Raw genomic sequence first — 57,671 nt, 5'->3', positions numbered from 1 at the left:
TCGGTGTGCCTGATCGGGGCGAGCGAGGGCATTCTGCCGCATACGTCCGCTTTAGACGCCGAGCGCAGGGACGACCAGCGTCCGCTGTCGGACAAGGAGGATAAGGCGCTGGATGCACTGGAAGAGGAGCGCAGATTAGCTTATGTCGCTATCACCAGGGCACGGGATGAATTGATTGTCAGTTCGCCAGGCTTTTACCGGGGACGAAAAGCGGAGGTTTCCCGCTTCTTCCGCGATGTGTTCGTCACGGACGAGCAGAGCAAACAAGGCAACCGTATACCAAACAAGGTCGGCGGGTCAACGACCCGTACATCCTTTAGCGCTAAACGCACGATCCGCATAGAGACCTCAACCTCAACCTCAACCAAGCGCTCTTCCCTACCCTCTTCTACTGGGCGGGCAACGGTGAGCACAACCAGTCAGAGGAGCCAACGTATCGGTTCAGATTCGAGCTCCGCTCCGAGCCCACAGCATCAGGCTGCATCCGCCGGGACAGAGATCGTCGACGTGTGGTTATGCACCAGCGCCAATTGCAAAGGCTGGCAGCGGGTCAACGCAAGAATCCCTGCAGGCACACGGAATCGGGAGAGCAAGGCCTGTCCTTTATGCCAGTCGCCCATGAAACAGGGGCGCAAAGAGGTTCCGGTGCACATTAGGCGTTAAGGAGCTAGTTACTGGAATTACCGCAAACAATGACATCGTTCATTTGCTGTCATCATTCATCCATATGCTTATAAGACGCTATCCAATATACAAAAAGGACTGACCCCTATCGTTCTTCAGCGAACGTATCAGGTCGGTCCTTTTCTCTTCTTTGTTTTAATTTCCCCATTCTACATATAAATATGGAAGCGTATACAGAATGCGTTACAATGGACTTAAGAAATCATCTTATCTCATGCTTTGATACATACCGAGGAGGAATACCGTCATGATTAAAGGAATTGCCCATCTGGCGTTTGATGTAGCCGATATGGAGAAGTCCCTGCATTTTTACTGCGATATTCTTGGTTTCACCCGTGCTTTTGATATCCCTAACGACCAGGGCGAGCCGTGGATCGAGTACATTAAGGTATGCGAGGGACAATTTATCGAGTTGTTTTACGGCGGGCAAAATAAACCGGGGCATGTAGATCGGCCCGTCGGATTCTCCCATCTCTGCCTTGAGGTGGAAGACATCGAGCACATCGCGGAGCATCTCCGCAATCAGGGCGTGAAGCTGGACGTCCAGCCGGTTCAAGGAAAAGACTTCAACTGGCAGTGCTGGGCGAGGGACCCGGACGGCAACCGGATCGAATTCATGCAGCTGGATCCCAAATCGCCGCAGATGAACTGCTAGGTCCTAACTGGCACAGCTGCCAGCGCGTCTTAACGCGAAGGTATTCCGGCAACTGTCTCCTTATTATCGCAAGGTCATCCCGTAAATCAGGGTTGGCCTTGTTTTTTCTTGTGCAGAATGTAGAGAAAGGCCGTGCCATTAAACATCTTGCCAACATCTGTTAATCCGGCTACAATATAACCACCGAATTATTCAAATTTGAATAATATGTACATAGTTGAATATGGAAAAGGAGTATCCTTAACATGAATGCACAACAAAGCAACATCAAATTGGTCGTGGCCGGTCTGCTGCTCGGCATCTTCATGGCCGCCATCGATAATACGATTGTAGCCACTGCCTTATCGACGATTATCCGCGATCTTCAGGGCTTCGACCAAGTCGTCTGGGTAACCTCGATCTACATGGTTGCCGTTATGGCCGGTACACCGATCTTCGGTAAGTTATCCGATATGTATGGACGGAAGCGGTTCTTTATATTCGGGTTGGTTGTCTTTCTGATCGGTTCCGCTCTTTGCGGGATGGCGAACAACATGACAGAGCTTATTATTTACCGGGCGATTCAAGGAATCGGCGGCGGTGCTCTTATGCCGATTGCGTTTACCATCGTGTTTGACCTGTTCCCGCCGGAGAAGCGCGGTAAAATGACGGGTTTGCTCGGTGCCGTATTTGGCACCTCCAGCATTATGGGACCGCTGCTGGGCGCTTTTATTACCGACAGCATCGGCTGGGAATGGATATTCTATGTCAACGTGCCGATCGGTATCGTATCCTTTATCTTCATCATGACTTCCTACAAGGAGTCCCGTTCCCATGCCAAACAAAAGATTGACTGGACGGGGGCTGCAACGCTTGTAGGCGCGATCATCTGCCTGATGTTCGGTCTGGAACTGGGCGGGCAAACCTATGCATGGGATTCACCGCAAATTCTGGGCTTGTTCGGGGGATTCATTGCTCTGTTTATTGTGTTTCTATTGGCAGAGACCCGGGCAGCTGAACCCATTATTTCGTTTCAAATGTTCCGTAAACGCCTGTTTGCCTCCAGCAATATCGTTGCCTTGTTCTATGGAGCAACCTTTATCGTGGCAACGATCTACATCCCGATCTTTGTTAGCGGAGTGTATGGTGGATCAGCAACCAATTCGGGCCTCATTCTGATGCCGATGATGCTCGGCAGCGTAGTCGGCAGCCAGGGCGGCGGCATGCTGACGACCCGGACTTCGTTTAGAAACATCATGATTCTGTCCGTCTTGTGCTTTATTGCAGGCATTTTCTGCCTGAGCACGATAAGCCCGGATACGCCGCGCTACCTGTTGACGGTCTTCATGATCCTGACCGGCTTTGGCGTCGGATTCTCGTTCTCCACGCTCAGCATGGCCTCCATCCATAACTTTGATGCCAGACAGCGCGGCGCGGCCACATCAACGAACTCCTTCCTTCGCTCCTTCGGCATGACGGTGGGGATTACGATCTTCGGGATTATCCAGCGCAACGGCCTCAACAGCCGACTCGCGGAAGCCGGAGGAAACGCGCCGGCCGGTGCCGAGTTAAATGCAGATGCTGTGCTTTCACCTGAAGTGATGGGCCAACTCCCTCCGAACGTACGTGAACAGATCACGGCTTCCTTGGCGGATTCCATTTCGAATACGTTCTTGTGGGCGCTTGTGCCAGCGGTGCTGGCTCTCGTGTTCGTGCTGATGATGGGCAACGAACGAGTGACCGTACCTGCCAAGGCCAAGGGAGCCTGATGGCATGTCGATGAAGCTGGCCATCCTGGGCTTGCTGCTGGAAGGAGACCATCATCCATACGAGATCCGGATCAAAATGAAGGATCGCGGCATGGATCAATATACGAAGCTCCAGATGGGCTCTCTTTATTACGCGGTAGACCGGCTTGCCGAGGACGGATACATCGAGGCAGTGGAAACCATACAGAGCGATAGCCGCCCGGACAAAACCATCTATCGGATCACGGATGCCGGACGCAAGCTTTTTGAGCAGCTGCTGCTCAAGAAATTCAGGGACATCGAGCCCGTACACCACCCGCTCTATATTGCCCTACCCTTCTCGCGACACGCGGATCCGGCCGTTCTGGCCCCGATCTTGCAGTCCCGTATCCGGGAGGCAGAGCATCGGGTGAACCAGGCATATCAATTATACGTGGAACACCAGCATATCGTACCGCGCAGCACCCAGCACTTGATGATCGGGATGTACGAACATGCCAAGACCGACCTGAACTGGTTAAAAAGGTTGAACGAAGACCTAGTGCAGGGAAAACTCGGCACAATCGGCGAACCGTTGTTTCCGGAGGATGGACCCAAAGAACAGTAACTGTAAGAGGCCTCTCCATCCTGATAATTGACGCAAAAAGAGCGAGCACTTCCCTCATTCCGGGTTGGGCTCGCTCTTTTTATATAAATGCAAAATTTAGAACAGGAATTCATCCGGATTGGAGCCAAAACGTTTGTTTTGGTTCAAGCCGTCAATGGCTGCCATATCCTCCGCCGAAAGCTCGAAATCGAAGATGTCGGCATTTTCGCGGATGCGATGCTCCTTCACCGATTTCGGAATGACGATGACGCCGTTCTGAATATCCCAGCGCAGAATGACTTGCGCCGTGGTTTTTCCGTATTTCTCCGCAATCTGCGCGAGGACCGGTTGATCCAGATTGCCCTGCATCAACGGACTCCACGCCTCCAGGACGATCTGGTTCTCGCGTGCAAACCCCAGCAGCTCCTTCTGGGAGAGCAGCGGATGCAATTCGACTTGGTTCACAACCGGTACAACACCCGTGTCCTCGATGATGTGCTGCAGGTGGCGGATCTGGAAGTTGCTGACGCCGATAGAACGAACAAGTCCTTCCTTTTGCAAGTGAATCAATGCCTTCCACGTGTCGAGGTATTTATCTTTTCCCGGCCAGTGCACGAGATACAAATCAACGATATCCAGCCCGAGCTTCTTGCGGCTCGTCTCAAAAGCTTGCAGCGTCTTCTCATACCCCTGGTCATCGTTCCACACTTTGGTGGTGATGAACAGCTCGTCCCGCGAAACTCCGGATTCGCGAATGGCTTGCCCTACGCCCTCTTCATTGCCGTAGATGGCAGCGGTATCGATGCTGCGGTACCCTGCAGCGATTGCTGATTTTACGGACTGAATAACCTCTTCGCCTTCTTTGGTCTTCCATACGCCAAGGCCCAGCCACGGCATTTTTACGCCATCATTCAAAGTAGGTCCATCGGTAAAAGTTTGATTGGCCATTCTGAAATCCCTCCTATTATGTAATGCAGCGGTTGTAAAGCCGCTTTCTCCAGTATATCAAAACCCCAGTATCCCGCTCAACGTTACATCACTTGCCAGGGCTGCCTTCATTTTTTAACTATATTTAACCGGGGTTTAAACTTCGTCCGTTACAATGGTTATATCTGATACAACATTAGCAGCTTAAACAGGAGGATTCACAAACCTATGGAAACCGTTACGCTCATCGTTGCGATCACCGCACTTGCGCTCATACTCATTCTATACGTCGGTAATTTAATCAACAACGGACTCACCGCCGCCTTCAACTTGAACATCCGTGCCAAAAAGTACGCTGTGGTGCTGTTAATCATTTACGCCGTGTCCATCAGCGGCTTTGTTCTGCTCACCCAGTGGTGATCCGTCTCATATAGAAAAAGGGCGTCCCTCTCGGAGGTATGCCACCTCCGGGTTCGGCCCTTCATTCCTATCACTCATATGCCAAAGACTGCGCAGCGAGACTAGTACTTGCGGCTAAAAATGCCGAAGCTCAGCAGTCCGCATGACGCCAAGAACAGATATGGCCCTGCCGCCGCCCCTCTTATCGTCTCTCCAAAAAAATCTACGGTCTTGGATGACACGTACATCATTGTCAAAAAAATAGCGACCAGCGCAAAGGCGTATGCTATGATCTTGTTCATCTTCTTCTCGCGAACCACTTTCAAAAATGGATAGATGAAACATACGATGAAAAACACGCCGCCCTGCAAGAAACCATTCTCTGCAGCCACGCCGATATCCAGCCATTTAAAAAAGAAAGAAGCTATCGCTAAACAGGTGGCTATAAAAATCAACTTGCTCCCCAGATCCCACTGCTTGAACCGAAATTTCATCCACGTACACTCCCCTAGTGTCAATCGCCCGGATGCCGTAACACCCTTTAGGCAAACATAGGGTTCATTATACCGGATTTTTGCGGCGGAGGGTAGATCAACTACAGGTCTGCGGCACTATTCAGCCATACCGTTTTGTTCGCTGCCGGTTGACGTTTCCCCTGCTTAGGTTCCATATCCGGATATCCGATGTACAGGAAACCCAGCATTTTATCTTCAGGCTTCAATCCGAACGCTTGATTCATCAGCGTATGGAAACACGGCTCGCCTGTTCTCCACACGGCACCCAGACCAAGCTCATGAATTTGCAGAAGCATATTTTGAATGGCGGCAAATACCGCTCCGTACTCTTCAAGTTCAATCACCTTGGGGTCCGTGGATGGTTCAACCGCCACACCGATGACAACCGGAGCCCGGTATGCCTTCGTACGTCCCGACTCGCGTGCTGCATTTACAGCCTCTTCACTCGTATCATCGCCGCCTGCCGCCTGAATGTCACCAAGCGCGTTGCCGAGCACATCACGGCCCTCTCCTTGCATGACAAAAAATTTCCACGGCTCCGTGAGCTTGTGGTTCGGCGCCCAGGTTCCTGCTTCTACGATTTGTTCAATCCATTCCTGCGGTACGGCATCAGGCTTGACCTTGCCAAGGCTGCGGCGCGTTCGGATCGCTTCACTTACGTTCATATCTGATTTCCTCCTGAGCTATATATAGTTGGTTTTATTTTACATACTCCTAATTGAGAGTCTGTCTCAATTATAACAAAAAGCGCACCGTATCGCTTCTAAATTGACCAGTTGAAAATTAATGGGCTGTTTTCAGTTCTACAACCTCCGTATTACACCCTATAATTATTGTAATTTCCCCTCTATTTTACTAGCATTTGGTGCGAAACGTTCGCATTCCCCCTCTCAATTTCTTCTAGATTTCCATGCCATTATCTGGGATAATGATGTTTAACTCATACAAGAAGATTAGGAGGATGATTCATGACTGATAAGCGACTCATAACGCCAGAGGATTTGTACCGGATGCACTGGGTGAATGACCCTGTCGTATCTCCAGCTAGCGGAGCCATAGCTTATGTACATAAATCCGTCAGCGAAAAATTCGACGGTTACCGTTCCCATATCCGGTTGCTTCCTGCAGAAGGAGACCAGGACGTTCCCTTCACGTCCGGCGAAGCGGATGCCGCACCCGCTTGGTCCCCGGACGGGTCGGAGCTTGCTTTCTTGCGCAAAAAGGGCGATAAGCCACAGGTATGGATCATGCCTGCCAACGGAGGGGAAGCAAGACCGGTTACCAACTTGAAGCACGGAGTCAGCGCCTTTAAATGGTCACCGGACAGCACACGCCTGCTTGTTAGAAGCGAGGTGGACGCGGGAGAGTCTACTGAAAGCGAAGAGTCAGACAAAGACGGTAAAAACAAGCTGCCTGAGGAAAAAATCATTAATCGCATTAAATATAAAGCCGATGGCGCCGGATTGTGGAATGAACGTCGACATCATCTATATCTCGTGAACCCGGCAACGGAAGAATGCAAGCAAATCACAGAAGGAGATTTTGATATACATGCCTTCGCCTGGTCACCGGACGGTACCCGTATCGCATACAGCAGCAGCCTTGCCACGGAGCAATTCCCGGAGCCGGATCTTCGTTTGACGGGCGATGTATTCGTCATGGACCTCGCCAGCGGATCCGTAACCGAATTGACGGATGGAACTCTCTCGATCGGCTCCATTGCGTTCACCCCGGACGGTCAGTATATGCTCATGCTTGCCAGCGATCTCAGCTGCGGTTTTGCTACGCTGACCAAAATCCACTTGATCCCGCTCTCGGGCGGAGAATCCCGCGTGCTCTTCACGGACATGGATATTCAGCTGGGGCACGCCGCGGTCAGCGACATGAGAGCCGGAGCCGGAACACCTCCGCTGTTCAGTAAGGACGGTCAATCCGTGTACATCCAGCTCAGCCAGGATGGCGGCGTCCATATTGGACGATTTGCCCTGGACGGTTCATCCTACGAGCTGGTGGTATCGGGTGAACGCGAAGTGTACCAATTCGCTCTGACACCGGAGGAGAACGTAGTGTTTGCTGCGGCTGACCCGCTGCAGCCCGGTGATCTGTTCAGCTTCTCTATCGCTAAGAACGAGGAGAAACGTCTGACGAACTGCAACGAGGAGCTGTGGAGCGAGCTTACGTTAAGCACGCCGGAGTCCTTTACGTTTCGGACGTCGGACGGCTGGCCGATTCAAGGGTGGATCATGAAGCCTGCCGGCTTCACGGAAGGCACGAAAGTTCCAGCTGTGCTTGAAATTCACGGCGGTCCGCAAGCCATGTACGGGCATACGTTCATGCATGAGTTCCAGCTGCTGGCTGCAGCCGGTTATGCTGTATTCTACACCAACCCTCGGGGTGGCCACGGATACGGTCAAGTACACGTTAATACCGTTAGAGGGGATTACGGCGGACGGGATTACCAGGATCTGATGGAAGCTGTAGATTATGTTCTGGATACCTACTCGTATGTCGATGCCTCCCGTCTTGGCGTAACCGGCGGCAGCTACGGCGGCTTCATGACCAACTGGATCATCGGTCATACCGACCGGTTCCAGGCAGCGGTAACCCAGCGCTCGATATCGAACTGGATCTCCTTCTACGGCGTCAGCGATATCGGCTACACCTTTACGCAGGATCAGATCTGGGGCAATCCATGGGACGATCTGGAGAAGCTGTGGAAACATTCCCCGCTCGCTTACGTGAAGGACATCCATACGCCGCTTCTCATCCTTCACGGAGAACAGGATCTCCGCTGCCCGATCGAACAGGGAGAACAGCTGTTTATTGCCTTGAAGCGACTTGGCCGGGAAGCTCAGTTCATCCGTTTCCCTGGTGCCGATCACAACTTGTCCCGAAGCGGCCACCCGCATCTGCGGGTGAAACGCTTAAGTCATATTATCCGCTGGTTTGTGGAGCATATCGAAAAATAAAATAAATCAAAAAACCATCCCCATGTAAACTTGCTCTATGAGCAGCTTACATGGGGATGGTTTTTGATTAGACGAAATATACACCGTCAAAAAAAGACCGCCAGGCAACCCAGGCGGCAATATATATTGGTGGAAGGAATTACATGGTTCAGTAGGAATAATGAGCAGCTAAAAAATGACTGAGTCTGAGATTACACTTCAGGTGTTCCGTAGGTTGCGAACCAACCCTTAATGGTATTGAAATCATCCGTAAAGGACAGGGAGAGCAGCAGCAGTACGCGCGCTTGTTGAGGACTCAGATTGTCGCCTGAAATGATGCCCTCACCTCCGCCGTATACGCTGCCGGAGCCTGTACGGGTCGTTGTTACGAAAACCACCCCCTTCTCGATGGCTTCCTTGCGGGCCGCGCTCATCTCTCTCGAGATGCCGCCTGCACCGGTGCCGGAAGTGACGATGCCTTTAGCTCCGTCTGCCACAAAGCCTTTAATCGCACCACCGCCGGCTTCCTGATAAGAGATTGCAATTTCAACCTTCGCCAGGTCCTCTTTGATGATTCTGCTCAGATCAAATACCGGTTTGCCTTCACCTTCCGCCTTCATCGCACGGAGGGGGGCACGGTATATCCGAATATTCTCATCATCGATATATCCGACTGCGCCCAGCATTGGCGTCTCAAACGTGTCGGTTCGGTAATCATTGGTCTTGGTTACGCCGCGCGCCAGATGAATCGTATCATTCAGCATTAGCACCGTGCCGAAGGATTCCGTGCGGCCGCTTCCAGCCAGTTTGATGGCATTGTACAGATTCGCCTGCGCATCGGAACCGATCACCGTCCAAGGCCGCATGGAGCCGGTAATGACTACAGGCTTGTCGCTTTGTACCGTCAGATCAAGGAAGTACGCAATCTCTTCCATCGTATCCGTCCCCGTCGTTACAACGACACTGTCATAGACCTTAAGCGCATGGTCCACCGTCAGGGACAAATCATACAGATCCGCCATGGTATACGCGCTTGATCCCGAATTGCCGAACTGGAGCGTGCTGATATCCGCAATCTTGTCCGTATTGGGAAGCTCACCGACCATGTCCTCAATCTTCAACGTACCCGCCCGGTAGGATTGAAAGCTGGTGGCATCCGTCGATTGCCCTGCTAAAGTCCCTCCGGTAGCAATGACCAGCACGTTCGGCCTTGTCGATTGTTTGGAAGCTTCCGATAGAGGAGGTACCGTCGTATTCCTTCCCGGCGTTGCAGGGGTCTGTACGGGCGCAGACGTACTAACCGTTCCTTTCACTTCCGTCACCGTAGCAGCATGTGCCGCATAGGTTGCAACAGGTGATAAAGAAATAACAAAAGCGGTGAATGCAGCGGTACTCCAGACCGCTAAAGGACGTTTTGACTTTGGTTTCATCATGGCACTCTCCCTTGATGTTATAATATATAACATATAAATATGTATTCGTTAGAGTTATTCTATTTGATGTTATTTAATATAACAAACAGAACATATTATAGGAAAAGCGTTTACAATTGAAGAAATACAGAAATATAACTGCGTTATTAGCCTTTTTTAACGAATTAAAAATAATATAATCCAGTAATAGGAAGTGTTATTATATTTAATAGACTCCACTGATGTTACATAATATTACATAAAACTATATACTTAGCGTTTCTAACCCAATCTTTAAATCTTTGAACATAAAAAAGGATAGCCCCTCATCATGCGATTGGGCTATCCCTGTATATGTCTGTTGTGTTATCGATCGAGTAGGAGTCCGCTATCGAGCGTCCTCATTAAATGCAATAAACTGAAAATCCTATTCGATGCCAGACTCAGCATGGGTATTCGTCGTAATGTGGAATTCCTTCATCATGTTATGGAAGCGTGCGCCGAAGCCTTCGGAGGCCTCCAGGAAATACTGCTGCTTCACAACAAAGCTACCGCCCTGCCCGTTATCGAACACATAATATCGTATCACCGGGTCATCCCACTCTTTACCGCCGGTTCCACCAACGGCACGCACTTCCCAGCCTTGAATCGGTTCATCCACGGGATTCGATTCAACCTTCGGATATTCTTGCAGCTCCGTCTGGATCCGCTCCGCTGTCGTCTTGGGATCGACGCCCTCCTGCGAAATTTCCATGAACACTTCCGGATAGCGGTCATCCGTCGGCTTCTCCTTCAATTCAATGCGGTCCACGCCCGATTCATGAATCATTTTAAACCGGCTCTCATCAATATAAATCACGTAATCGGCACCCTCATGCAGCTGATCCACGCTGGTTTCCGGCGCGCCTTCAAGCTCCTGCTCGACCGTTTTCTGGGGAGCAAACCATTCCTTCACATGATCAAGGAACGCCTGAACCGGTGCCGTCTGAAAGCTGACGGTCAGTACGATGGCTGCCGCAGCGGCGGTTGCCGCAATCCATCCGGCAGTTCTTCGTCCCGAACGGCGGCGCCCTTTCGATTCCCGCGGCGCGAAGGGAGTCTCCGATTCCGCAGGCCGCCGGTCTTGCTCGCTATGAATCCGCTCCTTAATCGCCAACCAAATCTCGTCTTTATGTCGCATCGCGTCATCCGTACCCTTTTTCAGGCCGTCTGTTATCTCTTGATCCCATGGATCACGTCCCATGCTGATTCCCTCCCCTATTCTGCAGCATCCATTCCTTCAACTTCTTTCGAGCTTTGAACAATCTGGACTTCACCGTGTTGACGTTCAGCTCCATCATGTCCGCGATATCCTTCTCGGCAACATCATTCAAATATTTCAAGATAACGGGAATCCGGTGCTGGTCATCCAGCCGCTGTACCATCTCATATACCTCGCCATGCCGGTCAAAATCGTAGGTGTCGGTTTCCGAGGGAAGATCCCTCTCCTCCGATATCTCGGAAGGCACCACTCTCGCATGTTTCTTCAAATACCGATTGCATTCGTTATAGAGAATCCGGTTGAACCACGGGTCAAAGGGTTTGCTTCCATCATAGGCACCGAGGTTACGGTATACCCGGATGAACGTTTCCTGGACCACGTCGGCAGCGCTTGCCGGACTTCCGGTTACCGCAGTAGCCGTTCGAATCGCCCGATCCGCGTATAACCGGTAAAGTTCTTCGAACAATTCGTCACTGTATTCCGTCTTTAGTCGTTGTATAAGGTCGTGTACCAAACCGCGCTTTCCTCCTTTCACTTGGCCAATCACTTACAATACCCCGTCATGCGGTTAAAAAGTTTTCGAATGCATTATTTTTTAGTATGGCAAAAAAAGGATACCCCGATGCCCCACGGCCGAAGTATCCTTTTTCATATCATAACCCATCATTACGCTTGCGCCGGCACCGGCTCCATTGACGTCCCCTGATGATTCACCGGCTCGACTCGCTCTGCCTTCCGCAGGTGTTTTTGCCCGCGCCAGCGGAAGAAGGACAGCACCCCCCGCAAATACTCGTCGGCAATCATGCAGGAGTATATGCCGATAAGCCCCCACCCCATGTGAATGCCGAGTACATAAGAGAGCACGGTGGCGACCAGCCACATCGAGCCCAGGGAAATGTACATCGTAAACCTCGTGTCTCCGACGGCATTAAGCGAGTTGCCGAGCGCCATGTTGAGCATTTTGCCAGGCTGAAGAATCAGATTCATGCCCAGGAGCGATGCTCCGATCGCAATGATTGTCTTATCGTCCGTAAACAGCCCCAGCAGCTGCTTCCCAAACACATACAGAAGGAAGGCATTGACGACAACGTAAACAGCCCCGATGCCCAGCGCGCGGTACGCGCTCCGATAAGCCTCCTTGATCCGGCCCGCGCCGAACAGATGCGCAATCTGAATCTGGGCAGCCATCGCGATCGATGAGCCCAGCAAGAAACAGAAGGATTCCAGGGTATTCATATACGTACGTGCTGCCAGCTCGGCAGCGCCCAGCGTTGCAATGAAGGAATAGATGATCAGCTGCGTGAACACCCAGCAGGACATATTGATGCCGAGCGGCCATCCGATCCTCAGAATTTCACCGAACAGCGGACGGTTGAACACGCGGAATTCCTTCCACTTGATCCGGTATTCAAATGAACGAAGGAATATATACAGCAGTAAGAGCACAGCGAGCAGCCGGCTGACCACTGTCGAGATCGCGACGCCGGTAAGCCCCCACTGCGGGAACCCGAAAGCGCCGAAAATAAACCCATAGTTCATAATAACGTGAATGATATTCATTCCGATCGCTACATACATCGGCGCACGCGTGTTGCCGGTATTCCGGATGACGGTGCTCATCGTAGCCATCATGGCAATCAGCACCATCCCGCCGCCGACAATGGAAATATACGTTCCGGCTAGCGGAAGCAGATGCTCCGGCAGCTGGAGGATCGAAGCGATAGCCTCCGGCATCGCAAACAATATTACGCTGCACACCAATCCGATGATTGTGGTGGCACTCACCGCCATGATGCCGATCGTTCGAGCGTCTCCCGTCCGATGCGAACCGATCTTCTGGGCAATGAGAATGCCGGCACCGCTGGCAACCGTCATGAACAGGGTCGTCATCGCCTGAAACAGCTGATTGGAGAAGCCAACCACAGCCACCGCATCGTCGGAAATCCGGCTGACCATCAATGTATCCACCGCTCCCAGCAAAAACTGCAGGAACAGCTCGATGAATATGGGCCAAGCGAGAACCCATAATGTAAATTTACTTGTGTTTTTATCCAACATTCCAACCTCCACCCATGATGTAAGGGTTAAACACAATTCATGATGAAACGGTCTTTAACCTTCTCAAATTATAGATGGTATACTGGAGTTATAATATCATTTTCCGAACGAAAACTATCAAAATTCAAACCTCGCGAATCACGAAAGGGCTTTCTTATGACGATCCTGAATTTTACCGTTCCGCCGCTGCCGGAATACATCAATAGCGGGCTTACCCGCGCTCCTGTTCATAGCGGACATCCTAACCGCAAAAACATTGGCATCTTTGATCTGCTCGTGGTCATGAAGGGGCAGCTCCATGTCACGGAGAACGGCATTCCTTATGAAATCAAACCCGGCATGTTCCTCATCCTGCGTCCCGATACGCATCATTTCGGCACGAAGGGATGCACGGAGGAGACCGATTATTACTGGCTTCATTTCCAAACCTCCGGGAATTGGCATGCGGACGAGGCCTGCCAAGCGCCCAGAAGAGAAGAGGCTCCGGAGTTAAAGGCGATGACGCCGAACTATTTTTCCGTCAACATCCCCCAATTCGGCACCCTGCCTCAACCGGAAAAGGCTCTGGAGCTTCTGGCTACCATGTCTTCGCTGGTTCAGTACGGTCACCAGGCTAAATTTCTGTGGCGGCAGCAGGTGGTGTTCCAAGAGCTCATCGAGCAGCTGGCCGCCGCATTGGATACACCGGTGTCCTCTCCTTCCTCCGCTTGCGCCGAGCGGGCCGCAGCCTATCTGCGGAAGCATTATCGGGAAGAGTTCAAGGTGCAGGAGCTGGGCGACCGCATCAACTTCCACCCTGTCTATATTGCACGCTGCATGCAGAAGGAATTCGGCTGCTCGCCAGTTGAATATTTGCAGCGCTATCGGATCGAGCAGGCCAAAATGCTCCTCATGCAGACGGACTTCAGCATCAGCCGGGTCGCGGAGGAAGTCGGTTTCAATCATGCAGCATACTTTACCTCCTGCTTCACGAAGCAGGAAGGGATCTCGCCGCGTAAATACAGGCAGCGATTCTTCATGAATTAATTCATTTTTACGCAAAATCCAAGAAAGTGGCTTGCAACCTGGGCGGGAAGCCTTTATAATGAGAATTAACCACATGATAATGATTATCATTACCGGACAAGTGAGAATGTGTTGAGAATGTATTTATACTCAGGTTTACACGCTTTTCGCTTGAAGAGTTTATATATAAAGGAGAGCCGATTGACTTATGAAAACGACTTCCCGCCGCTGTTCTCTGCAAATGGATGATTATCTGGACCTGCTGAACCTCGCGATCCAGCTTGGAGACGTGAAATGGCAGAAAGAAATCACCCGCAAAATGGAAATGACGCTGTCCACATTAGAGACCGCAGCTCAATAAATAATATTATAGGGATTACATAATCCTGCATATATGAAGACACCCGATCGCGAATTCCAGGCATGTCCCTGGAAAGCCGACCCGGTGTCTTTTTTTCGGTGAGCAAAATAAACGACCCAGTCAATAGGACTGGATCGTGCCGAATCTTTAGCTGCCTCGAATTCGGCGCCACATATCGGTGCTATCCAGACTCCGATTCCGGAAATTCTCGATATACCTCCCCATTCGTCCATTCAAATGCCGTAAGCTGACAAACGATTCGTTGTATGATAATATGTGACTATACTGTCACATTTATAACACATAACCATTTAGTCACATGTAAATAGCCATTTGGATTTTCTTAGCATGCTGTTAAGAAGGAGCTGTCACGATTGGAAAATGAAATCTTTAAAGCACTGGCGGATCCCAGCCGACGCACACTCTTGGATCTGCTGTATAGATCAGATGGGCAAAGTTTAAGCGAACTTTGTGTTCCCCTGGAGATGACCCGATTCGGTGTCATGAAACATCTTCATATACTGGAGGAAGCCGGTCTTATCACAACGAGAAAGGTCGGCAGGGAGAAGCTGCATTATCTGAACTCCGTACCGATCCGTCAAATTTACGACCGGTGGGTCAGCAAATACGCTGAGCCCTGGGCCATGGAATTGTCATCCCTTAAAAATGAATTGGAGCGTGAACCGAATATGGAACAAAAACCTCGACATGTAAACCAAATTGCCATTAAAGCAGCACCCGAGCAAGTATGGCGCGCCATTACCGATCCGGCCAAAACATCAAAGTTCTGGTACAACTGCTCTATCCAATCCAACTGGGAAATCGGCTCTCCTTTCGAACTTAAGAACCCCCAAGGCAAGGTTCAAGCAGAAGGGACCATTCTAAACATAAACCCTCCGCATAAGCTGGTTCTGAGTTGGAGGATGTTAATAAACGAAGATACGGCCGGCGAGAGTCTCTCACGCATTACGTGGGAAATTGATCCCCATGCGGAGCTTAGCGGTGTAACCCTTGTAACGGTTATCCATGATGAGTTTGATGAGGCCAAACATACGGCGAACACACTCAAGTTAGGCTTGCCGATCGTACTGTCGGGATTGAAAACCTTACTAGAAACAGGTTCAACGCTTACTAGTGAATAATAGTGTCAACCGGGAAAACGGGATCGGATGTAAAATCCCCCCGTTCATATAAGAGGGGAGAACCCTGCCGCTTGCGGCCAAGGTTCTCCCCTCTTATATGACAATCGGATTCAGTTGTCTCATCCTCACCGCGTTTGCATTACCTACTCCTGCTGCAGTCCCGGACCTGTTTGTACCTTGATCCGGTATTCATGCGGCGAGATCCCTTCCAGCTCCTTGAAGACACGCGAGAATTGCTTGGTGTTCTCGAAGCCAACCGCTTTGCCTATGTCCGCAAGCTTTATGGCACCGTCCTGAAGCAGTTCCTTGGCCTTCGTAATCCGCAGCTTCTTAAGATATACCACAAAGTTCTCCCCCGTATGGGCCTTAAACGCTTCACTGAAATAAGAATAATTCAAAGACACATAATTGCTGACCATCGCCATGTTCAGCGGCCTGTGGTAATTCTCCTCCATGTAACTTACCGCTGCCTTAATCTCCGAATGCTCACTGTGGGCGGAACGAATCCCTTTAACATATTCATTCACGTGCAGCAGCAGATGCTCCAAATTTCTGAAATAGGTGTGAAAATGACGGTAATTGTCCATTGTCCCCACCTTTCGGTACAGCTTCAACACTTCCACCATGGATTCCCCGTACACGCGGAACACCTCATCCAGCACCTGCTCATTAATCCGCTTGCTGACATGTTCCAAATAATCGATGGCCACATGCGGCATATCCTCGATATGAAAAATATGCAGCAGCAGCGCCTTGATCTCCCGCTCCCGCTCCGTGCCGAGCATGTTGCCCAGCTTCCGGATACTCTCTTCCGGCACCGGATATGTGCGCAGCTCTCCCTGAATATCATCATGGCTCATCAGCTTGACGTTGGGATGAATGAACGTATAGCTCAGAGCGGTCAGCGCCTGAATGTAACAGCTCCGGATGTCTTCGACCCGGAAGCCTTCCCGGCTAATGCCCACAAAGAGCCCGTCCATCTCCCGCTCGGCAAACTGCCGTGCCAGCTCCTCGAATTGTCCGTCCGGACTGCCGATGAGCACGACCCTCCCCTTGCTGTCCAGAAAACAAGCGTTGATCCGCCCTTCCACTGAAGCCCTCATGTTATCAATCAATTGCTTCAGCTCATCCTTGTTCATGGCATTGCCGTCTTCGTACTTGTATTTCATCACCGCTACCCGGAATGGCTTCACAAACGAATCAAACCCGATTTCGTTCGCGACAGCTCCCATGTCCAGCCCCAGCCCTTGCGGCAGCTCCAGCAGCTCCTTCAGATGATGGGTCTGCAACTGCTGAAGATATACCTCGCTGGCAGCCACCCGGTTATGCACTTCCGCTTGCCGGATCAAAACTTCTTCTGTCTTTCGGAGGGCGGCGAACAGTTCATCCCGTCGAATCGGCTTAAGCAGATACTCCTTTACTTGATAGCGGATCGCCGCCTTGGCATATTCAAAATCGTCATATCCGCTCAGGATCAGAACGACGGGTTTAACCCCCAATGTTCCTTCCAGTTCAGCAAGTGCCTCAATCAGGCGTATCCCGTCCATGACCGGCATCCGGATGTCTGTAATGACGATATCGGCCGGCACTGCGCGGTAAGAATCCAGCGCTTCCTGCCCCTGGGCAGCCAGGCGGATCTCGTACTGATCCGGGAATTCCCGCTCAATCATCGTTTTCAGTCCATACCGGATATTCTTCTCATCATCCACGATCATCAGACTTCTCATGTCCACTGCCTCCTCCTGTTAACAGAACCTTAGGGAAGGTCATGGTCACCTGCGTGAACTTCCCCTCTTCGCTCTTCACTTCGATTCCATATTCATTCCCGTAGAACAACTGGATTCGCTGGTGCACATTCCGAAGTCCGATTCCTCCAGCCTGCACGCCGCCCCGCCCGTAATCTACGGAAGGGAGTTCCTCGTTGTCCGCCATTCGAAGAATCTCGCCCAGCCTGCCCAGTCGATAAGGCTCCATCCCGATGCCGTTATCGGTAACGTTAATCGTGATCCGATCCTCTTCCCATGCAATGGCATCGATCTTGATCCGCTTCTCCTGATCCGGGAACTCGGGCCAGGCATGCTTAACGGCGTTTTCCACGATGGGCTGCAGCGACATTTTTAATACCTCGAGCTCCATGAATTCGGACGGAATATTGAGTTCAAGCCGGATCGGCTCGTCAAACCGGATATTCATGACATCAATGTAATTGCGGATATGGCGAATTTCATCCTTCAATTTAACGTACTCCCCCGACCACTTGAAGTTGTAGCGCATCATCCCGCCAAGTGAGGTCAACGCATCCGAAATCGTCCGCTGCCCCTCGATTTCGGCCAGCATCTTAATATTTTCAAGCGTATTGTACAGGAAATGAGAGTCAATCTGGCTGTGCAGCGTTCGCAGCTCCGCTTCTTTGGTCACCGCTTGCTTGCGTACGCCCTGGGCAATCAGTTCATTGATGGTGCGGATCAATTTGTTAAAATGATGCGCCAGTTCACCAACCTCGCCGCCCCCCTGAATCGTAATGGCTGCGGTAACTTCTCCCTTGCGGACTCTCTTCATCGTCTCCGTTAAACGGCGCAGGCTCTTCAGAATAATGGAATTTAGGTAATACGTAATGATCGACAGCAGAAAAATCAATACAATGTTCGCCGCTATAATCTGCCCCTGGGCCTTGGATACGTTATTCAGCGCCCCTTCCAGGGAAACGACATTCAGCACATGGGCATGAAGCCGCTCCATCGGGGTAGCAATCAGCAGGAACGAGGATCCGTCCAGGCTAAACCTGGCATGTATGGTCTTCTCGGAGTCGCCCGCCTCCTGCTTCAGCTTAGCGAACTGAAGCTCCACCTCGCCTCGGAGTCCCTCGTGACTGTTCATGAATGATTGGCTTCGGTCCATGAACAACTGCCCTTCCTGATCGACGATAACCATCTGCGAGCTGTTATCCACGATACCGGCAAAGGTCTTCGGAGCAAAGTACTTGAGCAGCATATCCACCTGGATCACGCTGCTGTAATCCCCGCTATGGACTTGGCGAATCAAGGACACCTTCGGCAGCTCCTCGGACACGTCGGCAGCGTAGCGCTGCAGAATATCGGGATCGCGGTGGTTGAATAACCACATCTCCCCGCCGTCCAACTCCTTGACTTTGGGGAACCACGGCTCGCTTGCGATCCGTTTCTCCTGAAAAATAATTGGCCACATTTCCGTCACGTTTGCGTTGTTTGTGTATAACCGAAGGTGAGTAATATTCGGATTGTTGGTTTGGATCCGCTGGATGTCCTTGAAGGGCCCCCGAGCCAAATCGATCAGCCACGCCACCTCGGGTTCTTCATTGATCCGAAGATAATCCTTGATCCCGTCGTCCGAAATCGCCAGCTGTGCGGCCATTTCGATCGCCTCGATCTGGTTCAGCATGTTCATCTTCTCGATTTCCAGCAGGAATGAGTTCTGGTTGAGCGCATCGCTGATATAGGTATCCCGAATCTGCTTGAAAAAATAATTCGACACGATCATGCTCGGAATCAGCAAAATCAAAATATAGGCAGCAACCAAACGGCTCTGCATCGACCTGCGGCCAATCCAATAAGCAAACGATTGTATAAGCGATGCCATTCGTTTCATCATGACTGTCACATCCCGTTTTCTATGAATAACCGCAGCCAAGCCAGCCGAGCCCAGAATGGAAAGGCGGCATCAGCCGATCGGATCCCCTCCTATATTAGCTCGTGATGCGACAAAAGGCACCCTATTTCGACAATATCGATAATAGGGTACCTTAAGTCCTTATTCTGTTCATCCGCCTGAGCGGATCATCCTTACTTCAGGAATTCCTCAAGCTTCTTGACGTTCTCTTCGTATTCTTTCTGTCTGAATTCCTGAACCTTCGCGAAACCGAGGGATTCACGCTTCGCTTGGTAATCGTTCCAAATTTGATCGAACTCGGCATCCGTTTTAGCAAAGATCAGCTTCGGCAGGATTTTACCCCACTCGTTCATTACCTTGTCGTTAATGATGCCTTCCTCGGAGCTTGCATCCGGATCCAACTGATCGAATTGCGAGAAGCTCTGGGTCTTGCCGCGAGTCCAGTCTTCCATCTGCTTAAACGGCTCGACGGCAGCAGGCATCCAAGGCTGCGTAACGTTGTTATCCATCATCATCCAGAAGGTATGGGATGCTCCATACTTCTTATCGAATGCCCCGCGGTCGCTGTTCAGCAGCTCCGCTACCTCGGGCAGGAATTGATCTTTGCCGTCAATCGTGTCCCATGTCACGCCTTTTTCGCCGAGGTAAGTATCACGCTGGCCTTCTTCGGAGATCAGGTAATCCAGGAAGCGAATGGCGCGCGCTTTGTCTTTTACGTTTTTGGAGATGAGGGTTACCGTCCAGCCGGAGATCGAAGGACCCGACAAGGTCGGCTGATCCAGGTTGGAGTTAGCCGGTCCGTCCACTGCAATGTAGACCGAGTTCGGATCGTTTGCATACAATGCGTTCTGCTGGTTCGCCATATCGCTGCGTTGGTACAGCATCGCGAAATAGCGGCCCTGTGCGATTTTTTCTTCCATCTGCGGACGTTTATCCACGAAAATATCCTTGGACATCAAACCTTTTTCATTCGCCATACGGAACGTCTTCAACCATCTTACATATTCCGGATCGGTGCTGCGGTCGTACAGCTTTCCGTCTTTATCCTGCGGAATGGCAAGGAAGTTCTGCAGGTAGCCCTCGAGGGAGCTGTTTCCTTTTTCATGGAAATCATGCAATCCGAAAGGAATGAGCGGCTGTCCGTTCACGTCCGGGAACATTTTCTTGGCGTCCTCAAGCGCTTTCAGGAAACCTTCCGGAGTGCGCATATCCGGGCTTCCGAGCGCCTCATACATGTCTTTGCGGACCAAGAACGTTTGGTTGGAGGTAATGTTATCGCCAAACTTCTCATAGTCCTTCGGTGAAGAGGAGGCATTCGGATAACCGTAAATATTGCCGTCATCCTTGGTGTACCACGACACCTTCGCAGGGTCGGTTACTTTATAGAAATACGGATCGTATTGGTCGGCCAATTCGTTCAGCGGCAGAACGAGGTCGCCTTCGATCATTTTTTTGACAGCGTCTTCATACCATCCCAGCGTAATAAAATCAGGCAGTGTGCCGGAAGCAATCATCGTATTCATCTTCTCGACTTCGTTCCCAGCCGGTACGATGAAGTTGACGTTAACCCCCGTCTTCTTCGTTACGTATTGCGACGTAATGTCCTCGCCCCATTTGTTCGGGAACCAGGCGAAGTTGATGTACCAATCAAACGTAATCGGGGAGGTATCGACTTCCCATCCCGGCTGATCCTGAGTCAATTTTACTTCTTCTGCCGGTTTGTCTTCCTCTTTTTCCGACGCGCTATTATCACCGCCGGACGAGCATGCTGTTGTAAAGGCCATGACCAGCGCGAACATCAACAACAGAAGGCTCTTTGGCTTAAGCATCTTGCTCATGTGTTTACCCCTTTTCTTATTTAAAAATATGATTATATAGAACTCCCGCCGGATTAGGCAAGAGAAGCTACCTGTAAAATATCCCCTCCCCCTGGTGTCCCCGGGAGAGGAAAGCTGCGTTATCAGAGACCGAGAATTACCCTTTAATGGAGCCGATCATCATCCCTTTGACGAAATATCGCTGCAGGAACGGATAGACGAATACGATCGGCGCTGTCGTCACGACCATGGTCGCCATTTTGATCGATTGGGAAGTGACCGTCTTGGACACGCCGCCCGGAACCTGTGCCATCATCTGATTGGAGCTGGATTGTGCGACGACTTTATACAGATACGTCTGGATCGGCTGCAGATCCGTATTGTTGATATAAATGACGCCGGTGAAATAGTCATTCCACTGGAACACCCCATGAAACAAGGCAATCGTCGCGATAACCGGCATGGATACCGGCAGCACAACCCGGAGGAAGATGGACCAGTCATTAGCCCCGTCAATCTTCGCCGCCTCCTCCAGACCGTCCGGAATTTCCCTGAAGAAGGTCATGAAAATGATGAGGTCGAAGAAACTGAACATGAACGGAATAATGTACACCAGGAAGCTGTCGAGCATATTCAAATCCTTGATCAACAGATAAGTTGGAATTAGTCCGCCGGTGAAAAACATCGTCACCGTTCCGAGCAAAATATAGAATTTGCCGCCGATCAGACCCTTCCGCGAGAATGCATAAGCCACCATGGCGGTGAAGAGGACATGGATGAACACACCAATGACGGTTTTGGCTACGGTAATGCCCATCGCCGTCATGATGCCGGAGCTCTGAAACACCGCGCTGAAATTCTCAAGGCTAAACATCCGCGGCCACCAGTAGATCCCTCCGCGCATGGCGTCCTGCCCGTCATTGAAGGCATTTACCAGCACGTACCAGATCGGGTAGATCGTCAGAAAGCATACGATCAGCATGCCGAAATTATTGAATATATCGAAGAAGGCTTCGCCTTTGGTTCTGCGTTTAAACATGGATTATTCGTCTCCCTTCTGGCTGGTCTCGCTAGAATAGTGATGTGTCGTTCAGTTTTTTGGTCACCTTGTTCGCGATCAACAGCAGGATAATTGCAATGACGGACTTGAACAATGAAACGGCTTGCGCGTAGGAGTAACGTCCGTTCTGCATCCCGGTGTGGTACACGAAAATATCGATGACGTTGCTCGCGCTTTCGTTCAGCGAGTTCCGGAGCACCAAAATCTGATCGAAGTTGGAGTTCAGCACACCACCAATTGCAAGAATGAAGAGGATGGAAATGGTCGATTTGATACTGGGAAGGGTGATGTACCACATCTTCTGAAACCGACCTGCGCCATCAATCGTCGACGCCTCGTACATTTCAGGCGAAATGCTGGCAATGGCCGCCAGATAGATAATCGCGGACCACCCAAGCTCCTTCCATATATCCGAGGTGATAATGATTCCCCAGAAATATTTCGGTTCGGCCAGATACGTGATCGGCTCATCGATCATATGCAGAGCCATCAAAATATTGTTGATAATCCCGATATCCGCCAGCCAGGTCATCAGAATGCCGCCCAGAATGACCCATGACAAGAAGTGAGGCAGATAAGAGATCGTCTGAATAGTCCTCTTGTATCGAACAGACCGGATTTCGTTCAGAAAGAGTGCAAAAATGATCGGGAGCGGAAATCCGATAAACAGCTTCAGCAAGCTGATCCCGAGCGTGTTCCGCATAACGTTCGTAAAGTCCTCGTCTGAGAAGAACTCCTTAAAGTGTGCCAGCCCTACCCATGGCGCTTCGCCGATGGACTTCACGATATTGAATTCCTTAAATGCAATGATGACACCGTACATCGGTATGTAGTTAAAGATGATCATCCACGCAACGCCGAGCAGCGCCATAATTTGAAGATGTCGTTGGCCGTAGAGCTTTCTGAGCCATCTCTTTCTGTCAAGCTTCTTCTGTACAGAAGGCTCCATTGAGGGACCGACACCGGTTTCGGAAACGTCGGCATGAAGTTGATTTTGCATGGTTATGACCTCCAGGTTGATCCTATCATTTTGAAAACCTTTACATTCTTTATGTTTATATTGTAGATCGTCCTTTCTCTGCACGAAAGGTTTCAGATTTCGTTTCAAGGGGCTCATTTTTCGGGTACACTTCGCCATTCACGAAAAAATGCAACCCAAAAACGAAATATTGCGCCCTCTACTCTTCCAGACACAAAAAAAAGGCATGGACAGCAGCCTCCACAGCTGCCATTCATGCCTTTCCTCTTGCTCTAACGATCTTTCGCCACAAGCGATCCATCGGATCGCTTGTGGCGGCGTTATCGTTTTTCGTCACGTATATCAAACGGTTTCCCAGTTATTCCCCTTTGTCTTCCTCACGTTGCTCCTGTTTGCTTTCATGTTCCTGTTGGTATTTCTCACGCATCAGCTTCTGCATGATGAATTTCTCCTGATCGTTCAAGCCGCCTTGGTTATCCTGGATGATCATGTTGTCAATGTTCCTCTTCAGTACCTCGGTTTGCGTGTTCAATACATTTCACTCCTTTGAATTTTGCGTCCCTTATCCGTAAAATCATTCTGAATCAGAATGAAAGGGTACACGTATTACTAACCATTCTCCTTCCAATGAAACAGAAATAGACGGATTTACCATAAAATCCGAAGGTAGCTTCAAGAAGAATTTGTGTTTGCCCAGCGCTTTCTCTAGGTATTAGCTGCTATTTGCGCTCGATCTGAATCCCCTTAGCCAGAGATTTCTGTTGTTTATTGGTATTAACTAGCTGCGGCAGGCTTCTCGTTTCCTTGACCATAGGGGATTGACACAAATGGCATACCGGTTCCGTGTCGAACGCAAAATCGTCCCGCATCCACCCTTTGCAGTCTTCCTTAGTGCATGCCCAAACTTCCGTTATTTCTTCAGGAATACTCTCCATCGAGTTTTTACGCGAATACATGAACGCTCCTCCTTATTCTCGTCTTAGAAAATAGAAACGCCGTATAAAAGAAAACTGCCCTTAATGTCGCACATTAAGGGCAGTCTTCAATTGTAATTACAATTTAACAACGTTCTCAGCTTGTGGTCCACGGTTTCCTTCAACAATGTTGAATTCAACGCGTTGGCCTTCGTCAAGCGTTTTGAAGCCGTCGCCTTGGATCGCGCTGAAGTGAACGAATACATCGTTACCGCCTTCAACTTCGATGAAACCAAAGCCCTTTTCAGCATTAAACCATTTAACAGTTCCTGTTTGCATGGGGGAATCCTCCTTGATATATATTTACATGACCTTTTTTCTTCGCAGACGGAATAAAAAAATTCACATATTGCACAAGGTTACCAGAAATGACAACCCTCTACAATATGTGAATTCAGGTCGATTTCGATATTCACATCTTAACACATTTGACTGCCGATAGCAAATACCAATGCAAAAGATTCTGCGGAAAAATTAAAGTTATTTTATTCTGCATCATTCCGATTAAGCACGAGCAAGCATATACAACTCCCGGCATATGCCGGGAGCTGTACCCAGAGCAGCGTTTTAACGCGTAAACGTTTACTTTCGCAATTCCTCCAGCGTTTCCTTCCAGCGCTGCAGGACTCCTTCCGGGTCGTGCAGCTGAAACTTCACGGCCGATATAATATCTGCATACTTCGCGATATCTTCGCGAACAGCCACTACCTGGGCATCAAAACGCTGCAGCGGATGCCGGGCATCCGGCAGATCGGGAAGCGCTTGAAGGCGCAGCCGAACATAATGGGCCGCTCCATCATGAATTGCCACCAATGTGCCCTGTCCGGTGCGAAGAAGATTGCCAGTCGTAACCGTTCCCTGCCATAATGCAAGTCGAAGCCGGTTCCGGTCTAAGGCCAGCACCTCCCCCACGCTGAGCATGGCCGTATTCGGCCATCCATCTTCAGTTACGCTCAATAGCATCATCGCTTCATACTGTTTCAACTCCAGATCCGAGCCATCCAGCCATTGGCACAACCCTTCTGATATTGCAGCCTGTTCCGTCACAGCGCCATCTCCCCTTCACCATATCACTTTAACGAGCTTCGATAAATTCCAGCCAATCCAGCTCGATGCGGCCTTTATTCACCATAAACACCAGATCCACGGGGCCTTCCTCAATCGGCATAGCCGCAGCCACCCTATGGATGTCCCACTGTCCATCGCCAGAGTCAGACAAGGAGATAAGCTCAGGCTCCCGGTCCCCGATCTGGAGCATAATATCCACCGTTCCCTCGGGAATCAGGACCCGAATGTCCAGATGAAAGATGCCTGCACCAGCGCAAAGCGCATCATAAGCAAGCCAATCGCCCTCCCGGAGCTGTACGCATACCAGGTTGTCCTTCGCCCACGGCTTGCCGCCTTCCGGAGCGTAGCTTGGTTTCTCTGCCTTGCCCGTCATCATTCGCATCGGAACGCCGTCAGAAAACCGGAAGCCGATATCCTGACTGGCCTTCGTCTCTACATGATAAGAAAGGCCCTCGCCCCGATATCCGTAAAACTCCGCCGGAATCTGAATGGGCAGCCGGCGAAGCAGCGACCGTGATATGTTCGGGTAAGCATCGCAAGCTGCCAGCGGAAGATGATCCAGGAATTCGCCCAGAATCGCTTCAGCTTCAGCGGAAGAGGGCCTCTCTCCACCTTCCAGGTAATTCGTCAGCTTCTCCCAGCCTTTCGGCATGCGAATCGAGAAAGGTGAGTTTTGAGTGCTCATCTTCTTCCAGGTCCAGAAGTTCCAGGATATGTTATGGTCCTCAAACATTCGGAATGCGCCCGTGTACCACTGCGGGTTATTCTCGCCGCCTTCACCCATGAAGATCGGCACATTCCATTCTTCGCGAAAATCCAGATACTTCTGAATGCTCTCCGTGTCGGGATTATTCCAGTACTTATGGAACTGCAGCATCAAATTATCGTCAAACTTGTCGTCAAAAATACTCCAGTCCGTAGACCAGTGGACGCCTTCCAAAATGATCATATGGCGCTTGTCCACTTCGCGTATAGCCGCGGTGATTTCCTTATACAGCGGCATCACCCGGTCATTGTACTCGCTGAACCAGTCGGGCAGCGGTTCGTTAAGCAGGTCGTAACCGGCCACGATCCACTCATCTTTATAGCGTTCCGCCAACAAGCGCCACAGTGCCACGGTTCGCTCCGCGTTCCGTCGATCCGTGAACAGCTCCGGCAAATCCCGCTCGGAATCGTCGATATTGGCCCCGGTCTGTCCGCCGGGCGCGCCATGCAAATCCAGAATAACATACAGCGAATACGTCCTGCACCAATCGATCACCTGATCAATGAGCCTCAGATGACCTTCATGATATACAAAAGGCGGGTGCTGCCCTTCCTCCATAATGAACCTCGCATTGATCGGTACTCGAATGGAATTGAAGCCTTCCGAAACGATCTGCCGGATATCGGCTTCGGTGATATAACGCTCGTAATAGGTCTCCCAGAACGCAGCCGCCTTCTCCTCGCCGATCAGATCCCTGACCATGCCTTCGATGCGCCGCGGACGGTCTACCTGCTCCGGCATTTTCCACATGTATCCTTCCGGCAGCAGCCAGCTGCCAAGTCCGACTCCCTGCAGCAGAATTTCCTGCCCGTCCCCATTCACCACGCGTTTGCCGCCCGCCTTAACAAAACCGCTTACCAAAGGATTTCTGCTATCATTCATATTGGCATTCCCTCGCTTCCATGTCTGTAACGAATGTAATTGACCTGTTCCATATCAACGGCGACATTCGTTCTACAGGCCAAACATCAGTCAAAATATAACATGTCATGCTGGGCAATAAGCTCCATTCCGAAAATCAGGGAATCATTCTGAAATATCGGCCATCGGCCAAAAGAAAAAGGCGCTATCCTCTGTTCGAGGATTGCACCTTTCCACTTATCAAACTTACGATGAAACCTCCGTAACCGGCTGAGCGGGAACAGGTTGACTTGGTGATCTTCCCTTCCGCAAGCCGCCCGGCAGTTTACCGAAAAAGATCCAGGTCCAGCTCCCGAGACAACTCATACTGTACACCACTATATACGAGACAGCCAGTGCGCTGATAAGACCGCCAGCATACCACGCCAGCAGCAGCCAGGAGTTCTCCGTCTGCGGAGGAAAGTCCCGGTAGAGGAGCAGCACCAGCGGATGTACCAGATACACACCGAAGGAATACACGCCGAGCCGCCTGAACCCGTTCAACCACCACGACCTCTTATTTCCGAAATGAAGAGCAACCTGAAGCATGACCAGTGCGGTTGTCAACGTATGCACATTCCAGAAGGCATCGTAGAGCAGCGGATGATATTCCGTCCCCAGCAGCCGCTGATTGTATCGAAGGCCGATATGCGCCAGCGCGGCGCCCAGCCATATTGCCCAAAGGGCGATCCAGCCCAGCTTGCGCAGCACCGGTCTTGCGGGATGCTGCGTTGAAGTTAGCCAATCCTTGACCCGGTCATAATAAATGCCGATCCACGCCCCAAGAAAATAATACGACAGAAACGACAGCGACCAGCTGTTCCGGTTCGTTACGTCCCACCAGGCGTCATTGCCGATATAGAACAACCACTGCAGTCCAATGCCGACCAGCACGCAGACCGCCGCGAAGCCGCGGAATCGTTTCAGCAGCATCAGCACGAGTGGGAACAGCAGATAGAACTGGATGTTAATGAAGATAAAATATAAGTGCGTGTAAGATTTCCCCGTTGCCAGCTTGGGCCAGAAACTCTGCAGCATTGCCGCCAGATTCGGCTCGCCTCCGCGATGATACCAGGCCACCGTAAAGAATAACACCGAGAACAGCAGGTACGGCACCAGGATATACATCAGCCGATTTTTGAAGAACCGCGCAAGGTCACGGCCTTTGAACGGACGGTGATAATAGTTATAGAACAGCACGAAGCTGCTCAGAAATATGAAGGTCGTCGTTCCAACCTTCGAGAATATGTTCAAGAAGTTATACAAGCCAAAAAAATCGTCCCCGCGCATCTGAACTGTGGCGAACGACGTCGCATGCACCATCAGCACGCCCATCATCGCAAAGCCCCGAACCAGGTCGATTTCGGTTATTTTTGCACGTTTATCCATGTTGCCTCCTCCATATGATTACGCCCCCTATTATATCTCACTCCCCACCGCTTGGATACTAAATTTTCCTAAAAGTGGCATGGAACAAGCTCCCTTTGCCATACCAGTGTAAAAAGGGCCTGGCACCAAGACAGGACACAAGCTTACATGATGCAAGCGTCCAATTCGAAGTGAATAGGAGGGGATTTCTACTGATTGAATTTAGCCGCGTCAACAAATTTTTCGGAACCTTCCATGTTCTGAAAGAAATCGACCTGACCATTTCCCAGGGGGAAGTCGTTGTCATCGTTGGACCTTCCGGCTCCGGTAAAAGCACGCTGCTGCGGTGCATCAATCGGCTCGAAAGCATTACGGATGGCGAGCTTGTCGTGAATGGCGTCAAGCTGCATGACAGAAAGATCGACATCAATGCATTTAGGCGGGATATCGGGATGGTCTTCCAGCATTTCAACCTGTACCCGCACAAAAAGGTAATCGACAATATCATTCTTGCGCCCATGAAGGTGCTGGGGATGTCCAAAGCGGAGGCAACGAAAAAAGCAATGACGTACCTGCAGCGAGTTGGAATTGCGGACAAAGCGGACAGCTATCCCTCTCAGCTCTCGGGCGGCCAGCAGCAGCGGGTTGCGATTGCCCGCGGATTGACCATGAACCCGAAGATTATGCTGTTTGATGAACCGACGTCCGCACTCGACCCGGAGATGATCGGCGAAGTGCTGGATGTCATGCGTTCACTCGCCCACCAAGGCATGACCATGGCCGTGGTTACCCATGAGATGGGCTTCGCCCGCGAAGCCGCGGATCGAATCGTCTTTATGGACGAAGGCCGGATTATCGAGGATGCGCCCGCCTCCGATTTTTTCAATCAGCCGCGGGAAGAAAGAGCACGGGCGTTCCTGAGCCGTCTGCTGCATCACTAACCCGGACTTGGTGCGTAGGGGCGGAAAGAAATTGCCGCATTGCTCTTTAGGAAATTAACTTATTAAGAGAATTCATATCTTTAAGGGGGATCTGGTGTATGAAGAAAAGATTGACGAGGACCTTCAAGTGGAGCGCGGCCCTGCTAGCTTTAGTCATCATGCTGGTCGTATCCGGATGCGGGGGTTCCGGCAATACGGACACCCTCGAGGCGATCAAGAAACGGGGCAAGCTTGTAGCCGGGGTGAAATATGATACGAAGCTGTTTGGACTGCAGGACCCAGCGACCGGCAATGTGGAGGGCTTCGATATCGACATCGCCAAAGCGCTGGCCAAAAAAATTCTCGGTGACGAGACCAAGGTCGAGCTGAAGGAGGTCACCTCCAAGACCCGGATCGACATGCTGAAAAACGGGGACATCGACATCATTATCGCCACAATGACCATAACGGAGGAGCGCAAAGAGCAGGTGGACTTCAGCGATGTGTATTTTGAAGCCGGCCAATCGCTGCTCGTGAAGAAGGGAAGCCCGATCACGGGTCTGGAAAGCCTGAACAAGGATACGAAGGTGCTTACCGTAAAGGGCTCTACCTCTGCGCAAAACATCCGCGAGAAAGCGCCCGACGCGGTCATTCTCGAATTCGAGAACTATCAGGACGCCTTCACCGCCCTCAAAGCGGGACAGGGCGATGCCCTGACCACCGACAATTCCATCCTCCTCGGCATGCAGCAGCAGGACCCGAGCTTTGAGCTGGTCGGCGGCAACTTTACGGATGAACCCTACGGCATGGCCATCAAAAAAGGGAATCCGGAGTTCGTGAAAACCGTCAACGAGCTGTTGAAGGAGCTGAAGGATAGCGGCGAATACGACAAACTGTATGAGCAATGGATGGGCGTAAAACCGGAATAACCGCAAGCATGTAATGGTCGGCCGGGCTTAAGTTGTCATGGCTCCAATCAGGTTCCTCCCTATTATCGGGCGGAACAGCCTGGCTACTTTTGACCGGCTAAACGACCATCATCCCCCATTGGAGGTGAGGCATTTTGACCTTGTGGGATTTTAACATTCTGGTCCAGCACTGGGATCAATTCATGGCTGGCCTGGGCCAGACCATTCTCGCCAGCCTGCTTGGGCTGATCGGCAGCCTGGTGCTGGGCACCTTGATCGCCATTCTGCGGATTGCCCCATTCCGCATATTGAAAGCCATCGGCGCCATCTATGTTGAGTTTATCCGCAACATTCCGCTACTGGTGGTTGTCTTTTTCTTTTTCCTGGGCCTGCCCTCTCTCGGCATACCGGTGGACCCGTTTACTTCGGGTACGCTTGGGCTAATGGTGTATACGGCTGCCTTCATTGCCGAAGCCATTCGGGCGGGGATCCAGGCGGTACCCTCCGGACAGTCGGAGGCGGCTCGCTCCTCCGGGCTGAGTTATATCCAGAATATGCGCTACATCGTTCTTCCACAGGCGATCAAAATCGTATTGCCGGCCATCGGCAACCAATTGATCAATCTGGTCAAAAACTCCTCGGTCCTCGGCGTTATCGCCGGACTGGACCTGATGTATTATGCCGATCTGATTAACCTGAGCACCTTTAAAGGCATTCCCGTCTATACGTTTGTGGCCCTGTTCTACCTGCTCCTGACCATACCGCTCAGCCTGGCCGTCCATTACATGGAGCGGCGCTTTGCGAGAAGCAATTGACGTTAAACGCAAGTTTGCCTAATAAACAGGAGGTGGCATGAGATGGATTTTATCGGTGCGTACTCCTGGCCGAATCTGCGATATCTCCTTCAAGGCTTTTGGATCACGGTGCAGGTTGCCGGCTTATCCATTGTATTCAGCTTCATCATTGGAACCGTGCTCGGGACCGTGAGATATACGAAAACACCCTTCCTGTCGAAGACAACGGCCATATTCGTGGATATAATCCGCAATCTGCCGCTCTTGCTGATCATTTTCTTCATCGGCATGGTTCTGCCCCAGACCGGGATTCGAATTCCCACCTTCTGGGCGGCCGTCGTCGGCTTGAGCATCTTTGAAGGAGCCATGATCGCCGAAATTGTCCGCAGCGGCCTCGTATCGGTGGATAAAGGCCAGATTGAAGCGGCCCGGGCCTCAGGTCTCTCATATATGCAGACACTGCGGCACGTGATTCTCCCGCTGGCGCTGCGCCGAATGTCCCCGCCCATGGTGAGCCAGTTCATCTCGCTCATTAAAGACACATCGCTCGCCGTGATCATTTCACTGCCTGAGCTGATGCGCAATGTGCAGATTCTTAGCGGTTCCAGCTATGACTATGTTATACCCGCCCTTGTTTTTGCGTCCTTGCTGTACTTCACGCTGAATTATCTTCTGTCCGTCATCGCCAAACGACTGGAAGCAAGACAGATCTAATCTGGCCTGCAGTTCCTGCTTCTATCCTGAACTACTAACCATCATCGTGAAAAATGCAATCGACCCGCGATACGCGCGCCCAGGTTCAACCCTGCTCCGCAGCCATTTTGGCTTGCGGGGTATTCGCGCTTCCGGCAAAAAAATAAGAATTCGATACCTAACCCTCCTCGGAGCCATTGTGCATCGATTTTTTTGTCTAATACATAATCATCCTGAAAGGAGACTGCGAAAAAAATACAACCATTCTCCTTGCCATACGTATACAACGTATAAGAACTGCGTTTAGACGACAGGAGGATGAGAAATGATCAAAAGATTATTGTTGATTTCACTTGTTCTGGGAGTTCTCTCCGGCTGTTCCTTGGTGGACAGCGTGAACAATTCGTTGGATTATACGAAAGAAGCCACTACTTTTATTAATGAAACCTCCCAATTTGCCGAATCCATTCCGGAGCTTGCCCAGCAGGCCGCCACGAATACAGATGCCAAGGAAATGCTGACCCAAGAGCTCGAGGCGATGAAAACCCGGATTTCGGAGTTTAATGGCATTGATGCCCCTGCCTTTGCGCAGTCCATCCATGAACAGCTGGTCGGCTTAAACGACACGCTGCTGACCGACATCAACGGCTATATGGATCAAATCCAGAACGGAGTGACCGACTTCCAGAATTCCAACATCGTTCAAACCATCACTAAAATTAACGAAACGATGGATATGCTCCAAAATCTTCAGCCGTAATTTGCCAAGGTCATGACGATAACATAGAAGCCCTGTTCTGATGAGCGGGGCTTCTATGTTTACTAAGGTTTATGTATGTATTCACTTTTCATCTAAAAAAGGATTCCAGATTGGCAGTAAGCGTCTGCTTAACCACATATCGAATTCCGTCTTCGCCTGGCGCCATAATCCAGTATGTCCCTTGGTATCCTGCTTCATCCTTCGGGTCCCAAGCCACAATGAATTGCCATGCGTCGCCAAAGCTTTTATTATATTCTTCTCTGTAACTCCCAGCCAAATTCTCATGCGGAACCGATTCGATTGAAATATGCTGCACGCTTTCAAAAGCTCTCATCCATTCCGTAAATTCCACCATGTCCCGGGCGTACTGACCCGAAAAATATCCCTCGTCTCCACCCGACATCGCATAAAAGGTTTCCGCATCCTCCGCCTGTGCTGCCTGATACAGCAAGGAAACGGTCTGCACCGGATTCCATACAGGCTGCTTCGCTTTTGCTGCGAGAAATGTCCTGTCTTCCGCCGTATGCCGGATCTCTATCGCGATAAGCTCTTCCATTGTCGCCTCTCTTCCAAGCTCATAAGCCCCGGGGTAGATCGTGGATTGCTCCACCACTTTAAGCCCATCAGGGAACGCTGTCACAAACCATAGGTTATGATCGCCCTGACTAAGCTCCTCCAGCACAACCTCGGCCTGGCTGCCGTACGTAAGTGATAGCAGCTGGCGACTTTCCCGATCCAGCCCCTCCTTATCAAAAAGCTTGAATCGTTCCGGTCTCACCTCACGTTTGCCGGCCTCTTCGAACAGCACCTTCAGCATGGCGGGGGACATACGGACACTCGCAATGTCAGCATGACGGAAATACGATGCAGAATCGTTAGCCTGAAGCGCCTCATACATGTTGAGAACCGCTTCAATCGGATCATGGTTGGACTCCCCCGCTGGCGGCTCTACTTCTTGCTTAACCTGGTGATGGCTTTGCTCTTCCGAATGGAATGCCTTACGCAAACTCTCCCTAGCTGGCGGCGGCATTTCCGATGCATTCCCGGCTTCTCCTGCGCTCGGCGTGGCGGAGGTCGATCTATTTTGCTGTACGGATACGGATCCCGGTACCTCCTTCGTGCATGCCACCATTAACATCATCGTCATGACAGCCATAATTAGGATCTGTCCGGATCGCAGATATGACCTCTTCCTCGTCTTCATTTCATTCACCTCCATATATAACGAATACAATCGTATGTAGGATTGGCGCTGCACCGATCTCTTTATATTCATCATCGTCATAACAGAGGGGAATGTTTATCATTGTAGATGAAAAAAAAAGCTCCTGCCAGATTTAAAGACCTGCAGCGAGAGCTCCTTCTCATATTATGCATCATTTAAAATTGATTATAGCTTACAAATTCCAATACCGGCTTGCGATAGCCCCGGGGACGTGGCTTTCTTGCGTCCTCCTTGCCAATCGCGATCAGCATGGCGGGCACATAAGCGTCCGGAATGTTCAGTTTCTTCTGCAGAATCTCGGGATCAAAACCGATCATCGGGCAGGTATCCCACCCCTTGTCCTTAGCCACCATCATCATTAACATCGCGGATAGGCTGGCATTGCGGATGGCTTCATCCCTCATGAAGGATTCTCCGCCCGCTTCATAAAAATTCGTGACGGATTCAACCGTCATGTCATATTCAAGCTTGTCGATCACGCCCAAATTCAGAAAACCCTCATTCATTCTCCCGATTTCCCGGTAGGCCTGCTGATTCCCCAGCACCACGATGACGGCCGACGCGGTAAGTATCTTATGCTGCTTGTTGGCGGCTTCGTAAACCTTGTGCTTGATATCGGGATCCTTAACCACCACATAGTGCGTGTGCTGTAAATTAAAAGCCGAAGGAGCATATTTAACTTCATTAAATATATCGTTCAAATCCTGATCCGGGATTTCAATCCCTTCCATAAATAGATTAGCCGATCTCCGGCTCTTAATTAATGTTGTCAGATCACTCATATCTGCACGCCTCCATCATCGATTAGTTAAAGATTACCGCATCCAGCGAATATGCGCCTGCACTCGTGAGTGCCAATGCAACTGCGACTGCGATCAACAGCAGATTATACTCATATCCATTCGCTGTAGACCAATACCCGTTCCGGCCATGCACCTTCACGATTGCGCCCAGCATCGTCAGCGTGATCAGCGCTGCGCCGAGCACCGTGAGAAATCCAGCCGCAAACAACAGTCCGCCAACCAGCTCCATCAGACCTGACAACACCGCAATCATGACACCAGGCTTAATGCCAACCGATTCCATCCAGCCGCCGGTCCCTTTCGGCCCGTAACCGCCAAACCATCCAAACAGCTTCTGCGCGCCGTGCGCCATGAACGACAAACCAACCACCAAACGAAGTAACAACAATCCAATATCTATAGCCATTTATTCGCCTCCATTTTATTTTTCATTTTCATAATTTATAGAAATCCATCGACACCGTTCATCTATATCTTAATTTAAAGATATATACATATAGAATGATTAACCTGCTTCATCTTCGCTAACGTTTAAACACTTCAAACTTACCCCTTTCAATCAACTAACTTTTATATAGTTACTTAACTTAATATTAAGATATATGAAATACATCCTCCTGTCAACCGTTATTTTAAAGCTAAGCACTCCCAAAAATATCCCTTCCCATCCCTGTCAAAGACACTTCGTAATGACCATGATCGGAATGGCAAGATGCAGAATGTTTCACTTCATCAATGAGGTTCTCCATGCCAAAAAAGCCTTTAGGGGCACCTGCTCACGTTCAGGGAACAACGGTATCGGAACAAAAAAAGGACCCCGTGTCCAATGGACATTGGGATCCCCTTCATGTGAATCTCATGGTAATCCTCTACAACAACGGATAAATTTCCGTCCAAACAGCATCCATGATTTCCTGCATTCGGTCTTCCTGGCTGTTCACCGCAATGACCGCGTCTTTACGAGGTAGAATTATACATAGCTGGCCGGATGCCCCATCAGCACGATAAGCATCATGAGTGCTCATCCAAAACTGACAGCCATAACCCTGAGCCCAGTCTGGGCTTCCCTTCGTATCGATCTGTTTGCCGGTCACAAATCGGATCCATGATTCAGGCACGATCTGTTTCCCCTCCCACAGTCCATACTGCAGAAGAAGTTGGCCAAAGATGCTGAGTTCCTCATTGCTGATGGATAAGCCCGCACATCCCAGCGTAACACCCAGCGGGGATGACTCCCACTTGACATTTTCTATACCCAGGGGCTTAAACAAGCGGGGAGTCAGATAGTCCCTTACCGTTTCCCCTGTAGCTGCCTGAAGCATAGCCGAGATCATAAACGTATCGCCACTGCTGTATGTAAAAATGTCACCAGGCTTCCGGTCAAGCGACAGAGACATATAGTGCTTAGCCCAATCCTTCTCCTTCAAGGATGCTCTTTCATCTGCCCATAACGGCGGCGAATCATGTCCCGAGGACATTCGAAGCAGATTATATAGTGTAATGTTACCGGGATCCAAAGCCGGCTCAAGGTTGCCATTTACCGAGGTGTTATCATTAAAAAATTCACCCAGACGGCTGTCCAGAGACAGTTTACCTTCCTCAATTGCCAGGCCGACGGCCATACAGGTAAAGGATTTGCTGATGGAATGTTGGACACGCCGCTTGTCCTCTGTTAAATCGAACTTTTCCCACAGCTGGCCGCTTTGACGTACCCGGGTTGAGTGCACCTGCAATCCTCTGTCTGTAATGTAATCAATAAAGCCGGATAATCGATTAGACATGGATTTACCTCCTATCCGATAGTCATTTTAACTGCAGCCTATAGGTCGCAGTCCTGAAAAGGTCTTCAGCTTTATTTATTCATATATCCAATTCCAGAATAACATGTTTAAACTTCGATAGAAACGTTTCAACAGTTTATAATCCCTTTAGCTAAATATGTTCTAATGAAATATATATATAGCTCAATACATTGGAAGCGTTTTCCTTGCTCATATTCCACCTAATACGGGAGGTGAAATAGAAAAAAAGGCCCACTCGACATAATTTGACACAGAAAACCATTTTTTCGAAATACTATATTGACAGAAGATATGGAGTGGAATTATGATGTTATCGAAACGATTCGATTAATCGCTTTCATAAAACTAAATATAACGTTTTATCTTCTTCAGTTACTGAACTGACAGGAATCTTCAGCAGTCTCGGTTTTTATATCGAAATAATCGGTCAATAGATACCTGAGCCACCTTACCTAAATCACACGATAATGAAAGGGGTTACATATGGCGCATATCACGATAGAGACCGGGTCGCCTACCTTATGCATGACGACAAGCATCCATGTCGTATCGCCCGTTGACTCAGGCAAGCCGCCGGAAAACACGCTCTACCTTCTTCATGGAGCAGGCGATAACGCAAGCACTTGGCAACGCCTGACTACCGTTGAGCTATACGCACACAAATACAACTGCACAGTCATCATGCCGGAGGCAAACCGAAGCTATTATACCGATATGACGTATGGGCTTAACTATTTTTATTACCTTACCAAGGAGCTTCCGGAGTTCTGCAGCCGGCTGTTTCAATTGAATACGGACCCGGCCCGAACCTTTGTCGCCGGTTTGTCCATGGGCGGATACGGAGCGCTTAAATGCGCGTTCACTTATCCGGGCCGATACGCAAAAGCCGTTTCGTTATCCGGTGTAACCGATATTCGGCAGCGAATCCATGATATGGACATGCCTCCCGGCATGCTCAAGGAAATGCAGGCCGTATTCGGTCCGGAGCTGGAAATCCAGCCTAGTCAGGATCTCTACGCATTGGCAAGACAACGCCTGGAAGAGACCGGCAAGCTCCCTCCCATCCTCTGCTGCTGCGGAACCGAGGATCCCTTTATCGGAATGAACAGGGAATTCGCAGCATATATGCGGCAAACCGGATCCGACTTTCGCTATGTAGAAGGACCAGGAGCACATGAATGGCGGTTCTGGGAAGAGCACCTAGAGACAGCCTTTGATTTTCTTTTTAACGACAAGACCCAAGAAGAGTGAGGAGATGCCACTTGAAACCTGCAGCCTTAGGGCCTGACAAAAAACCGACCGAACGTTCGAAGTTTAATAAACTTCTGTCCGAAATTAAAAAACACCGAATGATCTATACCCTGCTTCTTCCCGGACTGATATGGCTGTTGTTATTTGCTTACCTGCCGATGGGCGGCCTGTCCCTTGCATTTAAGGATTACAAAGCCAACATGGGTATCTGGGGCAGCCCGTGGGTCGGTTTCGAGAATTTTAAATACGTGTTCCGGGACCCGACCTTTATCGACGCCGTATGGCGCACACTTTACATCAATATCATCAAGCTTGCCATCACCTTTCCGGTCCCGATTATACTTGCACTCATGCTCAATGAGCTTCGGATGGGACGAATGAAAAAAGCATTCCAGACGGTGCTTACGTTCCCACACTTCCTGTCATGGATTATCGTATCCGGGATTGTCATCAACGTTCTGTCTTATGACGGGCTTGTGAACAGCACCCTGGCGCTGCTGGGACTGCCGACCATTAACTTCCTGGGGTCCGAAGGCACGTTCATTCCGATGATCCTGATGACGGATATCTGGAAGTCCGCCGGCTGGGGTGCCATCGTCTATCTGGCTGCCATCTCCGGTATTGACCAGGATCAGTACGAATCGGCTCAGATCGACGGAGCCACAAGAATGCAGCAGATGTTCCGAATTACGCTGCCCAACATTATGCCGACGGTTACGATTATGTTCATCCTGTCGGTGGGCGGACTGATGTCCTCCGGATTTGACCAAATCTTCAACTTGGCGAACGCCGCAACCAAGAACGTATCGGAAGTACTCGACGTTTACATCTACCGGATTACCTTCCAATCGTCAACAGACTTCTCGTTCTCCACAGCGGTCAGCTTGTTCAGATCGCTCGTCAACATGATTCTCCTCCTGCTTGCGGACAGGGTTGCTAAAAAAATGGGCGGAGACGGTTTATTCCGTTAAGAAAGGAGTGGAAAAGGAATGAGCACGATAGCTTCACAACCGAAAGCGCGGAAAACGCGCAAAAACAAGAAAAGAATGACGCCGCTTGACTACATTCTGTTCACCGTTCTGTTGGTACTTGCCTTGCTGATTTTGATACCTTTCTGGAACGTCATCATGATCTCGTTCGCTACGCCTAAGGAATACGCGGACAACCCGCTTATGATGCTGCCCATGAACCCCACGCTCGAAAATTACAAGGCATTGTTCGCTGACGGAAGCATCCTGACCGGTTACTGGAACACCTTCAAACTTCTGATTGTGGGATTGCCGCTCAGTCTGTTTTTAACCGTGACGATGGCGTACGCACTCAGCCGTAATAAATTTCCCGGCAAAAAGCTGATCTTTATGCTGGTGTTGTTCACCATGATATTCAACGGCGGTATCGTACCGCTCTATCTCATCATGAAATCGCTGCATTTAACCGGAACACTCTGGTCCGTTATCCTGGCTGGCAGCTTCAGTGCCTTTAATATGATCCTGATGATGAACTATTTCCAGGGCCTGCCGGAGTCCCTTATGGAATCCGCACGGCTTGACGGTGCCGGGGAATGGAAAATCCTGTTCTCGGTCGTGCTTCCGCTGGCCGCTCCGATCATAGCCACCATCACGCTGTTTTACGGCGTTGCTTACTGGAACAGCTGGTATGACGCGATGATCTTCCTCCGAAAGGCCGACCAGCTTCCGCTGCAGAACGTGCTCCGGACCATCATCGTGGAATCGCAGACCAATGCATCCAATGCTGCCAGCGTGGATTCCGTAGGAAAGGCCAATTTCTCGACAGGTATGAAAATGGCGGCCGTATTCGTCACCATGGTGCCGATTATGTGCTTCTTCCCGGTGCTTCAAAAACATTTTGCCAAAGGGGTATTAACAGGGGCTATCAAGACCTGATTGATGCATAGATTTTTTTCAACAAAAATCTGATTATTCATGGGGGTAAAACATGAAAACGAACAAAAAGCTGTCGACAAAATCCATTCTTACCATGCTGCTCTGTCTGAGCATGATCATGGTGACGGCGTGCTCGAGCAAGGAATCTTCTGGCGGCAACGAGAAAGACGAGAATGGCAATTACAAAGAAAAGCTGAAGATTTCAGTAGCCAGCACCGTTACGCTCAAAGACGGCGCGATGGACAACGAGTTCCACAAGTTCTGGATGGACAAGTACAACATCGAGTGGGATTACAACTTTATCGAATGGGATTCCTGGGGCGAGAAGCTTAGACTCTGGATCAACTCTGGCGATTTGCCCGATGTAGCTACCTGGAACTATGTTCACGGCGATGCTATGAATTACATTGATCAAGGCCTTCTGTACAAATTCCCAGATGACTGGAAGGAACGCTGGCCAAACGTGGCGGCGGCTTACAAACTGACAGGTCTCGGCGATAAGCTGGAAGAGCTGACCGGCGGAACGTATCTTTTGCCTAGACCCGTTTATTACGAGAACAAGCCTGCAGACCCGCTCACCAACCAGATTGGTGTTATTGCAATCCGCAGTGACTGGGCGAAAGCAGTCAACTTTGAAATCAAGGACGTTTATACAACAAGTGAAATTATGGAGTACGCACGTCTGGTTAAAGAAAAAGACCCGGGCAAAGTCGGATCCAAGCTTGTTCCGATTTCCTACAACGCCGACGATGTCCTGACCAACATCATGATGCCAAACAGCGAGCACTCCCGTGTCGAGTCCGCTTTCTATAAAGGCGAAGACGGCAAATACCACTGGGGTCCTGCCGATCCTGAGACGCTTACCGGTTTGAAGCTGATGCAGAAAGCCTACAAGGAAGGCCTTCTCAATCCTGAATACTACACATGGAAAAACAGCGAAGGCAGCAACAACTTCCGGGTTAACGGCACGGCTGCTGTTATGAGTCTCGGCGGTTTGGCCTCCTACCGTAACGATGTGGATAAAGACATGAAAAAGAACCTGAACCTGAACAGCGATGAAGTTGTTCACACCGCTATCGTACTTGGTGATGACGGGAAATACCGTAACCTGGAGCAGGTTAACTTCTGGTCGGCACTGATCTTCTCGCCAGACATCAGCGAAGCCAAATTTGAACGCATCATGGACCTTCTGGAGTATTCCACAACTACAGAAGGACAAATGACGCTGAACATGGGCTTCGAGGGAAAAGACTGGAAGTACGGAGATAACAAAGAGCTGATCAGCCTGCTTCCTGAAGGAACCTCGCTGGAAGATAAATACCCTGGCCGTTTTGAAGGTCTCTACCTGCTGGGCGACGACTTCAGCATGATTAACCCGGCAATCAAGCAGGAATACCGCGATACGGCAATCAAGCATTACCAGAACAAAGCGAAGCTGGGCAAGGAAGGCGGAAAGCTGGCCCTGTATGAATGGGACGTTCAGCTCTATGATTCCAAAGCCAAAAATCAGGCAACTTTCGCTTATGCAGACGAGTACACCAACCTGATCCTCCAAGAAGGAGACTTGGAAGCGAACTGGAAAAAATGGGTTGAAAGCAAGCAGTCTCTTGTACAACCTGTATTGGATGAACTTAACAACCTAAAGAAGTAAAACAAACAGCTTCATAGAGTTGGCCTGAGGCATTCGCCAGCGGTACAAGTCATTGAACCCGGTGTGCAGGATTTAAGATGCAGCCGGGTTCTTCACTTCTGCCGTCCTTCGTTCTTCTGAATGAGGAGCTTGCACAACTGAGCACGATCCTATGTTGTACAGGCTCCTGAGAAAGGAGAAGGATATATCGTTCGTCCGTCTTCAGCCAATCTGTTCTCTTATATATAAAAAAGTGGAGGGAATTACATGGACCAGAAGCAAATTAACGACCTTCTAACGAAGATGACGCTCGAAGAGAAAATATCTCAATTGCTGCAGCTTACCGCAAATCTTCATGAAGGCACAGAAGATCAAAGTCAAATTACAGGCCCTATGGAGGAAATGGGAATTACCGGAGAGATGGTCCGGGCCAGCGGCTCGGTACTCGGTCTTTCAGGGGCAGCTTCGATCATAGCATTACAGCAGGATTATATGAAAAAAAGCCGTCTCGGGATACCGCTCTTGTTCATGGCGGATGTAGTCCACGGCTTTAAGACCATCTTCCCCATCCCGCTTGCGATCGGCTGTTCCTGGGATCTTGTACTAGCCGAAAAAAGCGCGGAGATCGCCGCCCGGGAATCCGCCGTCTCCGGCATTCATGTCACGTTCGCGCCGATGGTTGACCTGGTACGCGATCCGCGCTGGGGAAGAGTCATGGAAACGACAGGTGAAGATCCGTATCTGAACAGCTTGTTCGCCAGAGCTTTCGTGCGCGGATATCAGGGAAGCGGGCTTGCAGAGGATAACGAACGCCTCGCTGCTTGCGTCAAGCACTTTGCCGCATACGGCGCCGCGGAGGGCGGCCGTGATTATAACACAGTGGACATGTCAGAGAGACAACTGCGCGAGTATTACCTTCCAGCTTATAAAGCCGCTCTGGATGAAGGCTGTGAGATGGTGATGGCCTCCTTCAATACCGTTGACGGTATACCGGCTTCCGGCAATGAAAAGCTGATGCGCGGTATTTTACGGGACGAATGGGGCTTTGAGGGCATTCTCATCTCCGACTGGGCTTCCATCCGGGAAATGATTGCTCACGGGGCCGCAGAGGATGACTGCGAAGCAGCCTACCGGGCCATGCGCGCAGGCGTCGACATTGAAATGATGACCCCCTGCTATGTCCAGCATCTGCCGCAGCTGATCGAGAGCGGACGTATCGACGAATCGTTGATTGATGAAGCGGTTCTTCGTATTCTCCAGTTGAAAAATAAGCTTGGGTTGTTTGAGAATCCGTTCCGCGGCGCAGATCCGGAACGTGAGCGCGAAGTGCTTTTCTGCGATGAGCATCGGCGTGCCGCCTACAAACTCGCTGTCAAATCCAGCGTTCTTCTCAAGAATAACGGCGTTCTTCCGCTGCAGCCCGATTCCAGCATTGCCTTGATCGGCCCTTTTGCGGACCATGAAGACATCCTCGGATGGTGGTCCTGTGTCGGCGCCAAGGAGGATGCGGTGCAGCTCGGAACTGCCATGCGGGAGCGCGTAAGTGGCAACCTTACCACGGCTGCCGGATGCGGCTTTGATACGATGACTGCAGAGCAGCTGGAAAAAGCATTGGAGGCTGCCCGCGAAGCAGATGTCATCGTTCTCGCCCTGGGTGAGGAGTCCGCCATGAGCGGTGAAGGCGGCTCACGCACAGATATCACCCTGCCGGAGGTGCAGCTCGAGCTGGTTAAGCACCTGAAGAAGCTGGGCAAGCCGATTGCCGCTGTCATCTTTAACGGCCGCCCGCTGGATCTGCACGGTGTTTTCGACGAAGCGGATGCCGTGCTTGAGGCCTGGTTCCCGGGCAGCGAAGGCGGGGCCGCCATTGCTGATCTATTAATCGGACGCGCCAATCCATCCGGAAGACTTACGATGTCATTCCCGCATTCAGCCGGACAGATTCCCGTCTATTACAACGCCTTTAATACAGGCCGTCCGATGGATCCATCCAAAACCGGCGAACGCTATGTATCCAAATATATAGACAGTCCTAACGAGCCCCTGCTGCCATTCGGATACGGTCTATCTTATACCTGCTTTGAATATGATGGGCTTCACATCTCCGGCAGTGAAATGACGGCAGAACAGCACCTAACCGCAAGCGTTGAGGTAACCAATACGGGTACAAGAACGGGTATCGAAACCGTTCAACTGTATATTCGGGATATAACGGGCGAAGTCGTTCGACCGCTGCGGGAGCTAAAGGGATTCCAACGGCTGGAGCTTCAGCCGGGTGAAACCAAAATGGTCGAGTTTTCCATCAGCGAGGACATGCTCCGGTACCACCACAGCGATCTCCGCTTTACAAGTGATCCCGGGAGCTTCCAATTGTTTATCGGCCCTAACAGCCGGGATACGCTCCAAGCTGCCTTTAAGCTTATATAACCCTGTTCCTTTACTTTCATATTTCAAACTACAGCATAGCTGCCTTGGCAGTAGCCGCCCGGATCGAGCGGTTATTGCCGGGATAGGAGGAGTGATCTACCCTATGACAACCATTACACAAGACCAGATAAACATTCACGCGGGTAACCACCGCTTTACCTTTTGGCAAAGCGGTGATTTATATCAAGCCGTAAGCGGCAGAACAATGATCAACCAACTGGTTGCAAGTCCACTGGACGGTTCGATGAACAATATATATTTGCGGATTCACAGTGAGTCCGGCATCACCTCTTATCCGCTGCTCGGCATCCATTCCCGCAGCAAGGTTAGTACGGCGGATGGAGCCATCGTTTGGGAAGGCACTGCTGAATCCGTTGAATATAAGGTTTCTTTCCTTCTTCATCCAAACGGGATCTGGTTCTGGGACGTCCAGACTCGCGGACAAGGGACCGTCATCGACATGATTTATGGGCAGGATATCGGCATTGCCGATGCCGGAGCGGTACGCAGCAACGAATCTTATCTTTCCCAATATATCGACCACCGCGTCTTCGAGAACAGGGAGCTGGGTTATGTGGTATGCTCCCGTCAGAACCAGCCGCAGGCCGGAGCCTTCCCTTATCTTCAGCAGGGATCCCTCACGGGCGCCTCAAGCTTTTCCACGGACGGCTTTCAGTTCTTCGGCCTGCCGTACAAAGCGACCAATACGCCGGTCTGCCTGAGCCAGGAACAGTTAGCCTCTGAGGTTTATCAATATGAATTTGCGTATATCGGACTCCAGTCCGAACAAAAGACGCTGGACGGAGAGGAACGCTTTGTATTTTACGGCCTCTTTAAAGGGGATCATCCTTCGGCTGTAGAAGAGCTTGAATACTTGGAAGAGGTTAAACAAGCTTGGCATACCTATGAAAACAGAGCACAAGCTATAAGCCTGAACCCCCTCCCTCCCGTTCGACTCAAACCGTCCATTGGAAAGCCGCTTGAAACACTCGAGTTGTCGGAAGAGGAAATAAACGTGCGTTTTCCGCAGAATGCAAGACACCAAGAGGAGCGAAAAGACGGCAGTCTGCTGGCTTTCTTTACAGACACTTATGAGCATATTGTCATGAAGCACAAGGAAATGCTTGCAGAACGACCGCACGGGCACATTCTTCTGAGCGGAGACAACCTGAAGCTTGGCGCCAAAGTCATGGCGACCACCTCCTTCATGTACGGCATCTTCAACTCTCATGTCGTCGTTGGCAACACCAACATGAATAAAATGATGAGCAATGCACGCAGCGCACTTAATGTACCAAAAACAGCGGGACAGCGGATTTATGTGGAGAAGGACGGAACGTATCGACTGCTGACCATGCCGTCCATGTTCGAAATGGGCTTCAATTATGTCCGTTGGTACTATAAAACTGAGGATGACATGCTGATCATCACGAACTACACGCTGCTGGATGCACCCGAGGTGCGCCTGCATGTCCAATCGGAAAGCGGAATTCCGTACAATTACCTGGTTACCAATCATGTGACCATGAACGTGAATGAATACGAAACACCGGTACGCATGACGGAGGAAGCCGGAGTGCTTACGTTCCACGGCGATACGAATCCGGTATCCGCCGGGGCTTACCCGGAACTGAAATATCGCCTATGGATCGATGGTGCAAAGGTAACCGTTGGAGATGAAACCGTTATGGCCGACGGCATAACACCGGGCTCTTCCTCCCTCGTCACCCTCCGCCTGGACGGCTCAAGCGATTGGACGCTTACGATGCAGGGCCTTCTGGAAGGTGAGCGTATCGCCAACCTGCCGCGCAGCGCATCAGAAGAAATTATTCGTTACCGAGAGTTCTACCGCCGTGTCATGAATGGCTTTCATCTCTCGCGTTCTGAAGACGGCAGCGACGAGCTGTTCAAGGTGAACGCACTTGCCTGGTGGTATACCCATAACATGTTCGTCCACTATTCCTCCCCCCATGGTTTGGAGCAGTACGGCGGTGCGGCTTGGGGAACACGGGACGTCTGCCAGGGACCTGTCGAGTATTTTATGGCCACGCAGAAATATGAACAAGTAAGGGATATTCTCAAAATGGTATACTGTCATCAATACGAAGATGACGGAAACTGGCCGCAGTGGTTTATGTTCGACCGCTATTTCGCCATACAGCAGGAAGAAAGCCACGGGGATATCATTGTGTGGCCGCTGAAAGTACTGAGCGATTATTTAACAGTGACACAGGACTTTAGTATTTTGGAGGAGAAGGTGCCTTATACCCTTAAGCACTCCTTCCAGTTTACAGAGAATAAGGCATCTATTCTGGAGCATGCCAAAAAAGAAATTGACTATATACGCAGCCACTTCCTGCATGATACGCATCTGTCCTCCTACGGGGATGGGGACTGGGACGACACCCTTCAGCCCGCTAACGCGCAGCTGAAGCAGTTCATGGTCAGCAGCTGGACCGTAGCCCTCACGTATCAGACGATGAGCCAGCTTTCTTCGGCTCTGCAATCGTTTGATCAGGAGCTGGCGGACGCATTATCTGAAATCGCATCGAACATCGGGCAGGATTTCAAGCGGTACATGCTGAACAATGATGTTATCCCTGGATTCCTCTATCTGGAGGATCCGGATCACCCTAAATTGATGCTGCATCCGGAAGACCAGGATACCGGCATCCAGTACCGTCTGCTTCCAATGACACGCAGCATGATTGCCGAGCTGCTTGAGCCGGAGCAAGCCCGTGCCCATTACGAGCTCATTCAGAGCACCCTGCTGTTCCCTGACGGCGTACGCCTGATGAACCGCCCGGCCTCCTATGAAGGCGGCGTAAGCACGCATTTCAAACGGGCGGAGCAGGCCGCAAACTTCGGGCGTGAGGTGGGCCTGCAGTACGTACATGCCCACATTCGCTACATCGAGGCCATGGCTAAGCTTGGACATGGTGAGGATGTATGGAAAGGACTTGAAACGATCAATCCTGTCGGGATTCAGGAGGTCGTGCCGAATGCGGCGATCCGCCAAAGCAATGCTTATTTCAGCAGCTCTGACGGCAAGTTCAATACCCGTTACGAGGCCCAAGAGCATTTCGAGGATCTGCGCAGCGGAAAAGTGGAGGTTAAAGGCGGCTGGCGTATTTATTCCAGCGGACCGGGAATCTACATGAATCAGCTGATCTCCAATGCCCTCGGCATCCGTCAGGACCGCGGAGACCTCATATTGGATCCGGTCATACCTGCCAGCATGGATGGCCTCCATTTCGATTATGAGTTCGCCGGAACCCCGGTAACTTTTGTCTACCACGTTACAGGTAATTCCGTCAGCCGCATCGTGATGAACGGCAGCGAGCTGGCGGCAGAGCGAATGGCCAATCCTTACCGTAAAGGCGGCCTGCGGGTTTCAAGACAGCATTTTGAAGAGATGATCCAGGAACATAATAGGGTTGAGATTTTCATGTAATCTGCATGCAAATTCCGCCCAAACGACATAACGCCATGACTATAGCATCCAAGAATAAGTTCCCAGTAGGGATTGGTTTACGAGCGGAGGAGCGAGGAAATTGGTAAGTATAAAGGATATCGCAAAAAAAGCCGGTGTTTCGATATCGACCGTATCTTATGCCCTTAACGGCAGCAGCAAAGTAACGGATGAGACGAGCTCTCGTATTTTGGCCATTGCCCAGGAGCTGAACTATACGCCGAATGCGGCGGCCAGAACGCTAAAAAAGCGAGAGTCCAAAATTATAGGCGTCTTTCTGACCGATTTCAAAGGAGATGTGTACGGAGATCTTCTAGACGGGATGAAGGAAGTCGCCAACGCTCAAGGATATGATCTGATTGTATGCAGCGGCAAGCAGTCCCACCGGATGCTTCCCGAACGAATGATTGACGGTGCCATTATTCTGGATCAGGCCTTCGAAAGCGAGGAGCTGCTAGAATATGCGGACCGTAATCACAAAATAGTCGTTCTGGACCGAGAGCTCGATCATAAAAACATTAACCAGGTGCTCCTGGACAATAAAGCAGGCGCCACGTTGGCCATGGAATATTTGATCGAACGCAAGCATCAAAAGATTTATATCGTTACCGGTCCGCCCGGATCCTTCGACTCCATGCAGCGGATGAAGGCCATTAAACAGGCACAAGACCGGGTAGATAACATCGAGTGGGTCGAAATCGAGGGAGATTTCAAAAAAAGCGGCGGTGAAAAAGCGGCTAAACGAATCATTGAGGAGTATAAGCATCCGGTAGCCGTATTCTGCCTAAATGATGAAATGGCGATCGGACTTTACAACCAGATAACCGAAACTTCTTCTCTGATGATTGGCGAGCAGATTCATCTGATCGGCTTTGATAATATCGAGCTGACCCGCTATATGCAGCCGCGCTTGGCAACGATCGATTACTCCAAACGCAAGTGGGGGGCCCTCGCAGCCGAACAACTGATCAAGCTGATCGCCGGGGAAACCGTTGAGAATGAACGCATCTACGTCACCTTGGTCGAAGGCGAATCGGTCGGATACGCGGTAAAATAATTCAACAGTATTGATATAAACGCCTCAAAGACGGCCCTTTTAGAAGGGCCGTCTTTGTTTTACAACAGGATTCATATATCACGCATTATTTTATACTGCGCCCTATATTTTTGGCTTATCCCATCCCTTTTCTTTATTTATGAACGGTCAGAGCAAGGGATATCCTCAGGTCAGCTGCTAAGTCATTCCGCCAGCTTCTTGATTTCACTGTCGGTTAGCGCCACATTGTAAATCCGCACCTCATCCAAGCTCCCGTTAAAATAAGGGTCGGCCGCAAACCGGCTTTTACCTAAATAAGCTTCCGTTGCCAGCAGTTCATTTGGATTTAGCTTCATATGATCACCGGATGCTACGACTTGACCGTTCACGTACAGCTTACCGGCATCCCCTTGCAGCGTGACCGCAACATGCGTCCATTCATTGCTCGGCAGTGGCGTCTTTGCCAAGAGACTCTGATCTCCCATGCTGCCATGCAGCGTGAATTGAAGAACGCCCGAATGCTGGGATGGTGTCAGAAACATATGCCTGGCAAGTCCGTTCCCCACGTCCAGCACTCTCTGCCACGGTGCTCCACCCTTCCAATATACCCAAGCAGCAAAGGTAAAGTCCTCTGTATCCGCAACCCGGTTCGGCAGTTCAATATAGCCGTCCGAGCCGCCAAAGTCCATTCCGCCTCCCTGCCGGCTCTTCTCATTCCACTTAACCCCTCCAAGGACCTTGCCATGAAATCCATTATCCGAGTTGTCTATTACCGAGCCGCCCTCATTCTCACTGAATGGGTAATTCAGCAGCAGCGGCCCTGCTGACTGCTGCAACACGGTCACGTCAAAGGTCTTGGAAGTCTTCGCTTTGCCTTTCGTAATCTGAGCGGTCAGCGTAACCTTCGCGTCCCCGGCCCCGGCAGCAGGACGTTGGACCTTCCCTTCCGCTGATACGACCTGGGAATGAGAGGAACTCCAGCGAATAACCGCACCGCCGGAAGCCTCTGACGGCAGATCAAGATCGTAGAAAACCCCGCTCACATCCCCGAGGGACAAGTCCTTCTGCACGGCATCCACGATTTCCTTGTCGCTTCGATCAAGCTGACGTGCGCCCCACACAGCGGTGCCATCGGCCGAGAGAGCCGTAAAGGTCATCGCCTTCCGCTTCCCTTCCGGGTCCCACTGCTGAGTCAGTACGCCTTTATAACTCTTTCCATCCAGAGTAAGCAGCACATCCCGCTTGCCGCTGATCTTCCATGTCCCGGATGCTCCGCCCGTCACTTTACCGTTCTTATGAAGCTCAATTGGCATCGATTCTTTTATCACGGACGAAATATCTTTCCCGTGTTGAATCAGCTTGTAGTCTCCGGCTGCATCATTCGGCGTAATTTTCTTGGCTTCGTTGGCTTCCTCACCCGCATAGCGATATGGAGCCGCTACCGGCCAGCCGTCCTGGTTCATATACAATTCATGCACCCGGATTTCATGCTCTTCCCCCCGCTGCGGAAAGCGGCTGTGAAAGATAAGGAATGTTCTTCCGCTCTGTTCATCATAATAGACGGAGTTATGGCCCGGCGATACGGCCCCGGTGCCGATCCCCGTTCCCGGATCGCCGATCAAGCGCTTGAACAAGTAGTTCCCCATCAGTTTCACGCCATACGGCTCAATCGATCGGTCATCAAAGATCGGAAGGGAAGGATCGGCCTTCACCTCTCTCATATCGTTGCCCTCCGCATCGAAGAAAGGACCGTCCGGATTTTTGGAACGGACGACCCGCATATTGTAGCCCCCAACCGCATCCAATCCCCCGTAAGACAGATACAGGTAGTAATAGTCCGTGGTCGGGTTGTAGAGCATGTACGGCCCTTCAATTCGGCTGTGGTTGCCGCCAAGCAGCTTCTTGCCGTATCCCTGCCCAGGCAGCGGTTTTCCGGTCTTCGAATCCAGCTCCATTATAAAAATTCCGCCGGAATAGGATCCGTACACCATCCACAGCTTGCCGTTCTTATCAAAGAACACATCCGGATCCACCACATTCGGGTGCTTCGTTGCATCATAGACGGTTCCATCCTCACTGATCTCGCCCCACATGCCGGATTTCAGAATAATGCCGGTGTCCTTATACGGGCCTTCGATCTGATCAGCTACCGCGACGCCCATAGCCGAGCGGGGGGAATCCCCTTTGCAAGCATTGTAGTACATATAGAATTTGCCGTCGGCAAGCTGAATCACATCGGCTGCCCACAAGGTATCGCTCTGCGCCCATTCCAGCGTTTCTTTCAATTCCTCCGTCACGTTCGGAATCAGCGGGTTGCCATTCGAGACCCCCGACGCCACCATGTCCCAGCTCATCAGATCCTTCGATTTGGCGGCGGCCAGATGAGAACCGAACACATAGTATGTATCCCCTGTCTTGATGACGGACGGATCATGGACGGATGCCTCTCGGAATATAGGCGCTTTCTCCCCCTTTTTCACCTGCGTCTCCTGCGCCTCTTGCGCCTCCTGCGCGTATACCTCAGGACCGCTCACTGCAGGACCTTGGCCTGAAGCGCCTAAACCTCCCACCATTAAAACTGCGGCTATCCCTGCCGCAGCCGTCTTACTCAGCATGCTCTTGTGCATATGATTCTCCCTTCGTTCCCGATTTGTTTTTTGTAAACCCTTTCATAAATGTAAAACCGAGATGTTTAGTTTCGTAAATTCGTTGCTGCTTAGTTTAGATTAATATAAAATGTTTTATATTTGATAAGATATTAACACTGCTCGGTATGAAATATCAATGCAAATTCTTATTATTTATTGCTACAAATCAATTATTAGTAGGAAAGACCTAACAAAACCCTGATCCAATGCGGATCAGGGTTTTGTTTTATGCTTATATAAAATTAAAGGGCGTTATGCGCTAATATGTCCACCAGTTACCTGACATGACGATCATCGAGAACAGTTTGATGCTTTCCTCATAATATCCCTCGGCGGATGCATTCGCCGTGTAACTCCATACCGAATTCAGCCAGCTCTGGTGGCTGGAAGAAGTCATCGCACTTACGCCAAAAGGAGCATAGAACGCCCCGCTGTTATAAGTCACCAGCGCGGTGCCGTTCAGGTTATACCCTGCCTTGATGTTGGCGGGATTGCTGCTTGTGGCTGATTTAATGAACGTGTTCATCTTGTTCAATTGATTCAGCGCGCGGGTATCGCCCGTCATCAGAAAGTCGGTCGTAATCCGCCAAGGGGTCCGGGACGAATTATAATAATACTTCCCGTCATTTGCCCCCTCCAGGAATCCCGCTTCTGCAGGCTGATAATTGCTGCCCGACATGACTACGAAATCCGGAAGCAAGCCGGTATTGGAGCTGTAGCCGTTATAGATGGAGTTGATGATGGTATAGGTTTTGTTAATGACGTTATCCCAACGGGCATCGCCGGTAGCCGCACGGAACGCCTTCATATGGTTCAGCATGAAATCCGATGGCCGCGTGGCGGTGTCGAAGATGCCGCTTGTTGCCCAATCGCCTAAGCGCAGCGTCCACTGCGACTGATTAACGTCATTGCTCATGATGGCATTGATTATATCCTTTGCTGCCTGCAGGTAATTGATCGCCCCGCTGCTCCCCCACTGCTTGTCCGCAAGCAGGAGTGCGTAGGCAATGTCCATATCGCCGTCCGTTGCCGAATTGGCCCCCCCTATATTCTGAAAGCTGCTGTTCTGCTTCCAAGCCATCAGATACGGATTGTTATTACTCGGATGCGCTTTATAGTAGCGATAAAGTCCGTCGAAATACGACTGGGCATTACTGTCGTATCCCGCCATCAGAACGGTGAAGAGCATCCCGTAGCCGTGAGCCTCGGACACCGTCTCGCCCGCCGAATTGTATTTTACGTAATATTGCCCTGTCGCTGCAGGCTTCAGGAAAGACCCTTTCCAGCTGTTCCATTTGCTCTTGACCGCATTGTCCATGGCTGACTGCGTCACATTGTTCGGTTTAATCGAACCGCTCGTATACGACGTATGCTGGGGAAACGGCTTGTTGGCCGCCAGAGACAATCCGGCTGGCAAGATCAGTAGAACAGCGCAGAACAACACAGCAGACTTACGGATGATCGAATTTCGGAATACTTTCATCACGCTTCGCTCCTTTGTTTTTCGAATTGGAAAGCCATTACCACTACAGCCTGGTAAATCGGTTTCGAATCAACCACCACCCTTCCAATAATCGATGGAAACGAGGAACGCTGCTTATATATATAAATACCAAGAAGATTAGATATGTAACTGCCTCCATGTAACAAAAAATATTATTCATATCTACTACTAGTATAATAGAATTGTATATTATTGTAAATTAACAGTTTGACGGATTTGATTCGACGCAAGCAAAAAGCTGCCTTTCTGCAGCGCATCACTGCTCGGAAAGACAGCTATCATGTTTCCGCTTCTCATTCCTGTGCCGGGAATCCCATTCCCGGCATTCAAGCGTTGTCTGCGTAGTTAAATATCGTCCCCAGCGTCGTTGATCCGGGGCCATACCGCTCATAAGCCTTGTCCGCTTCATCCACGGGGACCACATGCGAGATCAGCGGTTTAACCGATATTCTCCCTTCTGCCAACAGACGAATATACTCGGCGATGTTTCGGCCTTCCGTCCAGCGTACAAAGCCGATCGGGTAATCCGTATTGTTGAGTTCATAGCTTGCGTCGTATCGGCCCGGACCGCCTGCTCGCGATATGAGCACCTGCGCCTCCTTGCCAAACATCCGGTCCCGGGCGTAAGTCATGGACAAATCGCCGACAATGACGACTTTTCCCTTATCCCGAATCCATGACATCGAAGAGTTGATGAGTTCCTCCCCGGGACCGCTTGCGCACAGAATGACGCTGTCGGCTCCATGTCCGCCCGTCATAACCTGAATCTGCTCCTCAAGCTGCTCCCGGTTATCATAAGCATAGGCAATATGCTGCTTCATCCCCTGCACCCGCTCCGGATTCAGGTCAAATCCAGCAACCGGGCAAGCCGCCGCGTGCGCAATCTGGGCAATGATCTGCCCCAGGATGCCAAGTCCGACCACCACGGCCGATTCGCCAAAGCGCAGATCCGCCACCCGCAGGGCATGGATCGCAATCGCTCCCAGTCCCGCAAAAGCCGCTTCCTGCGGATCCACGCCATCCGGAACCATCGCTGTTAGGTTGGAAGGCACCGTAAGCCACTGGGCATGACGCACGTAAGGGGCTCCGTAACAGGCCACCCGTTGACCAACGGTTAGCCCTTGCACGCCTTCTCCCATGCCTTCGACAATTCCAACAGCGCTGTAACCCATAATGACCTTTTGATCCGATGCTCTTCGTATAAAAATCATCTCTGTGCCCGGGCTGACCGCCGAGTATTCGGTACGAATCCGCACATGGCCTGCCGGCAATTCAGCCGGCTTCTCGATTTGATCAACGATCACTTTTCCATGAATCGTGGCAACAGCCTTCAATATGAACCCTCCTGCTCCACCTCTTATTTTCCTGATGCTTTCCGATATTCGCTGGGCGATACGCCGCTATACTTCTTAAACGTTGTCGTAAATGTGGAAGAGTTCGAATACCCCGTTTTCTCTCCGATTTCGGCAATGCTGAGATCCGTGTTCCGGAGATATTCACGGGCGTGCGATAATCGGACCTTGTTCAAATACTCCACATAATTGACGCCGAATGTCTTCTTGAAATAATTCGAAAAATATTTCGAGCTGGTATCCAGCACTTCAGCCATATGGTCCAAATACAGATTCTCCATATAATGAAGCTCGATATATTGAGAGATGAAGGCGGGATTCAGCTTGCTCCGCGGATCATGGTTCCGCGTATTGGCCACCACGCGCATCACTTCCATCAGCGCCTTCTGAATCTCTTCATAGGTGTAGGCTTGATCGACCTTGCGGATGAAATCACTCTCCAGCTGAAACAGCTCATTGCGATCAACGGACGGCGAATCCGCCTGCTTCATGACAAGAAAGAACATACTCTTCGCAATGTGCACCAGCTGATGATGATGGATGTGAAGGTCCGCATTCTGCTGAACAATGTCACTCACGATCTGGAGTCCTTCGTCCACCTTGCCGCTCAGCATGCAGTTGCTCAGCTTCTCAATCTTTTGAAGCGGATAATAAATATCCGGGACGTAGCGGATTTGCTCCGTATCGACCATATCCGTGTCCGCATTCACATTCCGGTATAACCGGCCATCCTTAATGTTCCGGTATGCCTCGCAGCAGTTGCTGATCTTGGACTCATATGTCCGGCTAACGCAGCCCCACACCGTGAACATATCCGTATACTCCTGGTTGCACAGGCGGATATAGTCTTCGAATTTCCGTACCAGCTGCCTGCGGTCCGACGGCTGATCCAAACCGATAAGCGCAAGGAATCTCAGCTCTTCCACATGATAAACCACCACATGTTCGTAGCGTTCCTGCAGGCTGCTTCGAATCTGGGCCGTCAACTCCTCCAGGACAAAATCCGCCTGGGCCGCTCCCTTGCCGGCAGGCTGCAAATACACGGCCGCCATCATGAAATGCCGGCACTGGAAAAAATGCGTGTAATGCTTCTGCATCTGCATTTCCTGCTCGCGCGAATGGTGATGGCCATCCAGCGTTTGCAGAAACACGCCGCGGCGAATATCCTCATCCACCAGGTCCATCTGCTTCTTCAGGGATTCATTCTCCCGCTGGACCTTGATGATGCCGCTCTGGATTTTTACAAAATCATTCCCTTTCAGAGAACTGCCTCCGAGCAGCTGCACAATGTTCTTCACAGGCCGGTACAGATAGATACTGAGCAGCACCGACAAGATGACGTTTAACGCAATCGCGCCGTACATAATCCACGTATTGGCATTCGTGACGGAATCGATATTTTTAAACTTGTACGGCAATTTATTGATATATATAAAACCGTTATAGTCCGATTTGTAGAAATTGTACTCAAAATCGTCGTGCGTGAGGGAAGCTTCCTGCGACGGGTTAAAGTATACGTCGTTCAGAATACCTACCAAATCCAGATCCTTCTCGGTGCTCAAGATGACGTTCCGGTTCGCATCCAGCACAATAAGCGAGGCGCCGGGAATCATCGAGTTCAAATCGATCCCTTTCAGCAGCCGGTTCACGTTGATCAGGACCATGAGGTTTTTGTTCGACATCCTGACCTTGTTGCCGTCCACGGCTATCATCAAATTACGGCCATATCCGCTGCTCTGATCCGCATAAACCTCTGCCGGAAAGATGGTAAGCTCGTGCTCCGATCGGGTAAACGTCTTCCAGAACATCGAGTTGAACTTCTGGGACTTGTACCGCCTGTCAAACAAGGCGTCGAGATTGCTGGTTCCGCGCGTCGTAATGGCCAAATCATGATTGTCGAACGAGATGACCACATCCTCCACGATGTCCACGTTGGACACAATGCTGGAGACGCTGTCCTGCAAGGAAATGACTTTCTCCATGTCCAGCATGCCGTTCTCCATCAGCATCCGGTCAGAAGGAAGCGCATGGATATTAAAAATCAGGTTGTTTACGGAGGAGAAACTGGTATCAAACGACTGAATGATATTTCTGATCACCATCCGGTTGTTCTCGCTCACCTTGTCGTAAATTCCGGTAATGGAATTCTTGTACACAATGTAATTGAATATGAACATGATGCCGACGACCAGTTGCAGAGCGAAGAAAATCTGGAGCAAACCTCTGTTGGCGATCAATCGATTCATACGGATTCACCTCTCTTGGATGTCATCCCTTCATATTCAACATGAAAGCCCTCGTCACCTCCCCGTTATCCCTTCTCGGAACCAAGCATGACCCCTTTGGCAAAATACTTCTGGGCAAACGGATAGATCAGCAGCACCGGAATCATCGACAGCACGATGGTTGCATTCTTCATGGCTTGCGGAGCAAGCGCCGACGCATCCACCAGACTCGGGTTGCTGCCGTTCTCGCTGAAGATCAGCATATCCCTGAGCACGACCTGGAGCGGATACATATTCGCATCGTTCAGATAAATCAGCGGGATAAAGAAGCTGTTCCAGTGTCCCATGAAGTAAAACAATCCGATTGAGGCCAGCGCCGGTTTGGACAGCGGAAGCACGATCTGGAACAGAATACGGTACTCGGAAGCGCCGTCAACAACGGCTGCCTCGCGCAGAGATTCCGACATGTTCTCGTAGAAGCTTTTGAGGATTAACAGTTCAAAGGTCCAAATCGCATTCGGAAGCACGAGCGCCCATACGCTGTCCAGCAAGCCAAGCTCCGATACGATCAGGTAGTTCGGAATGATCCCCGGATTCAGGAACATCGTCATGATGATTGCCAGCAGAAAGAACTTGCGTCCGAAAAAGTTTTTGCGCGCGAGCGGATAAGCCGCTACGGCCGTAAGCAGCAGGTTAATGGTCGTACCGAGCGCGGTATAAAAAATCGTGTTCAGGTAGGCGCGCGGCACCCGGTCATCATTCAGAACCTGGGCATAGGCGTCCAGATTAAATCCCTTGGGAAACAAGGTGATATTCCCTTGCACCACTTCGGAAGTCGCACTGAGGGAAACGGCGGTGATATACACGACAGGGTACACGGTAATAATGGCAAGGCATGTCAGAATCAGCGTATTGATGATGCCAAACAACGAGATATTCCGAAGGCTGAAGCGTTTGTTGTTTACCATAATCCGCTACCTCCCAGCCGCTTGCTGAAGTAGTTGGAGGACAGCAGCAATATCATGGCAACCACGGCTTCGAACAAGCCCACGGCTGCGCCATAGCTATAGTTGCTCTCCAGAAGACCTTTCCGGTAGACATAAGTCGAGAATACGTCCGCTACCTCGTAGGTCATCGGATTATAAAGCAGCAGTACCTTCTCGTATCCGATCCGGAGCATCGATCCCGTCTTCAAGACAAACATGATAATAATCGTTGGAAGAATGGCGGGAATCGTAATTCTGAAGATCATGTGACGTCTTTTGGCACCATCCACCTTGGCCGCTTCGTAAAGCGACGGGCTGATCCCTGCGATTGCAGCCATATAGATAATGGCCTCATAACCGACGGTTGCCCAGATATCCGAGGAAACATAGATGGTTCTAAACCAGCTCGGTTCTATGAGAAAGTATGTCTTCTCAAAACCTAGCGCGGCGATAAGCTGGTTAATGATCCCCTGATTGGGCGACAGGAAGTCGATGATCATGCTGCTGATAATGACGACCGACAGGAATGAAGGCAGATAGCTGAGTGTTTGCACCGACTTTTTGAACCATTTCACTCTGACCTCGTTTAAGAGAATCGCCAGAATGATGGGAAAAGGAAACCCGAAAATCAGATTGTATACGCCGAGAAGCAGCGTATTCTTGAACAACAGCCAGAAATCCGGACTGTTGAAAAATTTCTCAAAATGCTTGAGCCCGACCCAGTCACTCTCCAGGATGCCGGTGAATACGCTGTAGTCCTTGAAGGCAATGATTAAGCCGTACAGGGGCCCGTATCGGAAAATAATATAAAACAACAGGCACGGGATAAACAAAATCAACAGCTGTCTGTCCCGCTTCATATGCTGAAAGGCCGAAACCATTCTTCTTCCAAGCCCGCCGCGGGGATTGGCGAGATTCGTCTCTGTCCCTGCACTTGACATGGTGTCCCCTCCTTAAGATGATGAGCAGCACCCGAGCGTGGTACCCGGATGCCGCCATCACTCCTATTTCTTCTGCAGATTAATTCGTGGCTTCATCCAATCTCTTCTGGGCTGCGTTGAAAATATCGACGAG

Annotated in this window: 50 protein-coding genes (2 of these 50 running past the window's edge); 21 read left to right on the top strand and 29 right to left on the bottom strand. The window is 50.6% G+C overall.

Annotated elements, in window-relative coordinates:
- From AC0VZ8_RS02995 to AC0VZ8_RS02980, 4 genes are all read left to right on the top strand, one after another.
- Positions 1-663 carry the end of a UvrD-helicase domain-containing protein gene (locus tag AC0VZ8_RS02995; protein ID WP_475486011.1) on the top strand. It extends 1,806 nt beyond the left edge of the window, so 663 of the gene's 2,469 nt are visible here — the last part of the coding sequence; its start codon lies beyond the left edge, outside the window; it ends in the stop codon at positions 661-663.
- 268 nt (positions 664-931) lie between these two features.
- Complete coding sequence (locus AC0VZ8_RS02990; RefSeq protein ID WP_475486010.1) at positions 932-1,339, top strand: VOC family protein; 408 nt, start codon at positions 932-934, stop codon at positions 1,337-1,339.
- Positions 1,340-1,584: 245 nt separating this feature from the next.
- Entirely contained in the window at positions 1,585-3,087 is a 1,503-nt protein-coding gene (locus AC0VZ8_RS02985; RefSeq protein WP_071222214.1) for an MDR family MFS transporter, read from the top strand.
- A 4-nt stretch (positions 3,088-3,091) separates the two neighbouring features.
- Positions 3,092-3,673, top strand: coding sequence for a PadR family transcriptional regulator (locus tag AC0VZ8_RS02980; protein WP_475486009.1), 582 nt, complete (start codon positions 3,092-3,094; stop codon positions 3,671-3,673).
- 96 nt (positions 3,674-3,769) lie between these two features.
- Here AC0VZ8_RS02980 and AC0VZ8_RS02975 read toward each other — a convergent pair whose 3' ends face one another.
- Positions 3,770-4,600: an aldo/keto reductase gene (locus AC0VZ8_RS02975; protein ID WP_260066499.1), complete on the bottom strand. Its 831-nt coding sequence runs from the start codon at positions 4,598-4,600 to the stop codon at positions 3,770-3,772.
- Between the two features lie 207 nt (positions 4,601-4,807).
- On the opposite strand from AC0VZ8_RS02975, the gene AC0VZ8_RS02970 reads away from it, so the two are divergent.
- Positions 4,808-4,999: a hypothetical protein gene (locus AC0VZ8_RS02970; RefSeq protein ID WP_071222217.1), complete on the top strand. Its 192-nt coding sequence runs from the start codon at positions 4,808-4,810 to the stop codon at positions 4,997-4,999.
- A 101-nt stretch (positions 5,000-5,100) separates the two neighbouring features.
- Here AC0VZ8_RS02970 and AC0VZ8_RS02965 read toward each other — a convergent pair whose 3' ends face one another.
- Positions 5,101-5,472: a hypothetical protein gene (locus AC0VZ8_RS02965; RefSeq protein ID WP_071222218.1), complete on the bottom strand. Its 372-nt coding sequence runs from the start codon at positions 5,470-5,472 to the stop codon at positions 5,101-5,103.
- Between the two features lie 101 nt (positions 5,473-5,573).
- Positions 5,574-6,158: a nitroreductase family protein gene (locus AC0VZ8_RS02960; RefSeq protein WP_071222219.1), complete on the bottom strand. Its 585-nt coding sequence runs from the start codon at positions 6,156-6,158 to the stop codon at positions 5,574-5,576.
- Between the two features lie 303 nt (positions 6,159-6,461).
- Between AC0VZ8_RS02960 and AC0VZ8_RS02955 the strand changes: the two genes are divergently transcribed.
- A complete protein-coding gene (locus tag AC0VZ8_RS02955) occupies positions 6,462-8,462 on the top strand; it encodes a prolyl oligopeptidase family serine peptidase (protein WP_475486008.1) in 2,001 nt (666 codons plus the stop codon).
- Positions 8,463-8,653: 191 nt separating this feature from the next.
- Here AC0VZ8_RS02955 and AC0VZ8_RS02950 read toward each other — a convergent pair whose 3' ends face one another.
- The 4 genes from AC0VZ8_RS02950 to AC0VZ8_RS02935 all read right to left on the bottom strand — a co-directional run bounded on the left by AC0VZ8_RS02950 (position 8,654) and on the right by AC0VZ8_RS02935 (position 13,172).
- Positions 8,654-9,874 carry an asparaginase gene (locus tag AC0VZ8_RS02950; protein ID WP_475486007.1) on the bottom strand — a complete coding sequence of 407 codons (1,221 nt, stop codon included), beginning with the start codon at positions 9,872-9,874 and terminating at the stop codon, positions 8,654-8,656.
- 406 nt (positions 9,875-10,280) lie between these two features.
- Positions 10,281-11,096, bottom strand: coding sequence for a hypothetical protein (locus tag AC0VZ8_RS02945; RefSeq protein ID WP_475486006.1), 816 nt, complete (start codon positions 11,094-11,096; stop codon positions 10,281-10,283).
- Complete coding sequence (locus AC0VZ8_RS02940; RefSeq protein WP_427492287.1) at positions 11,086-11,628, bottom strand: RNA polymerase sigma factor; 543 nt, start codon at positions 11,626-11,628, stop codon at positions 11,086-11,088. Before AC0VZ8_RS02940 ends, AC0VZ8_RS02945 begins: the two co-directional genes overlap by 11 nt.
- Positions 11,629-11,780: 152 nt before the next feature.
- Complete coding sequence (locus tag AC0VZ8_RS02935; protein WP_475486005.1) at positions 11,781-13,172, bottom strand: MATE family efflux transporter; 1,392 nt, start codon at positions 13,170-13,172, stop codon at positions 11,781-11,783.
- 156 nt (positions 13,173-13,328) lie between these two features.
- Here AC0VZ8_RS02935 and AC0VZ8_RS02930 point away from each other — a divergent pair, with 156 nt between their 5' ends.
- The 3 genes from AC0VZ8_RS02930 to AC0VZ8_RS02920 all read left to right on the top strand — a co-directional run bounded on the left by AC0VZ8_RS02930 (position 13,329) and on the right by AC0VZ8_RS02920 (position 15,680).
- Positions 13,329-14,198 (top strand): AraC family transcriptional regulator, encoded by an 870-nt coding sequence (locus tag AC0VZ8_RS02930; RefSeq protein ID WP_194540680.1) that lies wholly within the window; start codon positions 13,329-13,331, stop codon positions 14,196-14,198.
- 187 nt (positions 14,199-14,385) lie between these two features.
- Positions 14,386-14,538, top strand: a complete 153-nt coding sequence (locus AC0VZ8_RS02925; protein WP_009591875.1) for a hypothetical protein — start codon at positions 14,386-14,388, stop codon at positions 14,536-14,538.
- A 374-nt stretch (positions 14,539-14,912) separates the two neighbouring features.
- The gene (locus AC0VZ8_RS02920) at positions 14,913-15,680 is read left to right on the top strand and encodes an ArsR/SmtB family transcription factor (RefSeq protein ID WP_475486004.1); all 768 of its coding nucleotides are present in this window, start codon (positions 14,913-14,915) and stop codon (positions 15,678-15,680) included.
- A 143-nt stretch (positions 15,681-15,823) separates the two neighbouring features.
- Here the strand turns inward: AC0VZ8_RS02920 and AC0VZ8_RS02915 are convergent, their stop codons facing one another.
- From AC0VZ8_RS02915 to AC0VZ8_RS02865, 11 genes are all read right to left on the bottom strand, one after another.
- On the bottom strand, positions 15,824-17,407 hold the full coding sequence (locus AC0VZ8_RS02915; protein ID WP_475486003.1) for a response regulator: 1,584 nt from the start codon (positions 17,405-17,407) through the stop codon (positions 15,824-15,826).
- On the bottom strand, positions 17,382-19,307 hold the full coding sequence (locus AC0VZ8_RS02910; protein WP_475486002.1) for a cache domain-containing sensor histidine kinase: 1,926 nt from the start codon (positions 19,305-19,307) through the stop codon (positions 17,382-17,384). The genes AC0VZ8_RS02915 and AC0VZ8_RS02910 overlap by 26 nt, the downstream gene beginning before the upstream one ends.
- Positions 19,308-19,498: 191 nt before the next feature.
- Entirely contained in the window at positions 19,499-21,163 is a 1,665-nt protein-coding gene (locus tag AC0VZ8_RS02905; RefSeq protein WP_216532740.1) for an extracellular solute-binding protein, read from the bottom strand.
- 136 nt (positions 21,164-21,299) lie between these two features.
- Positions 21,300-22,181 (bottom strand): carbohydrate ABC transporter permease, encoded by an 882-nt coding sequence (locus AC0VZ8_RS02900; protein ID WP_071222229.1) that lies wholly within the window; start codon positions 22,179-22,181, stop codon positions 21,300-21,302.
- A 31-nt stretch (positions 22,182-22,212) separates the two neighbouring features.
- On the bottom strand, positions 22,213-23,202 hold the full coding sequence (locus tag AC0VZ8_RS02895) for an ABC transporter permease (protein ID WP_071222230.1): 990 nt from the start codon (positions 23,200-23,202) through the stop codon (positions 22,213-22,215).
- 337 nt (positions 23,203-23,539) lie between these two features.
- Entirely contained in the window at positions 23,540-23,713 is a 174-nt protein-coding gene (locus AC0VZ8_RS02890; RefSeq protein ID WP_181469830.1) for a hypothetical protein, read from the bottom strand.
- Between the two features lie 187 nt (positions 23,714-23,900).
- Complete coding sequence (locus AC0VZ8_RS02885; RefSeq protein ID WP_071222231.1) at positions 23,901-24,137, bottom strand: cold-shock protein; 237 nt, start codon at positions 24,135-24,137, stop codon at positions 23,901-23,903.
- Positions 24,138-24,233: 96 nt separating this feature from the next.
- On the bottom strand, positions 24,234-24,434 hold the full coding sequence (cspD, locus tag AC0VZ8_RS02880; RefSeq protein ID WP_006207896.1) for a cold-shock protein CspD: 201 nt from the start codon (positions 24,432-24,434) through the stop codon (positions 24,234-24,236).
- Between the two features lie 303 nt (positions 24,435-24,737).
- A complete protein-coding gene (locus AC0VZ8_RS02875) occupies positions 24,738-25,202 on the bottom strand; it encodes a pyridoxamine 5'-phosphate oxidase family protein (protein ID WP_260066522.1) in 465 nt (154 codons plus the stop codon).
- A 28-nt stretch (positions 25,203-25,230) separates the two neighbouring features.
- Positions 25,231-26,871: a glycoside hydrolase family 5 protein gene (locus AC0VZ8_RS02870; protein WP_475486001.1), complete on the bottom strand. Its 1,641-nt coding sequence runs from the start codon at positions 26,869-26,871 to the stop codon at positions 25,231-25,233.
- Positions 26,872-27,096: 225 nt separating this feature from the next.
- Positions 27,097-28,278 (bottom strand): acyltransferase, encoded by a 1,182-nt coding sequence (locus tag AC0VZ8_RS02865; RefSeq protein WP_475486000.1) that lies wholly within the window; start codon positions 28,276-28,278, stop codon positions 27,097-27,099.
- Between the two features lie 170 nt (positions 28,279-28,448).
- On the opposite strand from AC0VZ8_RS02865, the gene AC0VZ8_RS02860 reads away from it, so the two are divergent.
- From AC0VZ8_RS02860 to AC0VZ8_RS02840, 5 genes are all read left to right on the top strand, one after another.
- Positions 28,449-29,198, top strand: a complete 750-nt coding sequence (locus tag AC0VZ8_RS02860; RefSeq protein WP_475485999.1) for an amino acid ABC transporter ATP-binding protein — start codon at positions 28,449-28,451, stop codon at positions 29,196-29,198.
- A 98-nt stretch (positions 29,199-29,296) separates the two neighbouring features.
- The gene (locus AC0VZ8_RS02855; protein WP_475485998.1) at positions 29,297-30,106 is read left to right on the top strand and encodes a glutamate ABC transporter substrate-binding protein; all 810 of its coding nucleotides are present in this window, start codon (positions 29,297-29,299) and stop codon (positions 30,104-30,106) included.
- A gap of 134 nt (positions 30,107-30,240) precedes the next feature.
- Positions 30,241-30,900, top strand: a complete 660-nt coding sequence (locus AC0VZ8_RS02850) for an amino acid ABC transporter permease (protein WP_397376680.1) — start codon at positions 30,241-30,243, stop codon at positions 30,898-30,900.
- Between the two features lie 42 nt (positions 30,901-30,942).
- The gene (locus tag AC0VZ8_RS02845) at positions 30,943-31,593 is read left to right on the top strand and encodes an amino acid ABC transporter permease (protein ID WP_260066530.1); all 651 of its coding nucleotides are present in this window, start codon (positions 30,943-30,945) and stop codon (positions 31,591-31,593) included.
- A 304-nt stretch (positions 31,594-31,897) separates the two neighbouring features.
- Entirely contained in the window at positions 31,898-32,332 is a 435-nt protein-coding gene (locus tag AC0VZ8_RS02840; RefSeq protein ID WP_475485997.1) for a DUF6376 family protein, read from the top strand.
- Positions 32,333-32,420: 88 nt separating this feature from the next.
- Here AC0VZ8_RS02840 and AC0VZ8_RS02835 read toward each other — a convergent pair whose 3' ends face one another.
- The 4 genes from AC0VZ8_RS02835 to AC0VZ8_RS02820 all read right to left on the bottom strand — a co-directional run bounded on the left by AC0VZ8_RS02835 (position 32,421) and on the right by AC0VZ8_RS02820 (position 36,141).
- Positions 32,421-33,536 (bottom strand): hypothetical protein, encoded by a 1,116-nt coding sequence (locus tag AC0VZ8_RS02835; protein ID WP_475485996.1) that lies wholly within the window; start codon positions 33,534-33,536, stop codon positions 32,421-32,423.
- 176 nt (positions 33,537-33,712) lie between these two features.
- The gene (locus AC0VZ8_RS02830) at positions 33,713-34,339 is read right to left on the bottom strand and encodes a nitroreductase family protein (RefSeq protein ID WP_475485995.1); all 627 of its coding nucleotides are present in this window, start codon (positions 34,337-34,339) and stop codon (positions 33,713-33,715) included.
- 22 nt (positions 34,340-34,361) lie between these two features.
- Entirely contained in the window at positions 34,362-34,766 is a 405-nt protein-coding gene (locus AC0VZ8_RS02825) for a DoxX family protein (protein WP_475485994.1), read from the bottom strand.
- A gap of 463 nt (positions 34,767-35,229) precedes the next feature.
- A complete protein-coding gene (locus AC0VZ8_RS02820; protein ID WP_475485993.1) occupies positions 35,230-36,141 on the bottom strand; it encodes a serine hydrolase domain-containing protein in 912 nt (303 codons plus the stop codon).
- Between the two features lie 504 nt (positions 36,142-36,645).
- On the opposite strand from AC0VZ8_RS02820, the gene AC0VZ8_RS02815 reads away from it, so the two are divergent.
- From AC0VZ8_RS02815 to AC0VZ8_RS02785, 7 genes are all read left to right on the top strand, one after another.
- Positions 36,646-37,413: an alpha/beta hydrolase gene (locus tag AC0VZ8_RS02815; RefSeq protein WP_475485992.1), complete on the top strand. Its 768-nt coding sequence runs from the start codon at positions 36,646-36,648 to the stop codon at positions 37,411-37,413.
- Positions 37,414-37,424: 11 nt separating this feature from the next.
- The gene (locus AC0VZ8_RS02810; RefSeq protein ID WP_260066539.1) at positions 37,425-38,384 is read left to right on the top strand and encodes an ABC transporter permease; all 960 of its coding nucleotides are present in this window, start codon (positions 37,425-37,427) and stop codon (positions 38,382-38,384) included.
- A gap of 18 nt (positions 38,385-38,402) precedes the next feature.
- A complete protein-coding gene (locus AC0VZ8_RS02805; RefSeq protein WP_071222243.1) occupies positions 38,403-39,317 on the top strand; it encodes a carbohydrate ABC transporter permease in 915 nt (304 codons plus the stop codon).
- Between the two features lie 52 nt (positions 39,318-39,369).
- Positions 39,370-40,968: a type 2 periplasmic-binding domain-containing protein gene (locus tag AC0VZ8_RS02800; RefSeq protein WP_475485991.1), complete on the top strand. Its 1,599-nt coding sequence runs from the start codon at positions 39,370-39,372 to the stop codon at positions 40,966-40,968.
- Between the two features lie 246 nt (positions 40,969-41,214).
- Positions 41,215-43,374: a beta-glucosidase BglX gene (bglX, locus tag AC0VZ8_RS02795; RefSeq protein WP_475485990.1), complete on the top strand. Its 2,160-nt coding sequence runs from the start codon at positions 41,215-41,217 to the stop codon at positions 43,372-43,374.
- Between the two features lie 103 nt (positions 43,375-43,477).
- A complete protein-coding gene (locus AC0VZ8_RS02790; RefSeq protein ID WP_475485989.1) occupies positions 43,478-46,828 on the top strand; it encodes a GH36-type glycosyl hydrolase domain-containing protein in 3,351 nt (1,116 codons plus the stop codon).
- Positions 46,829-46,928: 100 nt separating this feature from the next.
- A complete protein-coding gene (locus tag AC0VZ8_RS02785) occupies positions 46,929-47,903 on the top strand; it encodes a LacI family DNA-binding transcriptional regulator (RefSeq protein ID WP_071222247.1) in 975 nt (324 codons plus the stop codon).
- A 182-nt stretch (positions 47,904-48,085) separates the two neighbouring features.
- Here the strand turns inward: AC0VZ8_RS02785 and AC0VZ8_RS02780 are convergent, their stop codons facing one another.
- The 7 genes from AC0VZ8_RS02780 to AC0VZ8_RS02750 all read right to left on the bottom strand — a co-directional run.
- Entirely contained in the window at positions 48,086-50,509 is a 2,424-nt protein-coding gene (locus AC0VZ8_RS02780) for a family 43 glycosylhydrolase (RefSeq protein ID WP_475485988.1), read from the bottom strand.
- Between the two features lie 280 nt (positions 50,510-50,789).
- Positions 50,790-52,013: a family 8 glycosyl hydrolase gene (locus AC0VZ8_RS02775; RefSeq protein WP_475485987.1), complete on the bottom strand. Its 1,224-nt coding sequence runs from the start codon at positions 52,011-52,013 to the stop codon at positions 50,790-50,792.
- Between the two features lie 347 nt (positions 52,014-52,360).
- Positions 52,361-53,368: a zinc-dependent alcohol dehydrogenase gene (locus AC0VZ8_RS02770; protein ID WP_071222250.1), complete on the bottom strand. Its 1,008-nt coding sequence runs from the start codon at positions 53,366-53,368 to the stop codon at positions 52,361-52,363.
- Between the two features lie 23 nt (positions 53,369-53,391).
- Positions 53,392-55,632, bottom strand: coding sequence for a helix-turn-helix domain-containing protein (locus tag AC0VZ8_RS02765; RefSeq protein WP_475485986.1), 2,241 nt, complete (start codon positions 55,630-55,632; stop codon positions 53,392-53,394).
- 65 nt (positions 55,633-55,697) lie between these two features.
- A complete protein-coding gene (locus tag AC0VZ8_RS02760) occupies positions 55,698-56,579 on the bottom strand; it encodes a carbohydrate ABC transporter permease (protein WP_071222252.1) in 882 nt (293 codons plus the stop codon).
- Positions 56,573-57,538 (bottom strand): ABC transporter permease, encoded by a 966-nt coding sequence (locus AC0VZ8_RS02755; RefSeq protein ID WP_083397714.1) that lies wholly within the window; start codon positions 57,536-57,538, stop codon positions 56,573-56,575. The genes AC0VZ8_RS02760 and AC0VZ8_RS02755 overlap by 7 nt, the downstream gene beginning before the upstream one ends.
- Before the next feature lie 79 nt (positions 57,539-57,617).
- Positions 57,618-57,671, bottom strand: partial view of an ABC transporter substrate-binding protein gene (locus AC0VZ8_RS02750; protein WP_475485985.1) — the end only. 1,554 nt of this gene lie beyond the right edge of the window; only the last 54 of its 1,608 coding nucleotides appear in the window; the start codon falls outside the window, past its right edge — the gene reads right to left on this strand; it ends in the stop codon at positions 57,618-57,620.

This window comes from Paenibacillus sp. QJM3NY_38, from assembly GCF_056173265.1.
The sequence above is the reverse complement of the archived record's forward strand: the minus strand, read 5'-3'. Positions and strand labels throughout refer to the sequence as shown.

Excerpts from the sequence above, each read along its gene's own strand:
- AC0VZ8_RS02990 (WP_475486010.1), top strand. The coding sequence starts at position 932 with ATGATTAAAGGAATTGCCCATCTGGCGTTTGATGTAGCCGATATGGAG.
- AC0VZ8_RS02985 (WP_071222214.1), top strand. The coding sequence starts at position 1,585 with ATGAATGCACAACAAAGCAACATCAAATTGGTCGTGGCCGGTCTGCTG.
- AC0VZ8_RS02980 (WP_475486009.1), top strand. The coding sequence starts at position 3,092 with ATGTCGATGAAGCTGGCCATCCTGGGCTTGCTGCTGGAAGGAGACCAT.
- AC0VZ8_RS02975 (WP_260066499.1), bottom strand. The coding sequence starts at position 4,600 with ATGGCCAATCAAACTTTTACCGATGGACCTACTTTGAATGATGGCGTA.
- AC0VZ8_RS02970 (WP_071222217.1), top strand. The coding sequence starts at position 4,808 with ATGGAAACCGTTACGCTCATCGTTGCGATCACCGCACTTGCGCTCATA.
- AC0VZ8_RS02965 (WP_071222218.1), bottom strand. The coding sequence starts at position 5,472 with ATGAAATTTCGGTTCAAGCAGTGGGATCTGGGGAGCAAGTTGATTTTT.
- AC0VZ8_RS02960 (WP_071222219.1), bottom strand. The coding sequence starts at position 6,158 with ATGAACGTAAGTGAAGCGATCCGAACGCGCCGCAGCCTTGGCAAGGTC.
- AC0VZ8_RS02955 (WP_475486008.1), top strand. The coding sequence starts at position 6,462 with ATGACTGATAAGCGACTCATAACGCCAGAGGATTTGTACCGGATGCAC.
- AC0VZ8_RS02950 (WP_475486007.1), bottom strand. The coding sequence starts at position 9,874 with ATGATGAAACCAAAGTCAAAACGTCCTTTAGCGGTCTGGAGTACCGCT.
- AC0VZ8_RS02945 (WP_475486006.1), bottom strand. The coding sequence starts at position 11,096 with ATGGGACGTGATCCATGGGATCAAGAGATAACAGACGGCCTGAAAAAG.
- AC0VZ8_RS02935 (WP_475486005.1), bottom strand. The coding sequence starts at position 13,172 with ATGTTGGATAAAAACACAAGTAAATTTACATTATGGGTTCTCGCTTGG.
- AC0VZ8_RS02930 (WP_194540680.1), top strand. The coding sequence starts at position 13,329 with ATGACGATCCTGAATTTTACCGTTCCGCCGCTGCCGGAATACATCAAT.
- AC0VZ8_RS02925 (WP_009591875.1), top strand. The coding sequence starts at position 14,386 with ATGAAAACGACTTCCCGCCGCTGTTCTCTGCAAATGGATGATTATCTG.
- AC0VZ8_RS02915 (WP_475486003.1), bottom strand. The coding sequence starts at position 17,407 with ATGAGAAGTCTGATGATCGTGGATGATGAGAAGAATATCCGGTATGGA.
- AC0VZ8_RS02910 (WP_475486002.1), bottom strand. The coding sequence starts at position 19,307 with ATGATGAAACGAATGGCATCGCTTATACAATCGTTTGCTTATTGGATT.
- AC0VZ8_RS02905 (WP_216532740.1), bottom strand. The coding sequence starts at position 21,163 with ATGAGCAAGATGCTTAAGCCAAAGAGCCTTCTGTTGTTGATGTTCGCG.
- AC0VZ8_RS02900 (WP_071222229.1), bottom strand. The coding sequence starts at position 22,181 with ATGTTTAAACGCAGAACCAAAGGCGAAGCCTTCTTCGATATATTCAAT.
- AC0VZ8_RS02895 (WP_071222230.1), bottom strand. The coding sequence starts at position 23,202 with ATGCAAAATCAACTTCATGCCGACGTTTCCGAAACCGGTGTCGGTCCC.
- AC0VZ8_RS02885 (WP_071222231.1), bottom strand. The coding sequence starts at position 24,137 with ATGTATTCGCGTAAAAACTCGATGGAGAGTATTCCTGAAGAAATAACG.
- cspD (WP_006207896.1), bottom strand. The coding sequence starts at position 24,434 with ATGCAAACAGGAACTGTTAAATGGTTTAATGCTGAAAAGGGCTTTGGT.
- AC0VZ8_RS02870 (WP_475486001.1), bottom strand. The coding sequence starts at position 26,871 with ATGAATGATAGCAGAAATCCTTTGGTAAGCGGTTTTGTTAAGGCGGGC.
- AC0VZ8_RS02865 (WP_475486000.1), bottom strand. The coding sequence starts at position 28,278 with ATGGATAAACGTGCAAAAATAACCGAAATCGACCTGGTTCGGGGCTTT.
- AC0VZ8_RS02855 (WP_475485998.1), top strand. The coding sequence starts at position 29,297 with ATGAAGAAAAGATTGACGAGGACCTTCAAGTGGAGCGCGGCCCTGCTA.
- AC0VZ8_RS02845 (WP_260066530.1), top strand. The coding sequence starts at position 30,943 with ATGGATTTTATCGGTGCGTACTCCTGGCCGAATCTGCGATATCTCCTT.
- AC0VZ8_RS02840 (WP_475485997.1), top strand. The coding sequence starts at position 31,898 with ATGATCAAAAGATTATTGTTGATTTCACTTGTTCTGGGAGTTCTCTCC.
- AC0VZ8_RS02835 (WP_475485996.1), bottom strand. The coding sequence starts at position 33,536 with ATGAAGACGAGGAAGAGGTCATATCTGCGATCCGGACAGATCCTAATT.
- AC0VZ8_RS02830 (WP_475485995.1), bottom strand. The coding sequence starts at position 34,339 with ATGAGTGATCTGACAACATTAATTAAGAGCCGGAGATCGGCTAATCTA.
- AC0VZ8_RS02825 (WP_475485994.1), bottom strand. The coding sequence starts at position 34,766 with ATGGCTATAGATATTGGATTGTTGTTACTTCGTTTGGTGGTTGGTTTG.
- AC0VZ8_RS02820 (WP_475485993.1), bottom strand. The coding sequence starts at position 36,141 with ATGTCTAATCGATTATCCGGCTTTATTGATTACATTACAGACAGAGGA.
- AC0VZ8_RS02815 (WP_475485992.1), top strand. The coding sequence starts at position 36,646 with ATGGCGCATATCACGATAGAGACCGGGTCGCCTACCTTATGCATGACG.
- AC0VZ8_RS02805 (WP_071222243.1), top strand. The coding sequence starts at position 38,403 with ATGAGCACGATAGCTTCACAACCGAAAGCGCGGAAAACGCGCAAAAAC.
- AC0VZ8_RS02800 (WP_475485991.1), top strand. The coding sequence starts at position 39,370 with ATGAAAACGAACAAAAAGCTGTCGACAAAATCCATTCTTACCATGCTG.
- bglX (WP_475485990.1), top strand. The coding sequence starts at position 41,215 with ATGGACCAGAAGCAAATTAACGACCTTCTAACGAAGATGACGCTCGAA.
- AC0VZ8_RS02790 (WP_475485989.1), top strand. The coding sequence starts at position 43,478 with ATGACAACCATTACACAAGACCAGATAAACATTCACGCGGGTAACCAC.
- AC0VZ8_RS02780 (WP_475485988.1), bottom strand. The coding sequence starts at position 50,509 with ATGCACAAGAGCATGCTGAGTAAGACGGCTGCGGCAGGGATAGCCGCA.
- AC0VZ8_RS02775 (WP_475485987.1), bottom strand. The coding sequence starts at position 52,013 with ATGAAAGTATTCCGAAATTCGATCATCCGTAAGTCTGCTGTGTTGTTC.
- AC0VZ8_RS02765 (WP_475485986.1), bottom strand. The coding sequence starts at position 55,632 with ATGAATCGATTGATCGCCAACAGAGGTTTGCTCCAGATTTTCTTCGCT.
- AC0VZ8_RS02760 (WP_071222252.1), bottom strand. The coding sequence starts at position 56,579 with ATGGTAAACAACAAACGCTTCAGCCTTCGGAATATCTCGTTGTTTGGC.
- AC0VZ8_RS02755 (WP_083397714.1), bottom strand. The coding sequence starts at position 57,538 with ATGTCAAGTGCAGGGACAGAGACGAATCTCGCCAATCCCCGCGGCGGG.